50 protein-coding genes, 1 tRNA gene and 2 pseudogenes (2 of these 53 running past the window's edge) are annotated in these 57,144 nt (G+C 74.0%); 22 read left to right on the top strand and 31 right to left on the bottom strand.

The window, feature by feature from the left end; translation table 11 throughout:
- The 4 genes in view from G9H71_RS10515 to G9H71_RS10500 are tightly spaced (each overlapping or abutting the next) and all read left to right on the top strand, a layout consistent with a single transcriptional unit that may run on beyond the window.
- Positions 1–212: the end of an iron-siderophore ABC transporter substrate-binding protein gene (locus G9H71_RS10515; RefSeq protein WP_166281488.1), read on the top strand. It extends 841 nt beyond the left edge of the window; the window shows 212 of its 1,053 coding nt (coding positions 842–1,053); its start codon lies off the left edge, out of view; its stop codon occupies positions 210–212.
- A complete protein-coding gene (locus tag G9H71_RS10510; protein ID WP_166281486.1) occupies positions 209–1,246 on the top strand; it encodes a FecCD family ABC transporter permease in 1,038 nt (345 codons plus the stop codon). Before G9H71_RS10515 ends, G9H71_RS10510 begins: the two co-directional genes overlap by 4 nt.
- Complete coding sequence (locus tag G9H71_RS10505; protein WP_331272893.1) at positions 1,243–2,310, top strand: FecCD family ABC transporter permease; 1,068 nt, start codon at positions 1,243–1,245, stop codon at positions 2,308–2,310. The genes G9H71_RS10510 and G9H71_RS10505 overlap by 4 nt, the downstream gene beginning before the upstream one ends.
- Positions 2,307–3,131, top strand: a complete 825-nt coding sequence (locus G9H71_RS10500; RefSeq protein WP_166281484.1) for an ABC transporter ATP-binding protein — start codon at positions 2,307–2,309, stop codon at positions 3,129–3,131. Before G9H71_RS10505 ends, G9H71_RS10500 begins: the two co-directional genes overlap by 4 nt.
- 35 nt (positions 3,132–3,166) lie before the next feature.
- Here the strand turns inward: G9H71_RS10500 and G9H71_RS10495 are convergent, their stop codons facing one another.
- Both G9H71_RS10495 and G9H71_RS10490 read right to left on the bottom strand, forming a co-directional pair.
- Positions 3,167–4,096: an aldose 1-epimerase family protein gene (locus G9H71_RS10495; RefSeq protein ID WP_166281482.1), complete on the bottom strand. Its 930-nt coding sequence runs from the start codon at positions 4,094–4,096 to the stop codon at positions 3,167–3,169.
- A 202-nt stretch (positions 4,097–4,298) separates the two neighbouring features.
- Entirely contained in the window at positions 4,299–4,991 is a 693-nt protein-coding gene (locus G9H71_RS10490) for an alpha/beta hydrolase (protein WP_166281480.1), read from the bottom strand.
- 75 nt (positions 4,992–5,066) lie between these two features.
- Between G9H71_RS10490 and G9H71_RS10485 the strand changes: the two genes are divergently transcribed.
- On the top strand, positions 5,067–5,657 hold the full coding sequence (locus G9H71_RS10485) for a TetR/AcrR family transcriptional regulator (RefSeq protein WP_166281478.1): 591 nt from the start codon (positions 5,067–5,069) through the stop codon (positions 5,655–5,657).
- 76 nt (positions 5,658–5,733) lie between these two features.
- Here G9H71_RS10485 and G9H71_RS10480 read toward each other — a convergent pair whose 3' ends face one another.
- Positions 5,734–6,375, bottom strand: coding sequence for a dihydrofolate reductase family protein (locus G9H71_RS10480; protein ID WP_166281476.1), 642 nt, complete (start codon positions 6,373–6,375; stop codon positions 5,734–5,736).
- Positions 6,376–6,495: 120 nt separating this feature from the next.
- Between G9H71_RS10480 and G9H71_RS10475 the strand changes: the two genes are divergently transcribed.
- Positions 6,496–8,433, top strand: a complete 1,938-nt coding sequence (locus G9H71_RS10475) for a PD40 domain-containing protein (RefSeq protein ID WP_166281474.1) — start codon at positions 6,496–6,498, stop codon at positions 8,431–8,433.
- Between the two features lie 51 nt (positions 8,434–8,484).
- Positions 8,485–9,798, top strand: coding sequence for an APC family permease (locus tag G9H71_RS10470; RefSeq protein WP_166281472.1), 1,314 nt, complete (start codon positions 8,485–8,487; stop codon positions 9,796–9,798).
- Positions 9,799–9,913: 115 nt separating this feature from the next.
- Here G9H71_RS10470 and mshC read toward each other — a convergent pair whose 3' ends face one another.
- The 5 genes from mshC to G9H71_RS10445 are packed head-to-tail and all read right to left on the bottom strand — an operon-like array spanning position 9,914 to position 14,201.
- Positions 9,914–11,134: a cysteine--1-D-myo-inosityl 2-amino-2-deoxy-alpha-D-glucopyranoside ligase gene (gene mshC / locus G9H71_RS10465; RefSeq protein WP_166281470.1), complete on the bottom strand. Its 1,221-nt coding sequence runs from the start codon at positions 11,132–11,134 to the stop codon at positions 9,914–9,916.
- Between the two features lie 23 nt (positions 11,135–11,157).
- Entirely contained in the window at positions 11,158–11,964 is an 807-nt protein-coding gene (locus tag G9H71_RS10460) for an SCO1664 family protein (protein ID WP_166281468.1), read from the bottom strand.
- Between the two features lie 51 nt (positions 11,965–12,015).
- Positions 12,016–12,576: a DUF3090 family protein gene (locus G9H71_RS10455; RefSeq protein ID WP_166281466.1), complete on the bottom strand. Its 561-nt coding sequence runs from the start codon at positions 12,574–12,576 to the stop codon at positions 12,016–12,018.
- A gap of 11 nt (positions 12,577–12,587) precedes the next feature.
- Positions 12,588–13,346 carry a histidine phosphatase family protein gene (locus G9H71_RS10450; protein WP_166281464.1) on the bottom strand — a complete coding sequence of 253 codons (759 nt, stop codon included), beginning with the start codon at positions 13,344–13,346 and terminating at the stop codon, positions 12,588–12,590.
- Between the two features lie 27 nt (positions 13,347–13,373).
- Complete coding sequence (locus tag G9H71_RS10445; protein WP_166281546.1) at positions 13,374–14,201, bottom strand: undecaprenyl-diphosphate phosphatase; 828 nt, start codon at positions 14,199–14,201, stop codon at positions 13,374–13,376.
- A 167-nt stretch (positions 14,202–14,368) separates the two neighbouring features.
- Between G9H71_RS10445 and G9H71_RS10440 the strand changes: the two genes are divergently transcribed.
- Together G9H71_RS10440 and G9H71_RS10435 are read left to right on the top strand one after the other, a co-directional pair.
- Entirely contained in the window at positions 14,369–15,343 is a 975-nt protein-coding gene (locus tag G9H71_RS10440; protein ID WP_166281462.1) for an aldo/keto reductase, read from the top strand.
- A 147-nt stretch (positions 15,344–15,490) separates the two neighbouring features.
- Positions 15,491–16,489, top strand: a complete 999-nt coding sequence (locus G9H71_RS10435) for a hypothetical protein (protein WP_166281460.1) — start codon at positions 15,491–15,493, stop codon at positions 16,487–16,489.
- 38 nt (positions 16,490–16,527) lie between these two features.
- Here the strand turns inward: G9H71_RS10435 and G9H71_RS10430 are convergent, their stop codons facing one another.
- Positions 16,528–16,881 carry a primosomal protein gene (locus G9H71_RS10430; protein WP_166281458.1) on the bottom strand — a complete coding sequence of 118 codons (354 nt, stop codon included), beginning with the start codon at positions 16,879–16,881 and terminating at the stop codon, positions 16,528–16,530.
- A gap of 38 nt (positions 16,882–16,919) precedes the next feature.
- Between G9H71_RS10430 and G9H71_RS10425 the strand changes: the two genes are divergently transcribed.
- Positions 16,920–17,105, top strand: a complete 186-nt coding sequence (locus G9H71_RS10425) for a DUF5703 family protein (protein ID WP_196791966.1) — start codon at positions 16,920–16,922, stop codon at positions 17,103–17,105.
- 7 nt (positions 17,106–17,112) lie between these two features.
- Here the strand turns inward: G9H71_RS10425 and G9H71_RS10420 are convergent, their stop codons facing one another.
- Entirely contained in the window at positions 17,113–18,501 is a 1,389-nt protein-coding gene (locus G9H71_RS10420; protein WP_166281544.1) for a M20/M25/M40 family metallo-hydrolase, read from the bottom strand.
- A 271-nt stretch (positions 18,502–18,772) separates the two neighbouring features.
- Between G9H71_RS10420 and G9H71_RS10415 the strand changes: the two genes are divergently transcribed.
- Positions 18,773–18,857, top strand: a tRNA-Leu gene (locus tag G9H71_RS10415).
- 87 nt (positions 18,858–18,944) lie between these two features.
- On the opposite strand, the gene G9H71_RS10410 is transcribed toward G9H71_RS10415, so the two are convergent.
- A complete protein-coding gene (locus G9H71_RS10410; RefSeq protein ID WP_166281454.1) occupies positions 18,945–20,027 on the bottom strand; it encodes an SDR family oxidoreductase in 1,083 nt (360 codons plus the stop codon).
- Between the two features lie 438 nt (positions 20,028–20,465).
- On the opposite strand from G9H71_RS10410, the gene G9H71_RS10405 reads away from it, so the two are divergent.
- Positions 20,466–21,290, top strand: a complete 825-nt coding sequence (locus G9H71_RS10405) for a hypothetical protein (RefSeq protein ID WP_166281451.1) — start codon at positions 20,466–20,468, stop codon at positions 21,288–21,290.
- A gap of 100 nt (positions 21,291–21,390) precedes the next feature.
- On the opposite strand, the gene G9H71_RS25045 is transcribed toward G9H71_RS10405, so the two are convergent.
- The gene (locus tag G9H71_RS25045) at positions 21,391–22,131 is read right to left on the bottom strand and encodes a peptidyl-tRNA hydrolase (RefSeq protein ID WP_331272891.1); all 741 of its coding nucleotides are present in this window, start codon (positions 22,129–22,131) and stop codon (positions 21,391–21,393) included.
- Here G9H71_RS25045 and G9H71_RS25510 point away from each other — a divergent pair.
- Positions 22,042–22,371, top strand: a pseudogene (locus tag G9H71_RS25510) (dsRBD fold-containing protein); the annotation flags it as partial. The gene G9H71_RS25045 and the pseudogene G9H71_RS25510 overlap by 90 nt on opposite strands.
- A gap of 82 nt (positions 22,372–22,453) precedes the next feature.
- Here G9H71_RS25510 and G9H71_RS10395 read toward each other — a convergent pair.
- From G9H71_RS10395 to G9H71_RS10385, 3 genes are all read right to left on the bottom strand, one after another.
- Positions 22,454–24,340 (bottom strand): calcium-binding protein, encoded by a 1,887-nt coding sequence (locus G9H71_RS10395; protein ID WP_166281449.1) that lies wholly within the window; start codon positions 24,338–24,340, stop codon positions 22,454–22,456.
- A gap of 120 nt (positions 24,341–24,460) precedes the next feature.
- A complete protein-coding gene (locus G9H71_RS10390) occupies positions 24,461–25,669 on the bottom strand; it encodes a zinc-dependent alcohol dehydrogenase (RefSeq protein ID WP_166281447.1) in 1,209 nt (402 codons plus the stop codon).
- A 466-nt stretch (positions 25,670–26,135) separates the two neighbouring features.
- Entirely contained in the window at positions 26,136–26,522 is a 387-nt protein-coding gene (locus tag G9H71_RS10385) for a four-helix bundle copper-binding protein (RefSeq protein WP_166281540.1), read from the bottom strand.
- A gap of 341 nt (positions 26,523–26,863) precedes the next feature.
- Here G9H71_RS10385 and G9H71_RS10380 point away from each other — a divergent pair.
- The 6 genes and pseudogenes from G9H71_RS10380 (at position 26,864) to G9H71_RS10355 (ending at position 36,138) form a co-directional block, all read left to right on the top strand.
- A pseudogene (locus G9H71_RS10380) lies at positions 26,864–28,423 on the top strand (BCCT family transporter).
- A 116-nt stretch (positions 28,424–28,539) separates the two neighbouring features.
- Positions 28,540–29,823: a PP2C family protein-serine/threonine phosphatase gene (locus tag G9H71_RS10375; RefSeq protein WP_166281445.1), complete on the top strand. Its 1,284-nt coding sequence runs from the start codon at positions 28,540–28,542 to the stop codon at positions 29,821–29,823.
- 82 nt (positions 29,824–29,905) lie between these two features.
- Positions 29,906–30,682, top strand: coding sequence for a hypothetical protein (locus G9H71_RS10370; RefSeq protein ID WP_166281443.1), 777 nt, complete (start codon positions 29,906–29,908; stop codon positions 30,680–30,682).
- A 64-nt stretch (positions 30,683–30,746) separates the two neighbouring features.
- Positions 30,747–31,502: an HAD family hydrolase gene (locus G9H71_RS10365; protein ID WP_196791933.1), complete on the top strand. Its 756-nt coding sequence runs from the start codon at positions 30,747–30,749 to the stop codon at positions 31,500–31,502.
- On the top strand, positions 31,499–33,985 hold the full coding sequence (locus G9H71_RS10360) for a glycoside hydrolase family 65 protein (protein WP_331272890.1): 2,487 nt from the start codon (positions 31,499–31,501) through the stop codon (positions 33,983–33,985). The genes G9H71_RS10365 and G9H71_RS10360 overlap by 4 nt, the downstream gene beginning before the upstream one ends.
- A 125-nt stretch (positions 33,986–34,110) precedes the next feature.
- Positions 34,111–36,138 carry a S8 family serine peptidase gene (locus G9H71_RS10355; RefSeq protein ID WP_166281441.1) on the top strand — a complete coding sequence of 676 codons (2,028 nt, stop codon included), beginning with the start codon at positions 34,111–34,113 and terminating at the stop codon, positions 36,136–36,138.
- 1 nt (position 36,139) lies between these two features.
- On the opposite strand, the gene G9H71_RS10350 is transcribed toward G9H71_RS10355, so the two are convergent.
- The 5 genes from G9H71_RS10350 to G9H71_RS10330 form a co-directional block, all read right to left on the bottom strand.
- Positions 36,140–36,589 carry a hypothetical protein gene (locus G9H71_RS10350; RefSeq protein WP_166281439.1) on the bottom strand — a complete coding sequence of 150 codons (450 nt, stop codon included), beginning with the start codon at positions 36,587–36,589 and terminating at the stop codon, positions 36,140–36,142.
- A 109-nt stretch (positions 36,590–36,698) separates the two neighbouring features.
- The gene (locus G9H71_RS10345) at positions 36,699–38,474 is read right to left on the bottom strand and encodes a metallophosphoesterase (RefSeq protein ID WP_166281437.1); all 1,776 of its coding nucleotides are present in this window, start codon (positions 38,472–38,474) and stop codon (positions 36,699–36,701) included.
- 22 nt (positions 38,475–38,496) lie between these two features.
- Positions 38,497–39,192, bottom strand: a complete 696-nt coding sequence (locus G9H71_RS10340; protein WP_166281435.1) for a hypothetical protein — start codon at positions 39,190–39,192, stop codon at positions 38,497–38,499.
- Between the two features lie 162 nt (positions 39,193–39,354).
- The gene (locus G9H71_RS10335) at positions 39,355–40,974 is read right to left on the bottom strand and encodes a Calx-beta domain-containing protein (protein ID WP_166281433.1); all 1,620 of its coding nucleotides are present in this window, start codon (positions 40,972–40,974) and stop codon (positions 39,355–39,357) included.
- 101 nt (positions 40,975–41,075) lie between these two features.
- Positions 41,076–41,507, bottom strand: a complete 432-nt coding sequence (locus G9H71_RS10330; protein WP_166281431.1) for a hypothetical protein — start codon at positions 41,505–41,507, stop codon at positions 41,076–41,078.
- Positions 41,508–41,684: 177 nt separating this feature from the next.
- Here G9H71_RS10330 and G9H71_RS10325 point away from each other — a divergent pair, with 177 nt between their 5' ends.
- The gene (locus G9H71_RS10325) at positions 41,685–42,488 is read left to right on the top strand and encodes an exodeoxyribonuclease III (RefSeq protein WP_166281534.1); all 804 of its coding nucleotides are present in this window, start codon (positions 41,685–41,687) and stop codon (positions 42,486–42,488) included.
- Positions 42,485–42,793 (top strand): hypothetical protein, encoded by a 309-nt coding sequence (locus tag G9H71_RS10320; RefSeq protein ID WP_166281429.1) that lies wholly within the window; start codon positions 42,485–42,487, stop codon positions 42,791–42,793. Before G9H71_RS10325 ends, G9H71_RS10320 begins: the two co-directional genes overlap by 4 nt.
- 28 nt (positions 42,794–42,821) lie before the next feature.
- Here G9H71_RS10320 and G9H71_RS10315 read toward each other — a convergent pair whose 3' ends face one another.
- The gene (locus G9H71_RS10315; RefSeq protein WP_166281427.1) at positions 42,822–44,165 is read right to left on the bottom strand and encodes an FAD-dependent oxidoreductase; all 1,344 of its coding nucleotides are present in this window, start codon (positions 44,163–44,165) and stop codon (positions 42,822–42,824) included.
- 147 nt (positions 44,166–44,312) lie between these two features.
- On the opposite strand from G9H71_RS10315, the gene G9H71_RS10310 reads away from it, so the two are divergent.
- Positions 44,313–45,632 (top strand): DUF2252 domain-containing protein, encoded by a 1,320-nt coding sequence (locus G9H71_RS10310; protein ID WP_166281532.1) that lies wholly within the window; start codon positions 44,313–44,315, stop codon positions 45,630–45,632.
- Between the two features lie 202 nt (positions 45,633–45,834).
- Here the strand turns inward: G9H71_RS10310 and G9H71_RS10305 are convergent, their stop codons facing one another.
- The 10 genes from G9H71_RS10305 to G9H71_RS10260 all read right to left on the bottom strand — a co-directional run.
- A complete protein-coding gene (locus G9H71_RS10305; RefSeq protein ID WP_166281425.1) occupies positions 45,835–47,400 on the bottom strand; it encodes a choice-of-anchor I family protein in 1,566 nt (521 codons plus the stop codon).
- A 118-nt stretch (positions 47,401–47,518) separates the two neighbouring features.
- Positions 47,519–48,532, bottom strand: coding sequence for a TerC/Alx family metal homeostasis membrane protein (locus tag G9H71_RS10300; protein ID WP_166281423.1), 1,014 nt, complete (start codon positions 48,530–48,532; stop codon positions 47,519–47,521).
- A 102-nt stretch (positions 48,533–48,634) separates the two neighbouring features.
- Positions 48,635–51,319, bottom strand: a complete 2,685-nt coding sequence (locus tag G9H71_RS10295; RefSeq protein WP_166281421.1) for an immunoglobulin-like domain-containing protein — start codon at positions 51,317–51,319, stop codon at positions 48,635–48,637.
- Positions 51,320–51,477: 158 nt separating this feature from the next.
- Complete coding sequence (locus tag G9H71_RS10290) at positions 51,478–51,810, bottom strand: DUF2568 domain-containing protein (protein ID WP_166281419.1); 333 nt, start codon at positions 51,808–51,810, stop codon at positions 51,478–51,480.
- A 124-nt stretch (positions 51,811–51,934) separates the two neighbouring features.
- Positions 51,935–53,422, bottom strand: coding sequence for a Vgb family protein (locus tag G9H71_RS10285; protein WP_456238369.1), 1,488 nt, complete (start codon positions 53,420–53,422; stop codon positions 51,935–51,937).
- 97 nt (positions 53,423–53,519) lie between these two features.
- Positions 53,520–54,398: an NAD(P)H-hydrate dehydratase gene (locus tag G9H71_RS10280; protein ID WP_166281415.1), complete on the bottom strand. Its 879-nt coding sequence runs from the start codon at positions 54,396–54,398 to the stop codon at positions 53,520–53,522.
- Complete coding sequence (locus tag G9H71_RS10275; RefSeq protein ID WP_166281413.1) at positions 54,391–55,128, bottom strand: histidine phosphatase family protein; 738 nt, start codon at positions 55,126–55,128, stop codon at positions 54,391–54,393. The genes G9H71_RS10280 and G9H71_RS10275 overlap by 8 nt, the downstream gene beginning before the upstream one ends.
- 100 nt (positions 55,129–55,228) lie before the next feature.
- Positions 55,229–55,894 (bottom strand): 4'-phosphopantetheinyl transferase family protein, encoded by a 666-nt coding sequence (locus tag G9H71_RS10270; protein ID WP_166281411.1) that lies wholly within the window; start codon positions 55,892–55,894, stop codon positions 55,229–55,231.
- Positions 55,895–55,896: 2 nt separating this feature from the next.
- Positions 55,897–57,006, bottom strand: coding sequence for a sulfite oxidase (locus tag G9H71_RS10265; protein WP_166281409.1), 1,110 nt, complete (start codon positions 57,004–57,006; stop codon positions 55,897–55,899).
- Positions 57,007–57,103: 97 nt separating this feature from the next.
- Positions 57,104–57,144, bottom strand: the 3' portion of a protein-coding gene (locus G9H71_RS10260) for an isoamylase early set domain-containing protein (protein ID WP_166281407.1). Its footprint extends 241 nt past the window's final position; 41 of the gene's 282 nt are visible here — the last part of the coding sequence; its start codon lies beyond the right edge, outside the window; it ends in the stop codon at positions 57,104–57,106.

The raw sequence follows: 57,144 nt of genomic DNA, 5'->3' as shown, positions 1-57,144 counted from the left end.
ACATCATCGTGACCTACGGCGACGAGAAGCTCGTCAAGACGCTGCAGGCCGACCCGCTGCTGTCGAAGATGCCCGCCGTCGCCAACGACGCCATCGTGCTGCTGCCCTCGACGCCGCTCGGCACGGCCGCGAACCCCACGCCGCTCGCCATCTCCTACGTCCTGCAGGACTACGTGAAGATGCTCGCCGAGGCCGCTGACAAGTCGGCGTGACCGCTCTCGCTCCCGCGCCCGCTGCGAGCGCCGCCACCGTGCGGCGCTCGCGGCGGGCGCTGTGGGTGCTCCTCGCCCTCGCCCTGCTCCTCGCCCTCGTAGCCCTGTCGGTCACGGTGGGTGCCCGCGGCGTCTCCTGGTCGGAGATCCTGCACGGGCTGACGGGCGCCGACGAGACGATCGGCGAGGCGGCCGTGGCCAAGCGCATGCCGCGGACCCTGCTCGCCGTGCTCGTCGGCGCGGCCCTCGGGCTCTCGGGCGCGGTCATGCAGGGCGTCACCCGCAACCCGCTGGCCGACCCGGGCATCCTCGGCGTGAGCATGGGCGCCGCGCTCGCCGTCGTCATCGGCATCGCGTGGTTCGGCCTGTCCGTGGCCAGCGACTACGTCTGGGTGGCGATCGTCGGAGCCGGCCTCAGCGCAGTCTTCGTGTACGCCGTCGGCTCGCTGGGGCGCGGCGGCGCGACGCCGCTCAAGCTGGCCCTGGCGGGGACCGCGACGTCGGCCGCCTTCGTGTCGTTCATCACCGCGATCGCCCTGCCCCGCGGGGACATCTCCGCGAACATCCAGTCCTGGCGCGTCGGCGGAGTCGGCGGGGCGTCCTACGACACCATCCGGCTCGTCGTGCCGTTCCTGCTCGTCGGCTTCGCCGTCTGCCTGCTGTCCGCCCGCGGGCTGAACTCGCTCGCCCTCGGCGACGACCTCGCGGCCGGGCTCGGCGAGCGGGTCGCCCTCGCGCGCGGCACCGCGGCGTTCGGCGCGGTCCTGCTCTGCGGCGCGTCGGTCGCGGTCGCCGGCCCGATCTGGTTCGTCGGGCTCGCCGTGCCGCACGTCTGCCGGCTCCTCGTCGGGGTCGACCACCGGTGGGTGCTGCCGTTCTCGACCGTGGTGGGCGCCTGCCTGCTCGCCGCCGCGGACGTCCTCGGGCGCATCGTCGCGCGCCCGGGCGAGCTCGACGTCGGCATCGTCACCGCCTTCGTCGGCGCACCGGTCTTCATCTACATCGTGCGGCGGCAGAAGGTGCGTGCCCTGTGACGGCCCTGCTCTCCCCCGTCTCCTCGCCCGGCACCCGGGTCACGGCAGAGGCCGTCGCGGCCGGGCGTGCACGGCGCGGCCGCCGTCGGCTGGCCGTCATGGCCGCCCTCGCGCTGCTCATCGTGGCGGCGTTCCTCGCCAACGTCATGCTCGGCCGCACCTACTACCCGCTTCCCGACGTCGTCCGCGTGGCGCTCGGGCAGGACGTGCCCGGCGCGTCCTTCGCCGTCGGCCGGCTGCGCCTGCCCCGTGCGGTGCTGGCCGTCCTCGCCGGAGCCTGCTTCGGCTTCGGCGGGGTCACCTTCCAGACCATGCTGCGCAACCCGCTCGCCAGCCCGGACCTCATCGGCATCACGGCCGGTGCGAGCGCCGCCGCCGCGTTCGCCATCGTCACGGTGGGGCTCAGCGGCACGAGCGTCTCGCTCGTGGCCATCGTCGCCAGCCTGGCCGTCGCGCTGCTCATCTACGTGCTGTCGTTCAAGGACGGCGTGCACGGCACCCGCCTGGTCCTCATCGGCATCGGCATCGCCGCGATGTGCGTGAGCATCACCGACTACGTCCTCAGCCGCGCCAGCCAGTGGGACATGCAGGAGACGCTGCGCTGGCTCTCCGGCAGCCTCAACGGCGTGTCGTGGACGGAGGCGCTGCCCACGCTGGGCGCGCTGGTCGTCCTCGCCCCGGTCCTGCTGACGCAGGCGCGCAACCTCAACCTGCTCCAGCTCGGGGACGACGCGGCGTCCGCGCTGGGAGTCAGCGTCGAGCGCACCCGGCTGACCGTGATCCTGGCCGCCGTCGGGCTGATCGCGTTCGCGACCGCAGCCACGGGGCCCATCGCCTTCGTCGCCTTCCTCGCCGGCCCCATCGCCGCGCGGCTCGTCGGCCCCGGAGGCTCGCTGCTGGTCCCGGCCGCGCTCGTCGGGGCGCTGCTGGTGCTCGTCGCGGACTACTTCGGGCAGTACGCCTTCGACACCCGGCTGCCGGTCGGCGTCGTCACCGGGGTGCTCGGCGCGCCGTACCTCGTCTACCTCATCGTCCGCTCCAACCGGGTGGGAGGCTCGCTGTGACCGCAGCGCACACCCTGACGGCCGAGAAGCTGACCCTCGGCTACCGCGACCGCGTCGTCGTCTCCGGGCTCGACCTGGCGGTCCCGCCGGGCAAGGTCACCGCGATCGTCGGCGCCAACGCGTGCGGCAAGACGACGCTGCTGCGCTCGATGTCGCGGCTGCTCGCACCACGCGCCGGCCATGTGCTCCTCGACGGCAAGGAGGTCCACCGCACCCCGGCGAAGGCCCTCGCCCGCACGCTCGGGCTGCTCCCCCAGTCGCCGATCGCGCCCGAGGGCATCGCGGTCTCCGACCTGGTCGGGCGTGGGCGCCACCCGCACCAGGGCGTGCTCACGCGGTGGAGCAAGGAGGACGACGCCGCCGTGGCCGCCGCGCTGGAGGCGACCGACACGGCCGAGCTGGCCGACCGGCCCGTCGACGAGCTGTCCGGCGGCCAACGCCAGCGGGTGTGGATCGCGATGGCCCTCGCTCAGCAGACGGACGTGCTGCTGCTCGACGAGCCCACGACGTTCCTGGACGTCTCGCACCAGGTCGAGGTCCTCGACCTGCTGACCGACCTCAACCGGGCCCGCGGCACCACGGTCGTGATGGTGCTGCACGACCTGAACCTCGCGGCCCGCTACGCCGACCACCTCGTCGCGATGGTGGCCGGCCGGGTGCACGCGGTGGGCACCCCCGAAGAGGTGCTCACCGAGGACACGGTCCGGTCGGTCTTCGGGCTCGACAGCACGGTCATCGCGGACCCGGTCTCCGGCCGGCCGCTCATGATCCCGATCGGTCGCCACCACGTCATGTCCGAGGCAGCGGTCGCCGAGGGCTGACCGACGGCAGGCCTGCCGAGAAGGTGAAGCGGGGTTCAGGAAGGCGTGATCCCCCACGCCCCCTCGAACACCTGCCCCGGCTCCAGCCGGACCACGTCCTCACCGCTCGAGAAGGCGTTGGCCGGCGACGTCATCGGCTCGACGGCGACGCTGCGCCGGCGCCGCTCGGGCGCGACGGTGTCGCCGGTGAACACCTGGGTGTAGCCGAAGCTCTCGTCCTGCCACACCACCACCGCGCCGTGCTCGCCGCGCAACGTGACGGTCGAGCGGCCGTCGGGCGTGCGCCGCAGGTCGGTGTACGCCGTGTCCAGGACGCGGTCCCCGATGGCCGACGGCTTCCGGAAGTCGTAGGGAGTTCCCTCCACCGGAGCCCGGCCGGTGGGCGTCGACGTCGCGTCCACCGGCACCCGCGACGCCGCCGGCACGTGGAGCGTGTCGGCATCGATCGTCGCGCCGGGCGTCGCCATGACGTACGGGTGGGCGCCGTACGCGAACGGGGCGGGCCGGGCGCCGACGTTGCGGGCGCGTACGGTCACGGCCAGCCCTTGTCCGGACAGCTCGTAGCGCAGTGCGAGGTCGAGGGTGAAGGGGTAGCCGGACGACGGGTGCAGCCGCAGCGCCATCGTGACGGCGGCGGCGCTCGGCTCGACGGCACGCCAGTTGTGCCAGCGGGTCAGGCCGTGGCTCGCATTGCCCAGCGCGTGCTCGGTGATGGGCAGCTGCAGGCGCTTGCCCTCCCACGCGTACAGCCCCTGCCGGATCCGGTTCGGCCACGGGATCAGGTGCGACCCGCGCGCCGACGGGGCCATCTCGTCCGCGCCGTAGCCGTCGACGACCTGGCGCCCGCCCACGGAGTACGTCCGCAGCCCGCCACCGACCTCGACGACCGTCGCGACCGCGTCGCCGGAACGGAGCTCGATCTGCCGGCCCGATGCGGGCACCGGGCCGAGTTCGTCTGCTGCCATGGAAGCTCCCGCCGTCGGGCTGTCGCGACCCGGGCTCGGGCGACGTCCAGCGCAGAGGGCTCCTTCCCGCTGGCCGGCGCCGGACGCCGCACCACGCAGCACTCCTGCGGAGGCACCCCGGTGGGCGGCTCGAGCACATCCCCCAGGCGTCGGGCAGGTCGCCGCCGACACGCCCGCCGGCTCGCTCGTCCCGACGCCCGGCTCAGACGCCCAGGACGAGGCCTGCCATGGCCGCCGGCTGCGACAGGAACGGATGGTGCCCGGTGTCCAGCTCGACGACGCTGCCGGCCCGCCGGGCGAACTCGCGCTGCGACGTCGCCGGCGTGCCCCGGTCCTGTGCGCAGACGACGTAGGTCGACTGCACCTGCTGCCACGCGGCGGCGCCGACGGGCTGGCTCGTGACCTGCGCGCTCTGCCGGGCGAGGTGGTGCCGCGACTGCTCCTGGGCCTCGCGGTCGCAGTCGTGGAGGAACGTCTCGATGAGCAGCTCCTGGCGTACGCCGAAGGTGCCGGCGCCGGGGTCGACATCGAGGAACGGCGCGGGGCCGTCCGCGAAGTCGGACAGGCTCTGCCCGGCCTCCGGCAAGTAGCTCGACACCAGCAGCAGGTGGCGAACGGACGCCACGCCCGCGGCCGCCTCCGCGGCGACGATGCCGCCGTAGCTGTGGGCGACCACGACGGCCGGCTCGTCGGCGGCCAGCAGCGCGCGTCGCACCGCCTGCACGTCCTCGCGCAGACCGGGCCCGCCGACGCCGGCCGGCTCGCCCGCCTCTCCGCAGCTGGGCAGGCCCGGCGCCACGCTCGCCACTCCCCGCTCCTGCAGCATCTCGGCGGTGCGGTGCCACCACCACGCGCCGTCCCTGACACACGCCCCGTGCACGAACACGACCCTCATGCCTACCTCCACGCTCGGCTCCTACTGCCGCGATCCACGGTAGACGTAGCCGCCGTTACGCGAAAAGATGAAGCCGTGGGGAGACGACCGCAGCCCGAGATCAGGGACCGGCTGCTGGACGCGTGCACCGACCACGCCCTGGCACACGGCCTGCCGGACCGGCTGGAGCAGCTGTCCACCGCGACCGGCACGTCGGCCCGCATGCTCGTCTACCACTTCGGCACCCGCGACGCGCTGCTGCGCGCGGTCCTGCAACGAGCTCGGCAGCGCCAGCTGGATGCGTTCGGCGACCTCCTGCGTCCGCGGCCCGACGAGGCCTACACCGTCACGCTGCAGCGGGCGTGGGCGTCGTTCACGGGAACGGACGGGCAGCCGTACCTGCGGATGTTCGGCGCGCTGCGCGAGAGCGCGGAGCAGCAGCTGTGGCCGGGCTTCCGCCGCACCGCGACGACGGACTGGCTGGGGCCGCTGGAGGACGGGCTGGGCAGCATCGGCCGTCCTGAGCTCGCGACACTCGTCCTCGCCGTGATCCGTGGCCTCCTGATGGACCTCGACTCCACCGGCGACCGCGCCCGCGCGGACCGCGCCTTCGACATCTTCCTCGGCACCCTGGGGGACCACCAGCACGACAATGTCGACGCAACCTCGGGCCGGCGGGCGGGATAGCGGGGCCCGGGGCCCGGCCGCACGCTTCCCGCATGAGCTGCGCGGGGGGCTGGCGCGCGCACCAACGCGGCAGGCGTCACCTCACGACGCGGTACTTCAGGTGCGTTGCCCCCGGTCCCTGGACGACGCGCAGCTGCTCGAGCCGCAGCCCCGGGCCCACGCCCTCGAAGAGGCGGCAGCCACCGCCGAGGACGACGGGGGCCACGTGCAGCTCCAGCTCGTCGACCAGCCCGGCGGCGAGGTACTGGTTGATGAGGTCGGCGCCGCCGCCGAGGACCACGTCCTTCCCGCCGGCCGCCTGCCGCGCCTGCTCCAGCGCGGCCTCGATGCCCCCGGTGACGAAGGTGAAGGTCGTGTCCGACAGGCGCAACGGCTCGCGCTCGTGATGGGTCAGGACGAACACGGGCTTGTGGAACGGCGGCTCCTCCCCCCACCAGCCCCGCCACGGGTCCTCGCCCCAGGGGCCGCCGCCGGGAGGGCCGAACTTGCCGCGTCCCATGATCTCGGCTCCCACGCCCGCGAGCTCCTCCTCGAGGACCGCAGAGCTCGCGTTGACCGTGCCGCCCTCCATCCCGTGCGGCGCGCGGAACGCGGCGAGCTCGAACGCCCACGCGTGCAGGGCCTCGCCCCCTTCGCCGAGCGGCTCTTCCCGGCTCTGCCGCGGCCCCGCCACGTAGCCGTCGAGCGAGATGCTGATGTGCGCTCGAAGCTTGCTCATGCCGAGGAGGACGGCGAGACCCACCAGAACTCATCGCCCCCTGGTCGTGCTGCGCTCTTGATTCCGGCACCCGGCGCGGCCATGGTCGAGACGTCGGGAAAGGCGCGGAGGGGGTACGCCATGCGGGCACCGCGATCCGTCGCAGCTGTCACTGGGATCGCCGTTGCCGCATTCGGCGCGGTGGTGGGCCAGGGGCAGCAGAGCGCCGCGGCGGCGCCCGCGGACGAGCTGGTCTACGCGACCGACGCCGAGCTTCGGGTCCTCGACCTCGCGACCGGCGTGGACACGGCTCTGACGGCGAACGGGATCGACGTGAGCCACCCTTCGCTGTCGCCGGACCGCACGAAGATCGCCTTCTGCCAGGAGAGCGGCGCGTTCGACTGCAGCATCTACGTCCACGACCGCGTCGCGGGGACCACCCGCGCCCTGCCCGGCGGCGCGGCCGGGGCAGACCAGGAGCTTGAGCCGGAGTGGTCACCGGACGGGGCCCGGCTTCTGACGAGCGAGCCGGTGCGGTTCGCCGAGGGCGCGCGTGCCCTGTACACCCGCCCCGCGACCGGCGGTGTCAGACGGCGGGTCCCGAACAGCATCGGCGCGCTGCAGCCGAGCTGGGCCCCGGGTGGGCGGCACATCGCGTTCACCGAGCTGCGTCCCCGCCCTGACGGCACGGCCCGGCCGGTGATCGGCGTGCTGGCGACGGACGGGTCCGGCCGCGCGTCGCTCGGGCTCGTGGGGCACGACCCCGCATGGTCGCCGGACGGCGCGCGGATCGCGTACGTCGCCGACGTCGCCGCGTCCGACGGGAGCCTCGCCTCGTCCGTCGTCGTCACGGTCAACGCCCGGGGTGGCAGCCGTAGGGTGCTCGAGTCGACGTTCCACGCCGGCGCGCAGATCGGCCGCCCTGCGTGGCGCTCGGACGGCAGAACCCTCTACTACGCGGTGCGTCCCGCCCGTGGGGACGCCTACCTCGAGTCCGCCGACGCCGCCGGGACGACGCGGGCGCGGCTGTCCACGGCAGCGGAGCTGCCTCCGGACGCAACGGCGTACGCCGGCCCGCTGCCGCCGCCCGACCGGGCCGCCCCCTCCCCGCTCGCCCCGACGCTCACGCTCGCGGCGGAGCGCGTCACGGCCACGTGGGCCGGTCCCCGGGAGGCGGACGCCGTCGCCGTGCAGCTCGCCGTCTCCCCCGGCACGACGCCCCCGGCCACGTTCGCGGCCGGCCGGTTCCGCACGACGGTGCTCGGCGCGGCCCGCCGAGCCGTCGTCCCCGGCCTGGCCACGGGGGCGGTGCACTCCTATGCGCTGTGGGTCGTCGACCCCTCGGGCAACAGCTCGCCGGTCACCACGGGCAGGTTCCGGACGACCGCCCCGCCCCGCCTCACGGCCCCCCCGACGTCCGCCCTCGCGAGCACCGCGCTGCCGTTCCCCGTCTCGTGGTCCCCGGTCGGCCCCGGCGCACGCCGGGTCGAGGTGCAGTGGCGCGAGCAGTACGTCACCGGCAACACAGGGAGCACCGGGGCCTGGGCGACGTGGCGGGCCACCGCCGGCGCGGGGCGGGCGGCCTTCGGCGCCGCGGAGCGCCCGACGAGCGTCCGCCAGTCGCGCAACTACCTGCTGCGCGCCGTCGCCCTCGACGAGTTCGGCAACCGCGCCTTCGGGGCGCCGAGCCGGGTCGCCGTCCCACTCGACGACCGCGCTCTCACCCGCTACTCCGGGGGATGGACGCGCACGTCCGCGAGCGGCAGCTGGCTCGGCACGCTGACCACGACGCGATCGGCCGCAGCGGTCACCGTGACGGCCGACGTGAGCTCCTTCCGCGTCGTGGGCGAACGCCACCCGCGCGGCGGGCACACCCGGGTCTACGTCGACGGCGTCCTGCGCGCCACCATCAGCAGCTACGCCCGCACCCGCGCTCCGCGGCAGCTGCTCTGGTCCTCGGGAACCCTGGACCGGCGGACGTCGACGCACACGCTCCGGCTCGTCAACGTCCCCGACCCGCGCAGCGCCCGGGACGCGCTGCACCTGGACGGCATCTCCTGGGTCCCCTGGTTCGTCTGACTCCGCGGCACGCCTCCACGGGCGGGGACCGCCGGCGCTCGCCTCGCCCGCATGCACGACGATCAGTCCGTGCCCGCCCAGCAGTCGCAGCCGAGCCCTGCGCCCGACGGAGTGCTGCGTCGCGAGCTCAACCTCCGCGACGCGGTGCTCGTCGGGCTGGGCGCGATGCTGGGCGCGGGGGTGTTCGCCGCGTTCGCCCCGGCTGCCCGCGCGGCTGGGGCCGGCCTGCTGCTGGCCCTCGCGGCCGCGGCCGTGGTGGCCTACTGCAACGCGACCTCGAGCGCCGCCCTCGCCGCAGCGCACCCGCAGGCCGGCGGCAGCTATCTCTACGGGCGACGCCAGCTCGGGCCGCTGTGGGGGTTCCTCGCCGGGTGGGGCTTCGTCATCGGCAAGACGGCCAGCTGCGCGGCGATGGCCCTGACCGCCGGCGCGTACGCCTGGCCCGACCATCCTCGTCCTGTGGCGGTGGTCGCCGCAGCGGCGCTGACCGCCGTCAACTACCTCGGCGTGACGCGCACCGCCGCGCTGAACCGGCTGCTCGTCGCGGTCACTCTCGCCGTGCTCGGCTTCGTCGTCGTCACGTGCCTGGCCGGCGACCGCGGCGCCGTGTCGAGCCTGACGGACGCGACGAGCCTCGACGCGTACGGCGTGCTCCAGGCGGCCGGGCTGCTGTTCTTCGCCTTCGCCGGGTACGCCCGCCTCGCCACGCTGGGCGAGGAGGTGCGCGACCCCGAGCGGACGATCCCCCGCGCCGTGCCGCTCGCGCTCGGGATCGTCGTCGCGGTCTACGCGCTCGTCGCCGTCGGCCTGCTGCTCGTCCTGTCCCCTGCCGGGCTCGCGGCCTCGACAGCACCCTTGCGCGACGCCGTCGCCGCCACCGGCCACGAGGACTGGGCCGTGCTGGTCCGGGTCGGCGCCGTGACCGCCAGCCTCGGCGTGCTCCTGAGCGCGATGGCCGGCGTCGGGCGCACGACGCTGGCGATGGCCCGGGACCGCGAGCTGCCGGTCGCCCTGGCGGCGGTGCACCCGCGCTTCGGCGTCCCGCACCGTGCGGAGCTCACCCTCGGCGCGGTGGTCGTCGTCATCGTCAGCGTGAGCGACGTCCGCGGCGCCATCGGCTTCTCCAGCCTCGGCGTCCTCGTCTACTACGCCGTGGCCAACGCCAGCGCGTGGACGCTGCGCACCCGCAGCGCGGTCCGCCGCCCGGTTGCCGCCCTCGGTCTCGTCGGATGCGTGGTCCTCGCGGCCGCACTGCCGTTCACAAGCGTCGTTTCGGGAATCGGCGTTCTTGCGTGCGGCCTGCTGCTGCGGGCCGTCGTCCGGGCGCGCCGAGCCGACGCCGGACCGCGCCGCGGCCGCGGATGACCGCTGGCCCGGGCTGAACACCTCGACGAGGAACGCCGTGACGTGCGGTCCCGCGGGACCGGACGGCCGGGCGGCGGCCCGTACGCCCTCTGGCCGAACGCGCCTGTCCGCGGTCCTAGAGCCGGACCCCGAGCAGGGCGTCGACGGTGCGCGCGACGAGGCCCGCGGCGCCCGCGACGTCCCCCTCGCCCCGGTCGGCGGCGGCGGCCCACTCGTCGACCACCCGGAGCGCCGACGGCGCGTCGAGGTCGGCGGCCAGCGCACGGCGTACGCCATCGAGCACCGGCAGCGGGTCCGGTCCCTCGTTGCGGGCCAGCGCGGCGCGCCACGCGTCCAGCCGCGACTGCGCCGCCTCGAGCTCGGCGTCGGTGTACTCCCAGTCGCTGCGGTAGTGGTGGGCGAGCAGCACCAGCCGGACCGCCGCCGGGTCGACGCCGGCGGCGCGCAGCTTCGACACCAGCACGAGGTTGCCGCGCGACTTGGACATCTTCTCGCCCTCGTAGCCCACCATCCCGACGTGGGCGTAGACCTTCGCGAACTGCGAGGCGAGCGCGTGCGCGTGCGAGGCGCTCATCTCGTGGTGCGGAAAGACGAGGTCGCTGCCGCCACCCTGGACGTCGAAACCGCCACCGAGCGCGTCGAGCGCGATCACGGTGCACTCGATGTGCCAGCCGGGCCGGCCGGGGCCGACCGGCGACGTCCACGCGGGCTCGTCCGGGCGCTTCCCGCGCCACAGGAGCGGGTCGACGGCGTTGCGCTTGCCGCTCCGGTCGGGGTCCCCCCCGCGCTCGGCCGACAGCTCGCGCTGCACGTCTGCGGAAAGGCCCGACACCTGCCCGTAGGCCGCGTCGGAGGAGACGTCGAAGTAGACGTCGTCCTCGACGCGGTAGGCCGAGCCCTCGTCGAGCATCCGTCCGACCGCGTCGCCGATCGCCGGGACCGCCTCGGTCACGCCGACGTAGGAGTCCGGGGGGATCACCCCGAGCGCCGCCATGTCCTCGCGGAACAGCGCCGTCTCCCGCTCGGCGAGGTCACGCCAGTCGACCCCGGTCGCGGCGGCCCGCTCGAGCAGCGGGTCGTCGACGTCGGTGACGTTCTGGACGTACGTGGTGCGCAGCCCGGCGTCACGCCAGGCGCGCAGGACGAGGTCGAAGGAGACGTACGTCGCCGCGTGGCCGAGGTGGGTGGCGTCGTAGGGCGTGATGCCGCAGACGTAGATGCGCCCTTCCTCGGGGCCACCGACAGGCTGCAGCGCGCCGGTCGCGGTGTCGTGCAGAAGGAGCTCGGAGCCCGCTCCCGGAAGAGTAGGAACAGAGGGAGCGGGCCAGGCATGCACCCCGGAAGCCTAACGACCGCCGCTCAGAAGGCGGGCCACGGGATCGCCGGCCAGCCCGGCACCGGCAGCGGCATGCGCGCCTCCCGGAGCAGCCGGCGCACGCGCCGCTTGGTCGCCGCCACCTCCGACGGGGTGAGGTGGGCGGCGAGCTGCCCGCCCAGCTCGCCCTCCAGGCCGTCGCGCACGCGGGCGAGCGTCTCGAGGTCCTCCGGGTCGATCCGCCGGCCGGCCCAGCCCCAGAGCACGGTCCGCAGCTTCTCCTCGACGTTGAAGGAGACGCCGTGGTCGACGCCGTGCACGGCGGCGCCCGCCTCCGGCCCACACGGCAGGATGTGCCCGCCCTTGCGGTCGGCGTTGTTGATCACGGCGTCGAAGACGGCCATGCGCCGCAGCCGCGGGTCCGGGGCGTGCGCCAGGACCACCGCTTCGCCGCCCTCGCCCCGCGCGTCGAGCACCGCGTGCCATCCCGGCGGCAGCGCGGGCCGCGCCACGATGTCCACCAGCTCCACGGTGTCGTCGGCGTCGACCCAGAGCTGGACCATGCCGGGGCCGAACGGCCCGTCGCGCAGCACGGTCGGCGGCACCACGTCCCACCCGGCGTACGCCGACACGAGGTACGCCGACACCTCCCGGCCGGCGAGCGTCCCGTCGGGGAAGTCCCAGAGCGGCCGCTCCCCCGCCACGGGCTTGTAGACGCAGGACGCGTCGACCCCGTCGAGGCTGATGCGGGCGTAGAGCGTGGCGTTCGAGGCGTCGACCAGCCGGCCCTCGACCTCGATGCTGCCCGCGCGCAGCAGGTGCAGCGCGTCGGCGACCGCGGACGTCGTCATGCCTCCAGTCTTACCGGCTCGCAGCGGTGGCGCGCGGCAACGAGCTGCTGCTCAGCGTCGGTAGCCGTTGGCGCGCGGGCAGACGTGGCCCTCCGGGTCGAGCGGCAGCCCGCAGAACGGGCACGGCGGACGGCCGGCCGAGACGAGGGCGAGCGCGCGCTTGGCGAAGGCCCGCCCGGCCGCGCCGGACAAGTGCACCCGGAGCAGGTCCGGGCCTTCCTCGTCGTCGTCGTCGACGTCCTCGAGCTCGCTCTCGTCCTCGGCCGCCTCCTGGGCCTCGACGACGAGCTCCTCGGTGTCGGCGTCCCACTTGAGAGCCATCGTGCCGACGCGGAACTCCTCGACGACCGGCAGGTCGAGCGGGGCGTTGTCCTCGAGCTCGGCCGGGGCCACGGCGGGGACGGCGGTCGCGCCGCCGGTGCGGCGTACGACCTCGTCGAGCAGCTCCTCGACCCGCTCGGCGAGCGCAGCGACCTGCTGCTTCTCCAGCGCGACGGTCGTGACCCTGTCGCCCGCGCGCGCCTGCAGGTAGAACGACCGGGAGCCGGGCACGCCGATCGTGCCCGCGACGAAGCGGTCGGGCGGGTCGTAGTCGAAGAGCTGACGTGGCACGGCGGGCAAGCCTATGCGCTCGGCGCCGGGGGCTGGCCGTCCCCGCGATCTTCGGCGGCCTGGGTGGGCGCATCGACGGGCCCGGTCAGCCCGGCGCCCCCACCCACGACGGCGTCGCTGGAGGCCTTGCGCCGCCGCCCGCGCTTCTTCGGCGGAGCGAGCCAGGACAGGTCGCCCCCGGTGTCGTTCATCCGCAGCACGAACGGCCGCTGCTCGGTGTAGCTGACCACCGACACCGAGCACGGGTCCACGACGATCCGCTGGAACGCGTCGAGGTGCATGCCGAGCGCGTCGGCGAGGACCGCCTTGATGACGTCACCGTGGGAGAACGCGGCCCAGACGGCGTCCGGGCCGAGCTGCGCGGACGTGTCGCGGACCGCGTCGACGGCGCGGGCCTGCACGGCGCGCAGCGACTCACCTCCGGGGAAGGTGACGGCGCTCGGGTGGCTCTGCACGACCTTCCAAAGCGGGTCCTTGGCGAGCGTCTTGATCTCCTTGCCCGTCCAGTCGCCGTAGCGGCACTCGCCCAGCCGGTCGTCGACGCGGGGCTCGAGGCCACGCCCCGCGAGCACGGCGGAAGCGGTCTCGAGGCACCGCTGCAGCGGGCTCGTGACCGCCGCGGCCAGCGGCACACCGGCCAGCCGATCGTGCAGCGCCGCCGCCTGGGCCTGCCCCGTGCCGTCCAGGGCGATGCCCTCCGACCAGCCGGCGAGGACGCCGGAGGTGTTGGCCGTCGTGCGGCCGTGGCGTACAAGCAGGACCGTGGTCACGGTCGTCACCCTACGTGCAGGCCGAGGTCAGGGCTTGGCCTCGATGACCCCCGCGGCGAGCAGCGCGAAGACGCCGAGCCCGAGCAGGATCCGGTAGACGACGAACGGGCGGAAGGACCCCTTGGAGATGTAGCGCAGGAACCAGGCGATGACGGCGAAGCCGACGAGCCCGGCGATGACCGTCGCGAGGATGGTCGGCCCCCACTCGACCGGCGCCTCGCCCGAGGCGATGTCCTTGAGCTCGAAGAGCCCGGACGCGAGCACCGCCGGGATGGCCAGCAGGAACGAGAAGCGGGCGGCGGCCTCGCGCTTGTAGCCCAGCAGCAGCGCCGCGCTGATCGTGCCCCCGGACCGCGAGACGCCGGGGACGAGGGCGAGCGCCTGCGCGAACCCGCAGAGGATGCCGTCACGCAGCGTGAGCTTCTCCAACGGCTTGGCGTTGCGGGCGACCTTGTCCGCGTAGCCGAGGACGAGGCCGAAGCCGATCAACGTCGCGCCGATGAGCCAGAGCGAGCGGAACGCCGACTCGATCGGGTGCTGCAGGAGCAGGCCGAGCACGCCGATCGGCAGCGTCCCGACGAGGACGAGCCAGCCGAGGCGGGCGTCGGGGTCGGCGCGCATCTGCTTGTCGCGCAGGGAGCGGAACCAGGCCTTGAGGATCCGGGCGATGTCCTTGGCGAAGTAGACCAGCACCGCGGTCTCGGTCCCGAGCTGCGTCACGGCTGTGAACGCGGCGCCCGGGTCCTCCCAGCCGAACAGCTCCGCCGAGATGCGCAGGTGGGCACTGCTCGAGATCGGGAGGAACTCGGTCAGACCTTGCACGACACCGAGGACTGCCGCCTCGCCCCAGCCGATCAGGCTCAAGCCCGCTCTCCCTCTCTCGCGCCGGCTCCGTCGGCGCGGCTCCCCGACGCCCGGCACGCGCCGGCCGCGCGTCGCCTCCTCGTCGGTCCCAGGGACCCTAACCGCCGAGATCGTGTGCGCGTGCCTCGCCGCGCGGCGGGCGGCTAGGCTCGCCGCCCGTGGAAGAGCGGTACGTCGGGCGGAGCGGGCTGCGGGTGTCGCGGCTCGGCCTCGGGACCATGACCTGGGGCCGGGACACCGACGAGCACGAGGCGTCCGACCAGCTGCGCGCCTTCGTGGACGCGGGCGGCACGCTCGTGGACACCGCCCCGTCCTACGCCGAAGGCGCCGCGGAGCAGATCCTCGGGCAGGTCCTCGAGGGCTTGCTCGGCCAGTCCGGGAACCGCGACCGGCTCGTGCTCGCGACCAAGGGCGGGATCGGGCGCCGGGGCGGCCGGGGCTACGTCGACACGTCGCGCCGCGGCCTGCTCGCCCAGCTGGACACCTCGCTGCAGCGGCTCGGGGTGGGCCACGTCGACCTCTGGCAGGTGCACGTCTGGAGCGACGACGTGCCCATCGAGGAGGTGCTCGGCACGCTCGAGCACGCGGTCTCGACGGGCCGCGCCCGCTACGTCGGGGTCTCGAACTACTCGGGCTGGCAGCTCGCGCGCGCGGTGACCCTGCAGGAGGCCGCCCGCCGCGCGCCGATCGTGTCCAACCAGGTGGAGTACTCCCTGCTCGCCCGTGCCGTCGAGGCCGAGGCCGTGCCGGCGGCGCGCGCCCTCGGCGTCGGGGTCCTGTGCTGGTCCCCCCTCGGCCGCGGCGTGCTCACCGGGAAGTACCGCTCGGGGGTCCCGGGCGACTCGCGCGGGGCGTCTGCGCACTTCGCCCCGTTCGTCGAGGCCTATTTCGGCCGCCGCTCGCGCTCGGTCGTGGATGCCGTGGTCACGGCCGCCGACGGGCTCGGGGTCTCGCCGGTCGAGGTGGCGCTGTCCTGGGCCAGGGACCGCCCCGGCGTGGCGTCAGCGGTCGTCGGGGCGCGTACGGCCGCCCAGCTGCGCGGGTCGCTGTCCGCCGAGGACGTCGTGCTGCCCGACGCCATCCGCGAGGCGCTCGACGACGTGTCCGCCCCCGGCGGCACGGCCGAGGACTGACGAGGCCCCCCGCTGTCGCCCTTCGAGCACGCCTACGCCGTCGACGGGCCGTGGGCCGAAGCCCTGGCCGCGCCCGGCGGCAGCCCGCGCCGGGCGGACGCGGCCGCGGCGGAGTCCGGCGTACGGCCGGACGACCCGCGCCGCGGCGTGGCCCTGGTCGAGTGGCTGCTCGTCCGGGCCGCCCGGGACGGGCACACCTGGTCCCCCGAGCTCGTGCTCAGGTCGGCGCTGGCCGCGCTCGAGGTGCCGGACCCGGCCGCGGCGGTGGCGGCAGCGGCCGACCTCGGCGGCGTGGTCGCACCCGCCGAGGGGGCGCTGGCGCTGACCGGCCTGGCGCTCGTCGAGGAGGAGGCCGCCGAGGAGGTTGAGCGCCTGCTCGTCACCGGCGGGGGTGTGCGCTGCGTGGTCGGCCCGGCCGGGGCGGCGCGTGCCGCCGCAGCCGGTCGGGGAGCCGCAGCGGCCCGCGCCGACGACGCCGAGCGGCTCGACGCGGCCGCCCTGCGCGACCTGGCCGCAGAGGTCGAGGACGGCGAGGAGCTGGTGCTGGCCGGCGACCCCGCGCTGCTGCCCGGCGCCACCGGGCAGGTGCTGCGCGACCTGGTGCGCTCGGGGCTGGTCGAGGTCGAGGAGGTCGAGGCGGGCGCCGACCCCGGCGTACCCGAGCCGCTGGCCCGGCTCCAGGCCGCCGTACGCCGCGGCGAGCTCCCCGCGCCCGCCGAGCTGGCGACCCCGGGCCGGGAGGTCGTCGTCGTGCCGGCCGGCTCAGACGAGCAGGCCGTCGTCCGCGCCGCGCAATTGGTCGGCACGTCCATCCCGCGTGCCTTCGGTCTGCCGGCCGAGCAGGTGGGCGTGCTGACGCCGTCGGCCCGGGGGCCCGCCGGCGCGCGGGCGTTGTCGTCGGCCCTCGGCCGCGAGGCGCTTCCCGTAGCGGAGGCGGCGGGCAAGCGGTGGGGGGCGGTCGTCCTCGTGCTTCCCGGCTCGTCGGCCGGCGCGCTCTCCCGCGAGCTCGTCCTCACCGCCCTGGCGGCCGCCGGGCGCCACGTGTCGATCGTGACCTCGGCCGGTCCGGCCCTTCCGCGCGCCGTCGCCCGGGTGGCGTACCGGCCGCGTCGCTCGCGGCTCGCCGAGCTGCTCGCCGGTCCCTGAGCCCGCGCCGGGCCGCAGTCAGCGGCCCGTCGCGGTGCTCACTTCCGGTCGAGCCGGCCGGGCGAGTCCTCGACCTCGTCGATGTCGACGTAGTCCTCCTCGTCCTCGTCGTCCTCCAGCTCGTCCGCCTCGTCGTCCTCGTCGTCCTCGTCGTCGTCGAGCTCGTCGTCCTCGACGATCTCGAACGGCACGACCTCGTCGTAGACGTCGTAGAGGACGTCCTCGTAGTCGAGGAACGCGTCGCGCAGCTCTCCGAACGCAGCGGAGACGCGCGGGTCCGCCTCGCCGGTCCTCGTCTCGACGGCCTGCAGGTGGCGCTCCAGCGCGACGGTCAGCGCGTGCGCGGCGGAACGGACGTCGGCACCGCTCGGGGCGCTCGTGGGGTCGGACACCATCCGAACGGTACCGGCATCGCCCTATCGTGGGGAGCGTGCGCGAGTGGGAGACACAGGTTCTGTTCATGCCACGGGGGACGACCCGCGGCGACGCGCGCCGTCTGCTCACCGAGCAGGCCGAGTACGGCCACTGGGAGCTCTGGCGGCTGCGGCTCTATGCCGACGGCAGCCGTCGGGCCTGGCTGCGCCGGCGCGTGATCCGGGTGGCGCGCACGGCGTGAGAGCGCGTCAGAGGCTGTCGAAGAAGCGGTCGAGCACCCGGACGCCGAACTGCAGCGCGTCGACGGGGACGCGCTCGTCGATGCCGTGGAACATCCCCGAGAAGTCCAGGCCCGCGGGCAGCCGCAGGGGCGCGAAGCCGTAGCCGGTGATGCCCAGCGGGGTGAAGGACTTGCTGTCGGTGCCGCCGGACAGGGCATAGGGCACGACCCGGGCGCCCGGGTCCTCGGCCAGCAGCGCGGCCTCCATCCGCTCCCAGAGCGGCCCGCCGTGCGGCGTCTCGACCGCGATGTCGTGGGTGATCATCTCTCGGCTGATCTTCGGGCCGAGCAGCTCGTCGACGGTGGCGAAGAACTCGTCCTCGTAGCCCGGCAGGAAGCGGCCGTCCACCTCGGCCGTGGCCTCCTGCGGGACGACGTTGGCCTTGTAGCCCGCGCGCAGCACTGAGGGGTTGGTCGTGTTGCGCAGCGTCGCGCCGACGATCCGGGCGATCGCCCCGAGCTCCTGCAGGAGCGCGGACGGGTCCTGCGGGTCGAGCTCGATCCCCGTCTCCTCGCTGACGGCCTCGAGGAACGTCCGCACCGTGTCGGTCATCCGCACCGGCCACTGGTGCTCGCCCAGCCGGGCCACCGCCGCGCAGAGCTCGGTCACGGCGTTGTCGGGGTGGACCATCGACCCGTGGCCGGCCGTCCCCGTGGCCTTGAGCCGCATCCACGCCAGGCCCTTCTCGGCCGTCTCCAGCAGGTAGAACCGCCGGTCCCGCACGGTGGTCGAGAACCCGCCGACCTCGCTGATCGCCTCGGTGCAGCCCTCGAACAGGTCCCGGTGGTTGTCGGCGAGGAAGTGCGCACCCTTGGCCCCGCCGGCCTCCTCGTCAGCGAGGAACGCAAGGACGAGCGGGCGGGCCGGGCGCCGTCCCTCGCGGAGCCGGGCGCGCACGGTGGCAAGCACCATCGCGTCCATGTCCTTCATGTCGACGGCGCCGCGGCCCCACACGCAGCCGTCGCGGACCTCTCCGGCGAACGGATGGACCGTCCAGTCCTCCGGGCGCGCCGGCACGACGTCGAGGTGGCCGTGGACGAGCAGCGCATCGGTGCGCGAGGGGTCGCTTCCCTCCACGCGGGCGACGACGCTCGCGCGGCCCTTGTCGCTCTCGAAGACCTGCGGCTCGAGCCCGACCTCCGCGAGCAGCTCGGCGACCCGCTCGGCGGCGACGCGCTCCCCCGGGCCCGACCCGTCGCCGTAGTTCGAGGTGTCGATCGAGATGAGCTCGCTGCAGAGGCTCACGACCTCGTCTTCGGCGGAGCTGGCGGCAGGCGTGTCGGTCACGGCGTCATCCTGCCCGCCCGGTGCCCGCTCGAGCGGCCCGACCCGCCCACTGCGCCGCTGACGCGGCATCGGCACCATGACCGAGGGCAGCGTGCGGCTCGCGTCGACGGGCGAGCTGGCGGTCAGGGCCACCAGCCCGACGCACGCCGCCGCCGTGGCGCTGCGCCGCAGGAGCCTGCTGTAGGTCACGGGATCGGTCCTCGTCTCGTACGCCCCCCGGTCCCTCCGAGGGCAGGGCGTACGGCACCAGCCGCCCGTCCTGGTATTGTTCTGGAGTCGCCGCAGGGGGCTCCTGATGCACCGAGTTGCAGTCAGTCGCTTCCGGACGGTGATGACCCAGGTCCGGGTGGCGGAATGGCAGACGCGCTAGCTTGAGGTGCTAGTGCCCTTTATCGGGCGTGGGGGTTCAAGTCCCCCCTCGGACACATCAGACCCTGCATGACTCCGGTCGTGCAGGGTCTTTCTCGTAGGCGAGCGGGCCGCGCCCTGCCTGCAGCTGCCTCCCTCGCCGGCTACCGGAAGGGTGGGACCACCCGGCGCGCCACGAGGTCGTCGAACCGCTCCAGGAACCGGTCCTGGGTGTCGTAGCAATCGGCGAAGCCGGCCTTGCGCACCTTGATCGTCGAGGAGACGTTGTCGAAGCCGGAGGCGAAGAGGAAGTCGCCGAAGGCCCAGCCGACGAGGTGCTCCCACGGCGTGTCGACCAGCCCGTGGCGCTCGGCCATCCGCCGCCACAGCGGCTCCTTGTCGGCCATGTGCTGGACGAGGCTGATGGGCTGCGGCTCGGCGTAGTCCATGCCGAAGTGCCGTGCGAACACGGGGAACAGGTGCCGCCAGCGCAGCTGGTCCCCGTTGGTGACGTTGAAGACGTGCCCCGCGGCTCGCGGCTCCTCCCCCGCCCAGACCGTGGCCCGCGCCAGGAGCTCGGCGTCCGTCACCTGGTACATCGCGTCGTACGCCGCGAAGGTGCCGGGGAACCGCAGCGGCAGGCCCAGCTCGCGGCTGACCGCGGCGTACACCGCGATCACCATGAGCAGGTTCATCGGGTTGCCGACCGCGTAGCCGATGACCGCCTCGGGCCGCAGCATCGTCACCTCGAACCCGCGCTCGGCGGCGACGGCCCGGAGCAGGTCTTCCTGGTCGTAGTAGAAGTTCGGCGGCATCAGCCGGGGGTCGTCCTCGCGGGCCGGCGTCTTCATGTGCCCGAGGTGCGCGCCGTAGGCCTTGCCTCCCTGGTAGAGCGTCACGTGGCGCAGCGGCGCGCCCGCGGCGGCGAGGCCGTCCAGGGTGTTGCGCAGCAGCGCGACGTTCGGCGCCACCTGGGCCGCGAGGTCGGGCTGCTCGGCGTACGCCGCGAAGACCAGGTGGGTGGTGTCCGCGGCGGCGGCGAGGCCGACGCGAGCGGCGTCGGCGTCCGACAGGTCGACGGGCAGGTGCTCGGCGGTGCCGAGGCCGTCGAGGTACGCGGGGCGGCGCCTGCTCACCGCTCGGACCGTCCAGCCCGGGCGGGCGGCGTACGCCTCGACGACGTGGGAGCCGATGACGCCCCCGGCCCCGGTGACGAGGACACTTCCGGTCGGCTGCTCCGATGCCATGGGAACGACTCTGGCACAGCCCTCGACAGTCGCTCGCGCGCACCACCGCCAACTGCAGTCGGGCGCCCCGACGACTGAACGCCGACTCGTGAATCGGCTCTTGTGAAGCGCGGTTGACGTATCACGCGGGCTCTTCCGATCCGTCGGGACAGCAGAGGAATCCGCGCTCGGAACGAGGTGGCCAGGGTGGACCGCAGGCGCACGACCGTCGCCGAGGCACACGTCGCGCCGGGAGGTGGCGACCGGACACGGCGACGGGCCGGCCGAGCAGCGGCTTCTGTGCTCGTCCTCGCCGCTATGGCCCAGGCCGGGTGCTCCGGCGACCGCGGCGCGGCTCGTACGGACCACGCCGTCCGCCCTGGGTCGCAGGCCGCTCCCCCGAGCGCTCCCGTCCCCGCGGCTGCCGACACAACGGTGCCCGCACCGACCCCCACGGGCATGGCACCACGGCAGTTCCAGGCCCTGCTCGACCGGGCCGACCGGGCGCTGGCGCGACGGGTGGAACGGCTCCGCGCCGCGGGGACGCCCGAGGCCGTGACCCGGGCGGTCACGCAATTGCAGTCCGAGCTGGACGAGCAGCACCTCGCGCTGCTGCAGGCCGATGCGCCGGTAGCGGTCGCTCCCGCGGCTCTCCGAGTGGTCGACGCGCTCAGCGCGCTGAGCGCGGCCCTCGAGGACACCGCCGACGCCGCACGGTCGCAGGAGCTCTGCCTGGGCCTGGCCGCACGGGCTCGGATGAGCCGGGACGACACGGTGCTGGAGGCGAGGAGGGCGGTCAGGGCGCTGTCCGAGGCCGACCCCGCCCACGCGTACGAGTTCGGCTCGTTCCTGCCGTCCCCGACGAAGGACAAAGGCCGGCGGCCGGCGAACGGGACCGTGTTCAAGGCCGCTCCCGGCGGGCGGGGCCAGCTGACGATGGACAACGACGGCGCGGACGCGGTGGTCAGCCTGGTGCGCCGCGGGTCGACGTCGAGCGTCGTGCGGTTCTTCGTCCGCGACGGGCGCACGGTCACGGTGCGCGGCATCCCGGACGGCACCTACCAGGTCTTCGGCGCGGTCGGCGCGGACTACGACCCGGCGCGCAAGGCATTCAGCCGCGACTGCGACTTCTGGAAGTTCGACAAGACGATGAAGTTCACGACGACCTACACCTCGACCTCGGTGGTGTCCTCGTCGTGGAAGATCGGCGTGACCACGGCTCTCGCCCCCGGGCAGGGCCTCGACCGGGTGCCGGTCCCGCGCAGCAGGTTCCCCCGCGACTGACCGCCGTCGCCGTCCGGTCGGCGGTCGCGCTGTCCCGCGGCACCTTCCCCCGCTCCCGTGACCGCTGCCCCTGCACCCGCCCCGACCTGAGCCGCGCCGGTCAGCGGGCGGGAACGGCGGCGAGCAGGTCGAGGCGGCCGCCGGGTGGCAGCGCGACGAACGTGCAGGACCCGGCCGGGATCTCGGTGAACCCGGCGTCGCGGACGGCGGGCAGCCGGCGTGGGTGACCGAGCAGCGATTCCCACTGCTCCGCCGCGGCAGGCCGGACCGCCAGCGGGTAGCCCGCCTCGTGCCACGCCTGCTGCGCCTGCGGGGTGAGGCCCCACCAGAGCAGCATCGCGGCGTGCCCGGCCTGGGCCATCGCCTTGCCCGTCGTCATCGGCTGGTCCGCGAGCGTCGTCAGGTGCGGGTTGAGCCAGAGCTGCGCCTGGTGCTCCGCCGGTGGCGGGAGCTCGTCCGCGTCGGGATAGTCGGTCCCGGCGACCTGCAGATCGGCGATCACCTTCGGCAGCAGGCTCTCCGGCTGCCACTGAAAGGGCGGGTACGCCCGCACCGTCGCGGTGCCGCACGTGACGCTCACTCCGGGCACCTGCTCGGCGGCGGTCCACTTCGATGCCTGCGTCGCGCGCCGGGCCACCTTGCGGATCTGCCGGGTCAGCCAGGCGTCGAAGGCCGGCGCCCACTCCTCCTCCGCGCGGGGGTCGTGCCAGACGCGCATGCACGCGGTCGCCGCCGCCTCGAGCGCGTCGGTGTGCAGTGGAGGGTCGCTCTTCAACGCGCGCAGCACGAGGGGCATGGACCAGACCGCCGGTACCGGCGCGGGGTCGAGCTCTGTCGTCACGGCACCAGCAGTACCAGGGCCGCCGTGCCTCCCCTCGACCGGCCGCGGAGGGTCCTCGTCCGTCCTAAACGGCAAGCCCGAACACCGGGAGCGTGGACGCGTACGTGTCCTGCAGGACAGCGTCGCGGCCGCCGTCCGTCGCCCTACGTCGTACGCGAGGTCGCGGTGGCCCGTGCGCTGCGCCGGCTCGCCGACCCGCTCCTCGGCTCTGCGGCCGAGGATCTGGCGTGCGCGCTGGGCCACCCGGTCCACCTCCGCGGGCGACCCTGGCCCGCCGTCGGTCGCGGGATGGGCGGGCGAGCCGACGGCGGGCGTGCGGGGGTCAGGCTGCCTGGACGGACCACTTCCAGGTCACGGTCCCGGAGGCGTCACCCATGGGGTGATAGGTGCGTTCACCCGACAGGGCGGACGGGTCCTTCGGCAGCGCCACCATCCCGGTGCTGGCGGCGTCGGTGTTCAGCGGCCACATGCCGGTCGTGCGCGTCCCGGTCAGCGGGCACGTCTCGGTCACCTCGATCTCGCGGGTCTTCACCGGCCACACCTGCATGGAGTACTGCCCCAGCGGCTCCCACAGCGTGATGCCCGCCTTGCCCGCCAGCGTCGCCGCGCCGTCGTAGCTGCACCCGTCCGGGGTGGTCCCGCTGATCGACCAGGTGATGGTGGCATCCCCGCCGAGGCCTCCCGTCGCGCTTGCGCCCTCGCGGACCGTGAACGACGCGGACCAGGACTCGGTCACGCCGTTGGACGTGAGCGTCCCGGACGCGCTGCCGTTGAGCGCGCCAGCGGTACCGCCCCGGCAGCTCTTCGTCGTCTCCGCGGTGCAGCGGTCCGGGTCGCGCGGGGTGTTCTTGCGCGGGTCGCCCGGCGAGCCGCCGTCGCAGACGTCCCTGCCCGGGCCGCCGTCGCAGGTGTCGGTGTCGGCGCTGCCGCGCAGGTGGTCGTCGCCGGCACCGCCGCGGACCGTGTCGTCACCCAGGCCGGCGTCTACGGACACGTCGTCACCGCCGCCGGCGTCGATGCGGTCGTTGCCGGTCCCGCCCTTGATGTAGTCGGGGTGTTTGCCGCCGACGATGACGTCGTCACCGGCCTGGCCGTCGAGCAGCACTCCCTGGGCGCTCGAGCGCAGCGTGTCGCCGTCGGGGCCACCGAAGACGTCCGTGCCGAGCCCGGTCGCCGTGAGCGTGTCGCGTCCCGCGTCGCCGTGGAGGGCGCCGAGCTTGCCCGGGCCGGTCGTGATGACGTCGTCGCCCGCGCCGCCGTGCAGCACGTCCGCACCCGGCCCGCCGTAGATCCGGTCCGCGCCGTCGCCACCGGACACGTGCACGTCCTCCCCGGCTCCCGGCCGGATCACGTCGTCGCCGTTGCCGCCGTCGATGTCGTCGACCCCCGCGCCGCCGTGGATGGTGTCGTTGCCGGCGTCGCCCTGGGCCAGGCCTCCTGCCCGGCCCGCCGTCAGGACGTCGTCGCCGACTCCTCCGTAGAGGCCAGCGCGCTGGTCGCCGGCGACGAGCCGGTCGTTGCCGGCGTCGCCCAGGAGGAAGCCCTGCCCCGGCCCGAGGCGGAGGACGTCGTTCCCGTCACCGCCGCGCAGCGTGTCCCGTCCCGCTCCGCCCTCGATCCGGTCGTCGCCCGGGCCGCCGTGCACGTCCTTGTCGTCGCCCCCCGCGGCGTCGATCCTGTCCGCGCCCTCGCCGCCGTCGATGGTGTCCGTGTACGGGCCGCCGACGATGCGGTCGTCGCCGGCCTCGCCGTGCATCGTGGCCGCCTCGGCGTAGGTGCGCAGGACGTCGTTGCCGGGCCCGCCGGCCAGCGACACGGCGGCCGCCTGCGCCAGCAGCGTGTCGCGCCCGTCCTCGCCGTGAAGGGCACCGCCGCGGCCACCGGCGCCCGAGCTGAGCGTGTCGTTCCCGGCGCCGCCCCAGAGCGTGTCCTGGCCGGGGCCGCCGTCGACGGTGTCGTTCCCCGCCCCGGCGCACACCAGGTCGACCCCGTCGCCGGCGAGCACGACGTCGTCGCCGCCGCCGGCGACGATGACGTCCCGTCCGGTTGTTCCCCGCAGCCGGTCGGCACGGTCGCTACCGACGATCGTCGCGGGCTGGCCGTAGCAGGTGGGCGCGGGCTCCGCCGCCGCGTACGACGGCAGCGCCGCGAGCGCGAACGCAGGCAGGAGGGCGGCCACCAGGGCGGCCGGTCGGGTGGTGCGGGACATGCGGGCTCCTCGATCCCGGCCGGCGCGTGCCGCCGGCCGGGACCCACCGTGTCCGGAGTCCCCTGTCGCTCGCCTGTGCCCGGCTTGTCGTGCGCTTGCGCAAGCGGCCGGCAAGGGCCGTCAGGTGCTCAGGACGGTCTTGACCCAGCCCTCGTCCCGGCGGTCGAACGCCTCGAACGCCTGCAGGGAGGACGTCAGCGGCTCCTGCTGTGTGATGACGCGCGCGGGGTCGACGACCCCGCTGGCCACGAGCCGGAGCAGGTCCGGGATGTAGCGGCGGTGGGGGCAGTTGCCGGTGCGGATGGTGAGGTTCTTCATGAACGCGGGGCCGAACGGGTAGCTGGTGACGGTCTCCGGATAGACGCCGACCACCCCGATCGTGCCGGCCTTCGCGATCCCCGCGACGGCCCACTGGGCGGCCTGCGAGGGCGCGTCGCCCGGCTTCCACTGCTCCCCCTGCTGCCCCGACTCGGGCGCAACCTGGGAGACCTCCTGCCGGAACTGGTCCGCCGACTCCTGGGCCTGCTGTGCGGCCGGCCCGGACTTCGCGCTCTCGGAGTCGACGCCCACGGCGTCGATCACGCGGTCCGGCCCCGCCCCGCCGGTGAGCTCCTGGAGCACGGCCACCGGGTCCTCGGCGTTGAAGTCGATGGCCTCCGCGCCGAGCCGGCGTGCCGCCTCGAGCCGGCTGGCGTGGCCGTCGACGACGAAGACCCGGCCCGCACCCTGCAGGTAGGCCGAGAGGACGGAGAACTGGCCGACCGGGCCGGCACCGAACACCGCGACGGTGTCGCCCTGGCCGATCTCGGCGAGCCGGCCGCCGAACCAGGCGGTCGGGAAGATGTCGGAGACCATGATCGCCTGGTCGTCGGTCACGTTCTCCGGCACGGGCACGGCCCCGACGTTCGCGAACGGCACGCGGACGTACTCCGCCTGCATGCCGTCGAACGGCCCGGTCGGCTCCGGGCCGCCGAAGAACGCGGTGCCCGCGTTCCGCCCGTTCGGGTTCGCGTTGTCGCACTGGGAGTACGTGCCGGAGCGGCAGTAGGAGCAGTAGCCGCACGCGATGGTCGAGCCGATCACGACGCGGGTGCCCGTGGGGAGGTTGCGGACACCGGGGCCGGTCTCCTCCACGACCCCGACCGCTTCGTGCCCGAGGACCGTCCCGGGCTTCATGCCGCTCATCGTCCCGCGGACCATGTGCAGGTCGGTCCCGCAGATGGCGGACGTCGTGATGCGGACGATGGCGTCGTTCGACTCCTGGATCGTCGGGTCCGGGACCTCGTCCAGCCTGATGTCGCCGAGCCCGTGCCACACGACTGCCTTCATGTCTTCTCCTCGCTCGATGGTCGGACTGCGCAGGGCTACCCAGAACGAGCGGCCCGAGTCGGGATCCGGGCGTGACGAGGCCGAGCAGGCCCGCAGGGTTGGCCCGACACCGCCCGGGCAGGCCAGGGCCACCGTGCGATCGGAGAGGTGTCCATGACGACCGATGACGACCGAGCACCTGCGGGCGGGCCCGGCGAGCAGCACGCCGGAGCGGACGAGCGCCCGCGGGCGCATCGCCACCACATCTCCGGCCCCCGTCCGGACGGCGCCCCACCCCAGGAGCGGGACGCCGAGGGACAGCCGGGGATCGAGCGCGGGACGCCCACCGCGAAGAGCGCGGCGCGCGCCGCCGACCCATCGACCCGGAAGCGTTGAGGCGGCCCCGCCGAGGTGCTCCTGGCCGGCACTGGGATCAGCGTCCTGAGCAGTCTCCCGTCGGGGCTCGCGCGACTCCCGTGCCTGGCTCTCAGCTGATGGTCGCCAGCAGGCCCCGGCACGCCTGCTCGCAGTTGCGGCACGCCTCTGCGCAGATCCGGCAGTGGTCGTGCATGGTGGCGTGGCGCTCGCACTCGTCACCGCAGCTCTTGCAGGCGGTCGCGCAGGCCTCGAGGACGCTACGGGTGATGTTGGCGTCGTACGCAGTGTGCCGCGACAGCACTCGCGCGGTCGTCGCGCAGATGTCCGCGCAGTCGAGGTCCGAGCGGATGCACTTCGTGAGCTCGGCCACCGAGCTCTCGCTGAGGCAGGCGTCGGCGCACGCCGTGCACGCCTCGCTGCAGGCGATCAGTGCCTCGATGGCGGCGGCGAGCTTCCCCCTGTCCAGGTTGATGTCGGCAGGGTAGGCATCCATCATCGACTGGGTCGTGGAAGTCACGGCTCTCCTCGTGCGCAGGTGGGTGGCAGGACCGACGGACAGCGGTCGCGGCGGTGCCGCCGCAGCGTCGCTGCCGTCGACAGCGGCGTACCCCGAGGCACAGCGGAGAATCGAAGGAGGCCCGGCGTTCTTGACCGGGCGAGGGGTGCCGGCTTCGGTTCGCGGCGCCGCACGTGGATCGGCAGGGGCCTCACCGAGGGCGCGGCCGCTTCGTGTGAAGTGTCACAGCCGGAAGCTGCGACCCGGCTTTGCTCGTTGAACTCGCGGTTGCTACAAGCAACGGTGTCTAGCACCTGCCGACGACGCGAGGAAACCTGCCCGTGCGGAAAGTGACCCCTGCCTTCTGGGCCTCCTTGGCCATCGTCCTGCCGTTCGTCGCCTGGGGAGCCGTTTCCCCGGGCTTCCTGGTCGAGGCCGCGGAGGCGGCGCGCAGCTTCCTCGTCGATCGTTTCGGTTGGTTCTACCTGCTGACGGCGACGACACTGCTCGTCTGCGTCGTCGGCCTTGCCGCGTCCCGTTTCGGAAGAGTCCGGCTCGGCGGCGAGCACGAGCGTCCGGAGTACTCCACGCGCGCGTGGTTCGCGATGCTCTTCAGCGCGGGGATGGGCATCGGGCTGGTCTTCTGGGGGGTGGCCGAGCCCGTCGCCCACTTCACCGCACCACCGGCGGCCGACCCGCGCTCGACCGAGGCGGCACGAGAGGCGCTGCGCTACTCGTTCTTCCACTGGGGCCTGCACCCCTGGGCCATCTACGCCGTGCTCGCGCTCGCGCTCGCCTACGCCCGCTACCGCACCGGCGCCCCGGCCACGGTCAGTGCCGCACTGCGGCCCGTGCTCGGCCGTCGTGCCGAGGGAGCGCTCGGCCGGGCCGTCGACGTGGCGGCGGTGGTCGCCACCGTGTTCGGGGTGGCCACCTCGCTCGGGCTCGGCGCCGCGCAGGTCAATGGAGGGCTGGCCGCCCTCCGCGGCGACATCCCGGTCACGAGCGGCGTCCAGCTCGGGGTGATCGCCGTCGTCACCGTGCTCTTCCTGCTGTCAGCGCTGTCCGGCCTGGACCGTGGCATCAAGTAGCTCTCCACCGCGAACGTCGTCCTCGCGCTCGGCCTGCTCTGCTTCGTGCTGTTCGCCAGCGGGACGACCAACGCACTCATCGGCGTGTTCACCACGACGCTCGGCGGCTACCTCACCGACCTGCCCACCATGAGCCTGCAGGCCGGCCCGTTCGACGCGGACCGCAGCACGTGGATCAACGGGTGGACGATCTTCTACTGGGCGTGGTGGATCTCCTGGTCGCCGTTCGTCGCGAGCTTCATCGCCCGTGTCTCCCGGGGGCGGACCATCCGCGAGTTCGTGGTCGGCGTGCTCGCCGTCCCGACCCTGGTCAGCGGCCTCTGGTTCGCGGTGTTCGGCGGCGCCGGTGTGCTCGCCGAGCGGGACTCGGGCGGGAGCCTCAGCGGGCTCGGCACCGAGTCCCAGCTCTTCGCGCTGCTCGCGGGCCTGCCGGGCGGCGCCGTCGCGGCGGTCGGAGCAGTCATCCTGATCGTGACCTTCTTCATCACCAGTGCCGACTCGGCCACCTTCGTGCTGGGCGCTTTCACGACCGAGGGCGGGCGCGACCCGCACCGCAGCGTCACGATCGCCTGGGGCCTCGTGATCTCCGCGAGCGCCGCTGTCCTGCTCGTCGGGGGCGGGCTCGAGGGGCTGCAGACGGCATCGATCGTGGCGGCGTTCCCGTTCGCGTTCGTGCTGCTCGCCGCGTTGGCGTCCCTCGTCAAGGCCTTGCGCCGCGAGCCGGCCGTTGCGCCCCCCGCTTCCGGGGACTCCGCGGCCGACCGTGCCGGCGAGTCGGACAGGCGGGAGGGCGTGCTTCCGGGCCGCTGAGCCGTCCGTCCCGGGAGCCGACCGGACGGCTCTGGCGACGCCGGGAGCAACACCCCGTGACCTTCTGACCACAGCCGGGCGTGGTCGTTGCTGGGACGTGTCATGCTTACCCGCTGATGACGAGCACGCACGATGTCGACATCTCGGCCCTTCTCACCGCAGCGGAGGACGCGTCGCCGTCGGCTGCTGTCGCCGCGGCCGCGGAGGAGCTGGCCCGTGCCCTGGGCACCGGGCACGTGTCGTTCCTGATCGCCGACGCGGCCGGCAACGCGCTGCTCGACCACGTGGACGACGCCCAACGCTTCGACCTCAACCGCACGGTGCCGGGCCGGGCCTGGCGCGAGCAGGAGCTCCTGGTCGACCCCCGCGAGGAGCGCGCGTACGTGCCGGTGACCGTGCGGGGTGACGCGCTGGGGGTCCTGGCCGTCGACCTGCCGGAGGACGACGGGAGGGACCGACCGCTGCCACCGGACGGGGCCGAGGAGGCGTCGGAATCGGCGCAGCGGCTGGACAAGTCGCTCGCCGAGCAGCTGCGCGCCGTCGCACACGCCTTGGGCTACGTCCTGGTCGCCAATCAGCGGCACACGGACGCGTACGAGACGGCGATGCGCTCCTCGGACTTCACGCTGGCGATGGAGATCCAGCGACGGCTGCTGCCGGGCGCGTTCGTCTGCGAGGGCGGCGCCTTCAGCCTCGCCGGCTGGCTGGAGCCCTCGGCCAGCGCCGGAGGCGACACGTTCGACTACATCGCCTCGGCCGACCGGCTGACCGTCTCCATCACCGACGCCGTCGGCCACGACATGAACGCCGCACTGCTCGCCACGCTCACGGTCGGCGCGTTGCGCAACGCGCGGCGTGCCGGGGCGAGCCTGGGCGAGCAGGCCGCCACAGCACACCGTGTGCTCGCCGAGCACGCCAGCGAGGAGCAGTTCGTCAGCGGCATCCTGCTGGAGGTGGACCTGACCACAGCGGCGGGATCGGAAGGGCAGGCCGACGACGGTGGCAAGGAGGCCGCCCGGGCGACCGTCGTCAACGCGGGCCACCCGCCCGCGCTCCTGCTCCGCGAGGGAGAGGTCACCAGCGTCGCGCAGGCCGCGGACCCTCCCTTCGGCCTCGGCTCCGGCAGCTTCACCATCCAGGAGCTCGAGCTGCGGCCGGGCGACCGCCTGCTCCTCATCACGGACGGGATGTGCGAGCGCAGCGCGAGCGCCTTCGACCTGCCCGCCTTCCTCCGCGACAGCGCCGACCGCCATCCGCGCAACGTCGCGCAGGACCTGTCGAAAGCCTTCCTCGAGGTCGTCGGAGACGACATCGAGGACGACGCGACGCTCCTCCTGCTCGAGTGGCACGGCGGCACGACGGCCCGCAGTACGAGCAGCGGCGCGGACACCAGCGGCTGACCCGGGGAGGGGAGCGCAGGCAGCCGGTCGCGCGCCCGGCTCTGTCACCGGTGGCCCGTACGGTCGCCATGGAGGTGACGGGGTGGACAGACTCTGGCTGCTCGTGCTGAAGGTGTCGGTCGCGGTGGTGGCCGCGGTCGTCGTCGCCGCGCTGGCGTTGCGCACGGTCGGGGCCTGGGCCCCGCCCCGGCCGCTGCTGGTCGTCCTGGTCGTGGCCTCGGCGCTGCTGAGCGCCGGGTCGACGAGCGCCGCAGCCGTGCAGGAGTGGCGTACGCGCCGGCTCGGCGCCCGGCGGGAGCGGGCCGAGCAGCTGCTCACCGCTGCCGCCTGGGCGGTGGCCGACGCCACCGGGCTCGACTACCGCGACCTCGGAGCGGCGGCCTACCGGCTGGAACGGCCCGGCCTCCTCCGGCTCGTCGGAGCGGGGCGGCGCGAACGCCTCCGGCGGGTCCACCGGCTGCGCCCCCGCCACCGCCTCGGCGCGTCGGGCATCGACTGGCGGCCCGGGGTCGGGGTCGTCGGGTCGTGCGTCGCGATGCGGCAGGTCGTGGCCCAGGACCTGGACGCGGTCTACCGCGCGCTGCTCCCGTGCACGCGGGAGGAGTGGGAGACGCTCGTCCCGGAGGCCGTCCGCCAGGGGCTGACCTACGACGAGTTCGTGGACGTCCGCGACAAGTACGCCGTGGTGGTCGCGACGCCGGTGGTCGACGACTCCTCCCCCGTCCCGCGTGTGGTCGGGTGCCTCTCGCTCGACGGGCCGGCCGGCTCGTTCGAGTCGCTCACCAGCCCCGAGGTGCTCGCCGTTCTCGACTCCGCGGCCCAGGCGCTGCTGGGCCACGCAGCCCGGGTGCCGGGATGAGCCGCGCCGTCGATCGGGGCACACGGACGGGTAGCCGTTCCGGAGCCTGGGTACGCGTGTCCCGATGAGAAACGGACGGCCGACCCTCCCCCCTGCCATCCGAGCCTGCCTCTTCGACCTCGACGGCGTGCTCACCCAGACCGCGAAGGTCCACGCCGCGGCGTGGAAGGAGACGTTCGACGCCTACCTGCGCGACCGGGCCGAGCGCACCGGCGAGGCGTTCGTGCCGTTCGACGCGGCCGACGACTACGACGAGTACGTCGACGGCAAGCCGCGGGCCGACGGGACCGCCTCGTTCCTGGCCTCTCGCGGGATCGAGCTGCCGGCGGGCAGCCCGGGCGACCCGCCGGACGCCGAAACGGTGAACGGGCTGAGCAACCGCAAGAACGAGGTCGTGCAGCGGCGCATCCGCGAGGACGGGGTCGAGGTCTACTCCAGCAGCATCGCCTTCGTCGAGGCGGCGCGTGCCGCGGGGCTGCGCACGGCCGTAGTCTCCTCGAGCGCCAACACGGCTGAGGTGCTCCGGGTGACCGGCATCGAGAACCTCTTCGAGGCGCGGATCGACGGGGTCGTAGCGCGGGAGCGGCACCTGCCCGGCAAGCCCGCGCCCGACACCTTCCTGGCCGGGGCCGCCGCGCTCGACGTCGCGCCCGAGCACGCCGCGGTCTTCGAGGACGCGCTCGCCGGCGTCGCGGCCGGGCACGCCGGCCGGTTCGGGCACGTCGTCGGGGTCGACCGGGTGGGACAGGCCGACGCGCTCAAGGAGCACGGCGCCGACGTCGTCGTGCAGGACCTGTCCGAGCTGCTGGAGGAGGCGTGATCCGCCGGCACCTGCCCGAGCAGGACGACGTCTTCCCGGTCGAGCCCTGGTGCCTGCGCGAGACGGCGCTGCACGAGCCGCTGCTGTCGCGCTCGGAGTCGTTGCTGGCGCTGTCCAACGGCCACATCGGGGTGCGCGCGAACCTCGACGAGGGCGAGCCGCACGGGCTGCCCGGGACCTACCTCAACTCCGTCTACGAGCTGCGCCCGCTGCCCTATGCAGAAGCCGGATACGGGTATCCCGAGTCGGGGCAGAGCCTCATCGACGTCACCAACGGCAAGATCATGCGCCTCCTGGTCGACGACGAGCCGTTCGACGTCCGCTACGGCGACCTCATCTTCCACGAGCGCGTCCTGGACTTCCGGGCCGGGACCCTGACCCGACGCGCGGAGTGGCGCTCGCCCGCCGACCGGACCGTGCGGGTGACGACCACGCGTCTCGTGTCGTTCACCCACCGCTCCATCGTCGCGATCGAGTACGTCGTGGAGCCGGTGGACGCGGCAGCCCGCGTGGTGGTCCAGTCCGAGCTCGTCGCGAACGAGGTGCTGCCCGGGCCGGTGCACGACGACCCGCGGGTCTCGTCGGCGCTGGAGAACCCGCTGCGCAGCGTCGAGCACTCTGCTGCGGGGACCTCGGGCGCGCTGCTGCACGAGACGAAGCAGAGCGGGCTGCGCGTGGCGACCGCCATGTCCCACCTGCTCGACGCACCCGACGGCGTCGACGTGGACGTACGCGGCGAGTCCTTCCCGGACCTGTCGAGAGTGACGTTCACCGCTGCCCTCGAGCCCGGTCAGCGGCTCCGGGTGGTCAAGCTCGTGAGCTACGGGTGGTCGGCCGAGCGGTCGGTGCCCGCGCTGCGTGACCAGGTCGCGGCGGCGCTGACGGGCGCGGAGCAGACCGGCTGGGAGTGCCTGCTCAGCGACCAGCGGGCCTACCTCGACGACTACTGGGACGGCGCGGAGATCGAGCTCGACGGCGACCCCGCCCTGCAGCAGGCCGTCCGGTTCGCGCTCTTCCACGTCCTGCAGTCCGGCGCCCGCGCCGAGCGGCGGCCCATCCCGGCCAAGGGCCTGACCGGGCCGGGCTACGACGGCCACTGCTTCTGGGACACCGAGGCGTTCGTGCTGCCGCCGCTGACCCGCACGGCCCCCGGCGCAGCGTCGGACTTCCTGCGCTGGCGCTACGACACGCTCCCCGAGGCCCGCGACCGCGCCCGCCAGCTGGGGCTGGCGGGCGCAGCCTTCCCGTGGCGCACGATCGACGGCGCCGAGTGCTCGGCCTACTGGCCCGCCGGCACCGCTGCCTTCCACGTCAACGCCGACATCGCCGACGCCGTCGTGCGCTACTGCGACGCCACGGCGGACGAGCAGTTCGCGGAGGACATCGGCGTGGAGCTGCTCGTCGAGACGGCCCGGCTCTGGCGGTCGCTCGGCCACTACGACGAGGCGGTCGACGAGTTCCGCATCGACGGGGTGACCGGCCCCGACGAATACAGCGCCGTCGCGGACAACAACGTCTACACCAATCTCATGGCCCAGCGGAACCTCGAGGCGGCTGCCGACGCCGTGGCCCGCTACCCGGGCGCTGCCCGCCGGCTGCTGGTCGATGACGAGGAGGCCGAGGCCTGGCAGCGGTGTGCGCGGGCGGTCGTCGTCCCGTACGACGAGAAGCTGGGTGTGCACCCGCAGGCCGACGGGTTCACGCGGCTCGCGGTGTGGGACTTCGAGAGCACCGAGCCCGAGCACTACCCCCTCATGCTGCATTACCCCTACTTCGACATCTACCGCAAGCAGGTCGTCAAGCAGGCCGACCTGGTGATGGCGCTGCACCGCCGCGGTGACGCGTTCACAGCCGAGCAGAAGGCGCGCAACTTCGCCTACTACGAGGGCCTGACCGTCCGTGACTCCTCGTTGTCGGCCTGCACGCAGGCGGTCGTCGCGGCCGAGGTCGGCCATCTCGACCTCGCCTACGCCTACACCGCCGAAGCTGCCTTCACCGATCTGCACGACCTGAAGTCGAATACGGGAGACGGCCTGCACATGGCGTCACTCGCCGGCGTGTGGGTGGCCCTCGTCGACGGCTTCGGGGGGCTGCGCGACGAGGGGGCGACGCTTCGCTTCTCCCCCCGGCTGCCGAACGGGCTGCGCCGGCTCGCGTTCACCGTCCGCCACCACGGGTGCCGCGTCCGCGTGGAGACCGACGGGCGACAGGCGACGTACTCCATGGCGCCGGCCGAGGGGCACGACGAGGAGAAGCTCGAGATCTTCCACCACGGGGAGCCTGTGACCCTGGCGCCGGGCTCCTCGGTCACCCGGCCCGTCCCGGCGCTCCAGCCCCCGCCGCGGCCTCGCCAGCCGCCGGGGCGCGAGCCGTTGCCGCGCCAGGTCCACGACGAGCCACCGCCGCGGCGGCCGCACAGGGCGGACCGCGGAGGCCGGTCGTGGGCGGCACGGCACCCGGAGAGCGCGCCGCACTCCGACTGAGGCGAGGTTTTCACCCGTTCGGCGGCGCGCCTTTCGTCCCGGGCCGGCCGATCCCTCCGGACGTGGCAGCTCCATTTCGAACCTCCCTCGTCCCCGGCGCGACCGGCGGCAGCCGACGTACGCGCGTGCTGGCCACTCTGGTCCCCGCGGCCCTCGTCCTCGGCGTGCCGGCCGCCCCGGCGCTGGCCGACACCTCCGCCGACGGCCGCGCCCGGGTCGCGGCCGCCGCCGTCCTGCCCGACGATGTCGTCGCCGGGCTGACCCCCGTGGCCACCGAGGCCATTGCGGACGCGCTCCCGAGCGCCGGCGAGCCCGAGACGCGGCTGGCCGTGTCCGCCGTGACCGACGACGGGCTGCAGGTCGCGACGCTGGACGTCGCCGCCGCGGACGCGGCGGTCGCGCAGCAGGTGCTCGCGGCCCAGCCGGCCGTCATCGCCACCACGGTCGACCGCCGCGACGTCACCCTCGCGGCCTTCAAGCAGGACAGCTACCGCTGGCGCCAGTGGGGGCTCGACCGGCTGCAGGCCGAGGCCGTGCGGGACCTGCCGCACGGCACTCCCCCGGTCGTCGCCGTGCTCGACACCGGCGTCGACGCCGGCCACCCCGACCTCGACGGCGTGCTCGTCCCGGGCACGGACGTGGTCTACGGCGGGGACGGGCGTACCGACTCCAATGGCCACGGCACCCACGTCGCGGGCATCCTCGCGGCCGAGGTCGGCAACGGCACGGGCGTCGCAGGGCTGCTGCCGGACGCGCAGCTCATGCCGGTGCGCGTCTTCGGCTACGACGGCGTCGCCTGGGGCTCGGACGTGGCGAAGGGCATCGTCTGGGCGGTCGACCACGGCGCCCGGGTGCTCAACCTCTCGCTCGGCTCCACCACGTCGGACCCCGTGCTGGAGAGCGCGGTCCGCTACGCCGAGGACCAGGGCGCGGTCGTCGTCGCCGCCATGGGCAACGACGGCGCCACCACCAGCGCGGTGTCCTACCCGGCGGCCTATCCCACGGTCCTCGCCGTCGGGTCGACCGACTCCTCCGACGCGCGCACCTCGTCCTCCTCGACCGGCGCGCACATCGACCTCGCCGCGCCCGGGTCGTCGATCTACTCGACCTACCCCCGCAAGCGCTACACCTCGCTCAGCGGCACGTCCATGGCCACGCCGTACGCTGCGGCGACCGCCGCCCTCGTCCTCGGCGCCTGGCCCGAGCTGACACCGGCCCAGCTCCGCCGCCACCTGGAGGCCACCGCCGACGACCTGTCCATCCCGGGGTTCGACAACGCGACGGGCTACGGGCTCGTCGACCCCTCAGCGGCGCTGACCACGCAGCCGGCGGACGTGACGGATCCTCCTGCGAGCACGCTCGCCGCCGTGCGGGCGCCGGTCCCGGCCGCCCTGCCGGTCCCCGTCGCGGCACCGGTCGTGCCGCTGCCGGTGCCCGCGTTCGTGCCGGCTCCCGCTCCCGTCGCTGCGCCGGCGCCGGCGCCCGCCCCGGCGCCCGCCCCGGCGCCGGCCGCGCCGGCGCCCGCTCCGGCCCCGGTCATCGAGGCCCCGGTGCCGGTCCCGGCGGCGCTGCCCGCCCCGGTCGCTCCGGTCGTGCCGCGCGGCATCGTCGTGACGGCTGAGCTCGGGACGGGCGACAGGCCGCTGCCGTTCGGCGCGTGGGTCTCGGTCCGCGGCACGGCGACCCTGATGCTCCGCTCGGTGCAGGGCACCGTGCGGCTGCTGACGGGCGGCCGGGTCATCGCGACGGGGACGCTGCACGAGGGCCGCTTCGAGCTACGCGCGCCGCTGCGCGTCAGCGCCGCCCTGACCGTCGAGGTGACCTCGACGACCGGCGCGACCGCCACGGCGGAGGTCGGCAACTGCACGGTCGTGCCCGTCGCCGAGTGGACCGCCCGCAGCACCGGCAAGGCGAGGACACGGACCCGGTTCCCCGCCCTCGTGACCGGGGCCGCCCGTGGCACCCGCGTCCGGCTCGAGCAGCTCCTCGGGACCACGTGGGTGGAGCGCGCGGCGGCCCGGCTCGGCGCGAACGGCCGGGCGACGCTCGTGTGGGCCCCGCCGAAGGGCGTGTCGGTGCTCCGGGTCCGGGTGCCCAGCGTCGGTGGGCTCGGCGGGACGGTCACGGCGAGCCGGCGGCACACCGCGCGCTGACTCAGCTCGGGAAGCGCAGGGTGAACCACGCGACGCGCCGACGCCACAGGTAGGCCGCGCCGAGGTAGAGGCCCGGCGCGACGAGGCGCAGCTCGTCGCGCACCGGCCGGGCGACGAGCGACGTCCTCGAGTAGTCGAGGACGACGCTCGTCCTGCCGTCGGCGCGGCTCGGCCCGCTGTCCAGCGCGGCGCGGACCGCGAGCAGCCCCATCGGCGTCACGCGGTTCACGACGCGGCATCGCGCGTTGTCGACGACCTTCCCGCGCCACGCGAGGGACACCAGCCGCGCGACCGGACGGGCGGCACGGGTGCCGGCAGCCCAGAGGAAGATGCCGTCCGCGCGGCCGTCCGGCAGCGGCCGGTGCTCCGCGGCTGTGTAGATCTGCGCCAGCTGCCGGGCCGGCGTCGCGAGCAGGGCCGACTCGTCGAGGCCGGTGCTGCCGGTGGCCATGGCGCTCCCTCCGCGTCGTGCCCATTGTGCGCGCAGATGAGACAGCGGACGAGCCGCAGCCCCCGAGGGCTCTCCCGGGGGCTGCGGCTCGTGCCGGCTTGCGGGCCCGTCAAATAGCTGAGGCTGTGCTCGCCGCCGTGGCCTCGGCCGCGTCCACGGCGGCGAGCAGGCTGCTCAGCCGGGAGACGGCCGCGTCCAGCTCGGCTCGCACGGCCAGGTCGTCCGCGTCACCGCGGACCTGGTTGCGCACTCGCGCCGCGAACTGCTCCACCGCCGCGATCGCCCGCTGCTCGCTCCCGTCGGCGAGGACGCGCGTCGCGCGGTCCAGCCGCTCGAGCAGCGAGGCGGCGACGTGCGGGGCGAGGCGGCCGCCGTCGCGCAGCCCGACGACCCGCGCGGTGAGGCGCTCGACACGCTCCTCGGCCGGGACGACGAGGTCGAGCCGGTCCAGGTCGAGCGCAGCGGTCGTCAGGTAGGTCTGGGACCACGGCCGGTAGACGTAGCTCGCCATCGAGTCCGAGGCGGTGTCGAACTGCACGATGCGGGTCGGGTTCTGCGTCGTGTCGTGCAGGGTCGTGTTGATCGCGGCCACCCGGTTGCCGTGGTCCCCCGTCATCGCCCGGTAGGCCCACTGCCCTGTGTGGCCCGACAGGATGAAGCGCACGTTCGCATGCTTCTTGAGCGCCTGGTCCCAGAGGAACTGCGGGCTGTTCGCCCCGTAGCCGCCGTTGGTCTGGTAGACGCTGCCGTCGCCGGTGAGGAAGGAGTGCGTGTTGACGATGACGTTGTGCTCGGGGTGAGCGGCGATCACCGCGTCCGCCCAGCGGACCGTCTCCGTACGCGGCCACAGCTCCAGGTGCAGCACGAGCCAGTCGACGCCGCCGGCCGCGAAGGTGGTGTAGATGTTGTCGACCTTGCCCGGCTGATAGGCGCCGCGCAGGTTCTCGACGTGGTCGACCCCGAAGTAGGCGTTGAACGTGTCGGTGATGCGCTGGTTGGCGCGGGTGTCCTGGCCCGGGCGGGCGCTGCCCCCGACGTCGGTGGCCATCGTGTCGTGGTTGCCGATGGCGAAGGAGTACGGGATGCCCGTGCGGTCGAGGATGTCGACGCCGGGCTTGGCCTTCTCGTACTGCTCATGGTTCGGCGTGTCCCAGTCGACGACGTCGCCGGTGTGCGTGATGTAGCGCAGGTCGAGCGCGTCCTCGTTGTCCGACAGCCACTGGGCCCGGTGGGTGAAGACGTTGTTGGCCTTGGTGACGTGGACCTCGTGCTGCGTGTCCGGGATGACGGCGATGGAGAACTGCCGGTCGGTGCCGGAGTGGAACGCGACGCCGACGTAGCGGAACCCGTCGGCCTCGAGCTCCTTGCGCTGGCCCTTCGTCACCGCGAGGCGCTGCTGCCCGTCGCCGGGGCGCACCAGCTCGTAGACCGGGTCCAGGCACGGCTCGGCGTCGGCCACTGCGTGGAAGGCGGGGGTGGCCTGCAGGACGTAGCCCGCCGCCTGGAGCGCCGCGATCCGCGCCGGGTGCAGGGCGTACGCGGTGCGGCCGCTGCCGGGGTGCTGCAGCCGGTGCACGGGCTCGCTGCCGGGTCCGGCCGCGGCTGCGGCGAGGAAGGCTACGCCGTCGTCGTCGGTGTAGCCCCGCCCGGAGGCGGCAGCATCGGCCTCCTCACGGGAGGTGGTCAGCAGGCTGTCGCCCCGGCCGTCCATGCGCAGGTGGACGCCGTCGTCCATCGCGGCGCAGACGGCGGCCGGGTCGTCGGCGGCGGCGGCGGCCGCAGGAGCCGGAAGCCCGGTGACCGCGGCGACGGAGCTCGCTAGGGCGAGCGGGATCAGGGCGGCGCGGCGTGCCCGCAGCGCGGGGCTGCCGTGTCGAGTGGTCATGCACCCGGAGGCTTCCGACGTGTCATGAACAGCGGGTGTCGTCGGCCGGTCGGTGCTGGGAACCGTCGGCGTCCGGTGCCGGCAGACTGCTGACCACGGCCCCACGCGAGCGCGAGTCGTAGTAGCGGAACAGGTAGTTGACGTTCGGCCCGCCGGTCGTGCCGCCGCGCAGCTCGACGTCGACCTCGAGCCATCCGGCACGCAGGCCCTCGATGACGCCGACCCCGCTGCCGCCGCCCTCCGGGCCAGGGCCGGCGAGCGTGGCCAGGTCCTGCTCGTCGAGCCCCAGGACGTCGCGGGAGGCGTACAGCTGCTCCGCGGCCGCCTGCAAGGACGGGTAGTTGGTGTTGACGACGCTGCTGCTCGGCGGGGCCGTGAACGAGTCCACGACGGGCTCCTGCGGGTGGCCCAGTGACTCCGAGCCGAAGCCGAACGCGCGCAGGCGGACGCTGCCGGTCGGCAGCAGGACGGTGACCTCGATGCCGTCGGAGCCGGTGGCCCGGTCCTCGAAATGGCCGTTGTCCCCGGTCACCAGGCCGAGCGCTTCGCGCGTCGGCCGGGCCCGCAGGTCCAGGGTGACCTTGCCGTCCTCGACGAGCTCGGGCTCGGGCACCTCGTCGGGGTCGCCGACGCTGACGCTGCACGCGCTCAGCAGCAGCAGGAGGGACAGCGCAACGACGGCTGCGGCGCGGGACCGACGGCGGCGAGGAGCACTCACGCGGGGGGCCATACCCATGGCACGCCTTCCCGCGCCCCGGAAGGGGTGGCGTCACCCGACGGCGTGCCCGAGGGGCACGGTCGGCGTGCGGGAGGACTGGACGCGCGGTGCCGCAGGTCGTCGCGCAGCCGCTGGCCCGGCTCTCGGTCGTCGTCCCGGCTCTCAGTCGTCGTCGCGGACCGTCAGTGTCCCCGCGCCGTCCCAGTCCGCCCCGCCCTGGTCGGCGGTCAAGGTCAGGTGCACCGTCTCGTCGCCCTCGTGCCGGTCGTCGGGGTCGACCTCGATCTGCACCGCTGCGATCGTCTGGCCGGGCACGAAGGTCACGAACCCTGCGTGCGGCTCGGCGTCCGCGTACGCCTGGTCGACCCCCGTGTGGCGCAGCCGAGCGGTGCCGCCGGTGACCCAGTAGGCGTAGGAGACCGGGACCGAGGCCGGGCGTGACAGCCGGACCGGCAGCGTCGCCACGGTGCGGCCGTTGTCCCCCTCGAGCACCGTCGCGTCCCCCACCGTGGCGACCGGCCGCCCCTGGTAGTGCTGAGGGTTGCTGTCGGTGATGGTGACCGGCGCGGACGCGTCGTCGAGTGCTGCGAGGTAGGGCTGCGACAGCTCGACCGTGAAGGACTCGAGAGGCTCGGTGGTCGTGTCTCCCAGCACCTGCACCGGGACCACGGTCTCCTGCTCCCAGGGTGCGAGCACCGCCGTCCCGCCGGCGGCGACGTAGTCCTTGCCGGCCTTCGCGGTGCCGTCCTTCGTCGCCCAGTGGACCGTCACCGGCTGCCCGCTCGCGAGGCTCGCGCGCACGGGCACGAGGACCGTCTTGGTGCCGCTGGACTCCTCGTAGGCATACCTGTCCGCAACCGACAGGGCGGCCTGCTGCGGGATCCGGTAGTGCCAGGCGAGCCGGTACTGGCCTTCGGCGACGGCCCCGCTCGCGTACCGGTGCCCGTCCAGCCGGACGCGGTAGACCGTGCCTGCCGTCGCCTCGAACTCCAGGTCCGCGTGGTCGCAGCACTCGTCGTCGACAGCGACGACACGCTCCTGGTCGCCGGCGCCGCCGGGGCGGGCACGCGACACCTCGAGCATCGTGTCGAAGGCCGCGCCCGAGCCCGACGTGTCGAAGGCAACCCGGCCCGTCACCGGGGCCTGCCACTGGAACCAGACCGACCTGCCGCCCGGGTTGCCGTCAACGGGCAGCTCTCCCTGGTCGGGGGAGGAACCGTAGGTGGTGCCGAAGACGGCACCACTCGGGCCGGCGATCTGGTCCGGGAAGGAGAAGTCGTCGTTGCTGTCCCAGCTCAGGACGACCTCGCCCGCGTCGCTGCCCGGGTCGGGTGCCCCGTCGACGGCGATCCAGAAGTCGCGATGCGCCGTGAGGTCCACCGACACCTGGCTCTGGTAGCCGAAGACCCCGCCGAACTCCGCGTCGTCGTCGGAGTCGAGCTGCTGCAGCCGGCCATCGGCGTTGCGGGAGTAGACCGCGAGGACCGTGTCGAACGAGCTGCCCTTGGTCCGGAACGTCACGTGCCCCCAATCTCGCTTGTGCCACCGGAACCACACGGAGTGCCGGGGCGCCGCGCCCGGCAGGTGCTGCGGCTCCTTTGGCTCCACCGTCGCTCCGACCGTGGTGGCGGTGACCGAGCCGGAGCGGCCGTAGATGTCGATGGCCGCGGAGGAGTCGTCGCCGGGCGGAGATGCCGACGCCGTGGGCGCGGCAGCGATCGCACCAGCGAGCGACGCGGTGACGATGGAAAGGACAGGAAGGACAACGAGGCGAGTACGCATGGGCCCACTGTGGTCCCGCCGCCGGCACCGCGCCTGAGCACCGACTGCTCAGATCGTCCCTCGCCGGCAGCACGCCCCGGACCCCCGTGCCTCACGTGGTCCTAGTCCACCAGCCAGGTGCCGGTGGCGGCCGCGTACGGGGTGAGCACGATCATGGCGAGGACAGCCACGGCGAGCAGCGCCGCACCGGACACCGCCAGCGCGCGCACCCGCTGTCTTCGCCAGGTAGCTCGCACGGCGCCGTCGCCACGCACGGCCCAGGCGGCAGCGCCGAGGGCGAGAAGCGCGGCGCAGGGCGCGGTCAGGAAGGCCAGCCCCGTCAGTGCCGCCCAGGCGCCCGTGATCTGCGTGCTCGGCCTGGTGAGGATCTCGACGTGCGTGAGCCCAGCCAGGCCCAGGTGCACATAGGGCCACACCATTCCCGCGCCGAAGCATCCGGCGGACAGCACCGCCAGCGCCATCGGAACGATCGCCCCGCGCCGACGGACAGGCACACCTTCGTCCGACGAGGAGATCTGCACCGCCGAGGCCATGCCGGCACTGTAGGCCTGGGGGGCGCCGACGGGCTCCCTTGTCCGTCCCGTCCGCCGCAGCGCTCGGCCGCGGCCCGATGCCGGCCCAGCCCGCCGCACCTCGACCAGCGCAGCGGAGGCTGGTCCGCCGGCTCCTCGTAGGGTGCGCGCATGGCTGAGACGCGGGACGACGGCGTGGTGCGCGTGGCGACGTGGAACGTCAACTCGGTGACGGCGCGGGTGCCGCGGCTCCTTGACTGGCTCGCCACGACCGGGCCCGACGTGGTCTGCCTGCAGGAGACCAAGTGCACCGACGACGCCTTCCCCACCGCCCAGGTGGCCGAGCTCGGCTACGAGGCCGCCTCGCACGGCGACGGGCGCTGGAACGGCGTGGCCGTGCTCTCGCGCATCGGGCTCGACGACGTCGTGCGCGGCCTGCCCGGCGGGCCGGGCTATCCCGGGCCCGACGACCTCGAGACGCGCGCGGTCGCAGCGACCTGCGGGCCGGTCCGGGTGTGGTCGGTGTACGTGCCGAACGGCCGCGAGCCCGGCCACGAGCACTACGCGTACAAGCTGCGCTGGCTCGACGCGCTGCGGGACGCAGTGGCCGGCGATGCTCGGGCCGAACGGCCGTTCGCGGTGCTGGGCGACTACAACGTCGCACCCACGGACGCCGACGTCTGGGACCCGGCGGCCTTCGCCACGGCCACTCACGTGACGCCGCCCGAGCGGGAGGCCCTCGCGCGGCTGCGCGCGGCGGGGCTGTCCGACGTCGTCCCGCGGGCGCTGAAGTACGACGTGCCCTTCACCTATTGGGACTATCGGGCCGGGATGTTCCACAAGAACCTCGGCATGCGCATCGACCTGGTCTACGCGAACGCCGCTTTCGCGGGCGCGGTGTCGGACGCGTACGTCGACCGCGAGGCGCGCAAGGGCAAGGGCGCCTCGGACCACGCCCCGATCGTGGTGGACCTGCGGCTGCCTCCTACGGTGGCCCCATGAGCGCGATCCCGACGTCCGTCATCTCCGCCGGCTCGCTGCTGGGCGGCTACCTCACCGGCCGGGCCACGGGCGTCCGGCCCGCCGGGGGCGTCGTCCTGCTCGCCGGGGCCGTGACGGCCGGCCGGCGCTGGCAGCGGACCGTCGGACCGGCCCGGACGGCGGCGCTGCTCGCGACGTACGTCGGTGCCTTCGGCGCGTCGCACCCGCTGGCCAGGCGGATCGGCGCGTGGCCGAGCGTGGCCGTGGCGACGGCGGCCGTCGGTGTCGCGTCGCACCTGCTCGGGGACCGTCCCGCCCGGCGCTAGGCCGGCGTACTGATCCGCCCGCCCGGCGCTAGCGTGACGCGCTGTCCGCGGCGGCCGCACGGAGCAACGCCTCGCGCTCGCTGATCTTCACCCGGCGCCGGCCGGAGGCCACGCCGAGCGCCAACTCCGCACCGTCGATCGCGCACCACCCGGCCCAGCCGACCACCTGGACGCCACGGCCGGCGAGCAGCCGGTCGACGTCCTCGGGCTCCCGGTACGCCGCCCGCGGCAGGTGCGGCAGGTCCTCCAGCAGGGCCGCGACCGTCTCGTGCGCGTCGTGCTTGTTGGTGCCGATCACGCCGGTCGGCCCGCGCTTGATCCAGCCGGCGACGTACTCGCCGGGCACCGGGACGCCGTCGCGCAGCACGCGTCCGCCGGCGTTCGGGATGACCCCGTCCCGCTCGTCGAAGGGCAGGCCGGGGATGGCGAGGCCGCGGTAGCCGACGGAGCAGAGCACCAGCTGGGCGTCGACGACGGACAGCTGCCCCGTGCCGCGCACCCCGCCGCTGCCGTCGAGGACGTTGCGCTCGAGCTGCACGCCGCTCACCTGGCCCTCACCGAGCACGGCGTCCGGCCGCTGGAAGAACCGGAGGTGCACTCGCCGCGGGCGCCCGGCCGGCGGGCGCTCGGCCCACCCCCGCAGCACGTCGAGGTTGCGCCGGAGCGTGGGGTCGGCGCCGACCGCCGCGGCGCTGCCCTCGTCCAGCTCGAGGTCGGCCGGGTCGACGATCACGTCCGCGCCCGCGATGTCCCCGAGCTCGCGCAGCTCCTTGGTGCTGAAGCGCGCCTGTGCCGGCCCGCGCCGGCCGACGATCGACACCTCCTCGACCTTGCTGTCGGCGAGCACCCGCAGCACGTGGTCGGGCATGTCCGTCTGCCGGAGGGCGTCGATGTCCTTCGCGAGCAGCCGAGCGACATCGAGGGCGACGTTGCCGAGCCCGACGACGACGACGCTGCGCGCCTCGAGCGTGAAGCGGTCGACCATCGCGTCGGGGTGCCCGCAATACCACGCGACGAAGTCGGTGGCCGAGAAGCTGCCGGGCAGGTCCTCCCCCGGCACTCCCAGCCGCCGACCCAGCGCGGACCCACAGGCGACGAGCACCGCGTCGTAGTGCGCGTGCAGCTCCTCGACGGTCACGTCGCGGCCGACCTCGACGTTGCCGAGGAAGCGGACGTTGGGCTGCTCGAACACGCGATGCAGCGTCGAGGTGATCGAGCGGATCTTCTCGTGGTCGGGCGCGACGCCGTAGCGGACCAGCCCGAAGGGACAGGGCAGCCGGTCGAAGACGTCCACGGCCTCGTGGTGCTCGGCCAGCGCGCCCGCGGCGTAGACCCCCGCAGGCCCGGAGCCGACCACGGCTACGCGCAGCATCGGGCCACTCTGTCATCCCCCGCGCCCGAACGCTACGTTCGGCGCGGGCGCGGCGTGCACGGTGCAGCCGCGGCGCAGGAGGGGGCGGACGTGGGCGAGAGTGCGGGCAGGGACGCGGGCCGTGGCGAGGGCGCGGTAGCCGAGCAGTTGCGGGCCGGGCACCCCGAGACGGGAGCGCGCCAGGGCTTCCTGGTCGACGTCCTGCACGACGCCCTGGGCGGGCTCGTCGCCGCGGACCCGGCGGCGCTCCGCAAGAAGTTCCGCAAGATGGCGGCCGAGCCCTTCGCGTTCTACCGCGGCAGCGCGTGGCTGTTCTACGCCGACGTCGCCGCTCTCGAGGACCCGTTCTCGAACGAGCAGACCAGCCGGGTCTGGATCCAGGGCGACCTGCACGCGCAGAACTACGGCACCTACATGAACGACCGCGGGCGCCTGGTGTTCGACGTCAACGACTTCGACGAGTCCTACGTCGGCGCCTTCACGTGGGACACCTCGCGCATGGCGGCCTCGCTCTACCTGCTCGGGGTGCAGAAGGCCCTGGCCGACGACGACATCGACGAGATGGTCACGACGTACGCGCGGTCGTACGCCGAGCAGGTCTGCCGGTTCGTCAACGACGAGAACGACAAGGACTTCGCCCTCCGCCTCGACACCACGAGCGGCGCCCTCCACGCCGTGCTGCAGGCGGGGCGGCAGGGCAGCCGGACCGCGCTGCTCGAGGCGAACACCGTCATCGACGGCTACGAGCGCGTCTTCCGCGACGGGTCAGGCGTGCGGCGGCTCGACGCCGGCGAGCGGTCGGCGATCGAGGCGGCGTTCCGCTCCTACCTGCAGACGATCCCGGAGGAGAAGCGCCGCCCGGTCGACAGCTACCGGGTCAAGGACGTCGTCGGGCGCTCCGGCTTCGGCATCGGCTCGGCCGGCCTCCCGGCGTACAACATCCTGCTCGAGGGCGCGACCGAGGCGCTGGAGAACGACGTCATCCTGTCGATGAAGCAGGCCAACGTCGCCGCGCCGAGCCGGGTGGTGACCGACCCGGAGATCGCCGGCTACTTTGCCCACCACGGCCACCGGACCGTGCTCTCGCAGCGCGCGCTGCAGGCGCACGCCGACCCGTGGCTCGGCCACACCGAGGTCGGCGGGGTCGGGTACGTCGTGGCCGAGCTCTCGCCCTACGAGGCCGACCTCGACTGGGACGAGCTGTCCGACGACGACCTGCTCCCCGTCCTCACCTCACTGGGGCAGGCGACGGCGAAGGCGCACTGCGTCGCGGACGACACCGCGGACACGACGCTCGTCCCGTTCTGCACCGAGGAGGCCATCGCCGCCGCGATCGACGCCGCCGGTGGCGTGGACGAGTTCGCGGGCCAGATGCGCGACGTGGGCCGCGCGTACGGCGAGATCGCCCGGGCCGACTATCCGCTCTTCGTCGACGCCTTCCGCAACGGGGCGATCCCGGGGCTGTAGGCGGCCCGGGGTGATCCCGGGCGGCACGAGGCGGCCTTCCCTCGTTCCCTCCAGCTCCTGATCGCTCCCGGTCGGTGCCTCACGCCAGCCGTCACACCCAGGGGTGCGGCACCCGCGGGCGTGATCAGCCGGTAGCGCCTCCGAGGCACGACAAGGCCCGAGGGCGATCCCCGCGGGCCTGTCGCATCCTGCGCTGCGGGGGCTATCCGCGCGTCACGTCGACGGCGTAGAGCGTCGTCGTGCCGCTGACCTCGTTGGTGACGACGAGCATCGGCTCCCCCGTCGGGCTGTCCTTGCGGTCGATGGCGACGAGCCCCTCGGGCGCGACGTCGCCCGGGGTGCGGACGAGCTGCTGCAGCACGGGGGCGGTCGGCGTGGTCACGTCGTAGACAGCGACGCCCGACGCGCGCTCGAGGCCGACGAACGCGTACTGCCGGCCGCGGTTGGCGAGCACCGCGACGCCCTCGGGCTCCGGGCCCTTGTTGTCGCTGCGGGTATCGAAGGTGCGCGGGTCGAGCTCCTCGGAGTTGAACAGGGCCGGGTCGGCCGCAGCGGTCAGCCGCTCGAGAGCGTCCCGGCTGTCCCACACGAGCGTGCCGTCGGCCTTCCGGATCGACACGCTGCGCGAGCCGTACGCGTAGAGCCCGGTGCGCCGAGTGCTGCCCGCCACCGTGGCCGGGGCGGCGCTCGTGACCGTCAGCCGGCCGAGCTGCGCGTCCTGCCGGACGTCCGCGGACAGCCCCGCCGGCAGGTTCGCCACGGAGATGTCCTTGACCCGCTGGCCGTCGCCGTAGCAGTCGTAGTCGCGCTCGTCGCCCTCGTTGGCCATCACGAGATAGGTGTCCTTGCCCTGCACGGTCCAGGACGCGACGCCGTCCGGCATGTACATACCCTTGACCGGCACCTGCCGGAGCGAGATGCCGCCGTCGCGGTCGCTCGGGTCGATCCCGTTGCCCGCCGTGGAGTGGTCGGCGTAGCCCAGGGCGACGATGCTCGTCACCTTCGCCTGAGCGATGTCGACCGTGGCGACCGCGTTGTTCTCCTGCAGCGTCACGAAGGCCTGCTGGCCGTTCGGGGCGATGGAGACGTACTCGGGCTCGAGGTCCTGGGCGACCGTCGCCCCTGGGCCGGAGATGCGTACGGCGGGGTCGAGGCCCCCGCGTGCGAACGCGCCGAAGCCCGCGGTCCGCACGACCGCTCGGGCCGGGCCGTTCTTCAGGTCGATCACGCTGATCGACCCCTCGGGGTCGACCCCTCCGGCGCAGTAACCGTCCGGCTCGCCCTCGTTGGCGACGACCAGGCGCTTGCCGTTCTTGGTGAACGCGAGGCTGTCGGGGCCGGCGCCGACCCGCACGTCGCCGAGCCGGCGGCCGTCCGGAGTGAAGAAGACGACCGACCCGGGCAGCTGCTGCGAGTCGCTCTTGACCGCCGCGGCCACCACGCCGCCGGCGACGGCGACGCTGGTCACGTCGCCGCCGAACTCCGACAGGTCCACGCTGCGGACCAGCTCCGGCGAGGCCGGGTCGGAGATGTCGAGGATGTCGACCTCCTGGTCCGCGAGGTCGGTCACGAACAGGCGCCGGGTGGTTGGGTCGTAGGCGCCGATCTCGGCACCGCTGCCGGTGAACGTGCCGAGCGCGCGCAGCGTCGCCGCAGGTGCGGAGGCCGCGGTCGCGGCGTGGGTCGGGAAGGCGGCGAGGCAGGCCGCGCCGAGCGCGAGCACGGTCAGCGGCAGGGAGAGCGTCGTGGCCCGACGCGGGAAAGTCATGCGCGGATTCGTAGCGCAGCGATGGCGGCGCGAGGTGCACGCCGGATGAACGCAGTGCGAGGCGCGGGTGAAGCGCGGGTGGCGGCACCCGAGGTGCCCCGGTTCGCCTCGCTCGGCGTCAGGGCCTGCCGGCGCCGGCCTCGTCCGCCGGCCGCTCCGAGTGCCCCCGCACGGACCCGGCGTGCGCTCGCGCCGTCGGGTCGCGGCGTACCTTCAGCAGGCTCGCGACCGTCGTCACCGCCAGGATCACCGCGATGATCCCGAGGGACGTCACGGTGGGGATCTCGGGTACGTCGTCGTTCACCGTGTGGCCCCAGTGCAGGATGAGCTTCACGCCGATCAGGGCGAGCACGAGCGCCAGCCCCGTCGACAGGTAGACCAGCCGGTCGAGCAGCCCCTGCACGAGGAAGAAGAGGGCGCGCAGCCCGAGGAGGGCGAACGCGTTCGCCGCGAAGACGATGAACGTCTCCTGCGTGACGCCGAACACCGCGGGGATCGAGTCGAGGGCGAACAGCAGGTCGGTGCTGCCGATCGCGACGAGGACGACGAACAGCGGCGTGACCGCGCGCTTGCCGTCGATCCGGGTGACCAGGCGGCCCTCGTCGTACTCCGTGGTCGTGGGCAGCACGCGTTTGACGCCGCGCACGAGGGCGTTCTCCTCGATCTCCGGGTCCTCGTCGCGGTGCCGGTAGAGCTGCACGGCGGTCCACACGAGCAGCAGGCCGAAGAGCAGGAACATGAACGAGAACAGCTCGAGCAGAGCCGCTCCCGCCAGGATGAAGATGACGCGCATGACGAGCGCCAGCACGATGCCGAACGTCAGCACCTTCTGCTGGTGCCGGTCGGGCACCGCGAACGTCGTCATGATGATGACGAAGACGAACAGGTTGTCGACCGACAGGCTCTTCTCGACCAGGTAGCCGGCGAAGTACTCGGTGCCGTAGTCCCAGCCGGCCACCGCGCCGAGCACCACGCCGAAGGCGACGGCGACGCCGATGTAGAACACCGACCAGGCGGTCGCCTCGGCGAAGCCCACGTGGTGCGGGCGGAGCGCGCCCACCGCGAGGTCCAGCGCGAGCAGCGCGAGGACGAGACCGACTGTGGCAGCCCACGCCGCCGTGGTGACCTCCATGACGGGACGCTACCGCGTTGACCACTGCGCGTGCAGGGCTCGCGCCCGCGACGCGCGGGCCCGCGGCCAGACGGCCAACGGGCCCGCGAACTGCTCCGCCGGTCAGACCGCGGCGCACTGCCCGTAGCCGTGGCCCGTGGCCGAGGTGCCGGCCAGCGTCGGCGCGGCCGCGTTGCCGGTGCAGTAGAGCTTCCCCTTCACGGCCGTACCGGAGAGGTCGGCCGGCACGGCGCTGGTCGTCCCGTCGACCCGCACCTGCCCGGAGACCTCGGCGTCGACGATGCGAAGCAGCCTCGTCGTGCCGGTCGTGGTCACGGTGCCGTTCACGGCCGTGTCGGTGAGCGCGACCGACTTCGCACCGGACGTCGTGAGCGACCCGCGGATGCTGCTCCCGTTGGCGACCAACGACGCGCCCGCGCCGACCGTGACGGCGCCGCGGATGTCGGCGCCGCTCAGGCAGGTCACACCGGACGTGAGCTGCAGCGGGCCGTTCACCCGTCCGGAGAACGACGCGGTGCAGGCCTGCGGGGCCATGGCCGAGAGCCGGTCGTACTCCGCCTGCGTGACGGGCAGCACCGTCCCGTGCCGCGGCCGGGCCGGCAGCTGGTAGTTCGTCGAGAGCGTCCAGTTGCCGGACTCGAGGTCAGTGGTCTCGAACGGCACGTAGCCGCGACCACCGTTCTCGTCGATGAAGAGGTACCACTTGTCCTCGGTGTTCGACTTGAAGACCGTCGGACCCTCGGCCTGGCTGACCTGGCCCTGGCCGATGCACGTCTTGATCATCGTCCAGCTCGTCGAGAGCACGGAGCCGGCCTTCTGCTGGAACGGGAACTTGCCGCAGGGCGCCGATGCGGAGCGGCCGCGCTCGTCCTTCGTGAAGCGGTAGTACGTGTCGCCGTTCTTGATGACGGTCGAGTCGATGACGGCGTAGCCCGGGTCGTACCAGACCTTCGGCTCGGTGAAGGTGTGGAAGTCGCGCGTCGTCGCGTACATCATCTTCTGGTACTGGCTGCCGGTGTGGTTCGGGTCGTTGGCGGCGTAGACCTTCGACGCCCAGAAGACGACGTACGCGCCGAGGGCGTCGTCGTAGTACGCCTCGGGAGCCCACGTGTTGCCGGCCTCCTTCGGCGACACGAGGACGTGCCGCTGCTTGGACCAGTTCACCAGGTCGGTCGACTCCCAGACCTCGATGTAGCGGCTGCCCTGCGCCTGCGCGCGCGTCCAGTCGCCGTTGCCGTAGATCTTGAGGTCGGTGGCGATCATGTAGAACTTGTCGCCCTCGGGCGAGCGGATGATGAACGGGTCGCGCAGTCCCTTCTCGCCCTGGTCCGACGTGATCACCGGCTGGCCGCCGTTGAGCTCGCGCCAGTGCAGCGGGTCGTTGCCCTGGCTCACCGCGAAGTAGATCTGCTCACCATTGGCGGTGCCCTCGCCGGTGAAGTAGGGGAAGGCGTAGCCCTTGAGCGGCGCGGCTGCGGGGCGCTTGCGCACGAGCGCGGGAACCCGCTTCGCCACCGTCGCCGCGCCGTTCGTGATGGTCGCGGTGAGCGTCACCTCCTCGTCCCTCGCGGCGGGGCGGTTCACGACGCCGGAGGTGCTGACGACGCCCGGGGACTCGGAGGACCACGAGATCGTGGAACCGTACTTCCCCGAAGTGGGCAACGTCAGGTTGCCGCGGACGTCGTCCGCGTTGTTGACGAACAGGGCCTCGGCGTCACGCTTGGCCTTCTCCGCATCGCTGAACTCCGCGAGCACGCGGACCTCGAACTCCTTGGTGTCCGAGACGCCGCCGCTCGTGATCGTCGCGGTCAGGACCGCACGGACGCTGCCCGCCCCGACCGCGGGCCGGGTCACGCGGCCCTCGCTGGTGATGACGCCGGCGTTGCTCGTCGACCAGGAGATCGTCGAGCCGTTGGCCCCGCTCGTCGGCAGTGTCAGGTCGCCCTCCAGGTCCCACACCGGGCCGAGGTCGAGCGACGCCTTGTCGAGCACGACGGCCTGCGAGGTCACGGTGCTGGCGAGCTGCGCCACCTCGGAGGAGGCCAGCGCGCGGCTGTAGACGCGGAAGTCGCGGACGCGGCCGTTGAAGTAGCGGTCCCCGGAGTAGAGCGAGCGGCCGATGTAGTTGGCGGTCGTGACGCCGTTGCCGATCTGCCCCGGGGTGATGGTGACCGCGCTGTTGCGGCCGACCTCCACGCCGTTCTCGTAGACCACGCCCACGCCGCCTGCCAGGGTGTACGCAACGTGCTTCCACACCCCGCGGGTCAGGTTGCGGCTCGGGGAAGGACGGGTGTTCTGCTCGGTCGTCCAGTTGCCGGTCGCGATCGTCGTGCGGTAGTCGTTGCCCGTCGTGAACAGGTAGCCGTTGCCGTTGGACCCGCTGGAGTTGCCCAAGCCCCAGATGAAGTACGGCGTGGCCTGCCCGGTGTTGATGAAGACGTCGGCCGCGACCGAGATCGACGAGAGCCCCGCCATGACGTTGTTCGGCAGCCGGACGTACGTGTTGGAGCCGTTGAACGCGAGCCCCTGCCCCGGCGTCTCGACCGCAGTGCCGTTGAGCGTCCCGTTGCGCCCGTTGCCCGACACGTCGAGCGCGACCCCGCCCGTGTCGCCCTCCAGCTCGTAGTGCAGCAGGAGCCCCTCGGTCACGTCGGCGGCCTGCGCGGCGGTCGGCCCGGTCGCCACGGTTCCCGCGAGCAGGGACAGCGAGACCGCGGACACCAGGGCGCCGAGCCGCGCGCCCGCGCGGCCGCGTCCCGGGAAGGGTGTTCTCGAGCGACGTTGCATCGACTCTCCTCCGGACCTTGTGTGAGCGCTAACAGGCGACGGCCGCCAGTTTCTGCGCGGGCCAGCGGGCGGTCAACGCGGGGCAGGTCACGATCCGGGCACGATCGCCTGCCTGCGCGAGGACCGGCGGAAGCGCGCGGAAGTCGCGCGCTCGCCGGTCACAGCGCAGCGTCGACGGCGACCGTCGCCACCCAGCCGAGGACGAGTGCCACGGCGAGCATCTCCCAGCCCGCGACCGCGCCGCCGACCGCCGCGAGGGCCACCATGGCGGCGCGGGCGAAGACCGTGCCGCCCGGCGGCAACGGCACCCGCGCGCGCGGGGACAGGAACGCGCCCCAGACCACCGCCCAGGCCACGACGGATACGGCGGCAACCGCAGACCCGGCGAGCCCGCCCTTCCCCACCCACCAGCCCCACCGCGCGACGCAAGCGAGCGCGACGAGCTCGAGCAGGAAGACGATTGCCAGCACTGCCGGACGTAGTGCGTCCACGTGCACCCCCTCACGTCGGGGCGAGCACCCCACCGGTGGGCGGGCGGGGCGGGAACGAGCGCCGGACGAGCCGGCTGGCCGGCCGCAGATCGCTGCTTCGCTGATCTGTGCTGCGCCGTTTCACTCAGAGGGTGACGAGCATCGTCCTGGTCACGGACCTCCCGCCCGCCGACGCGGTGACGGAGACCCGGTAGCGGCCCTTCACCGCCTTGCCGGCGATCCGCTTGTTCCACGTCAGTGCGCGCTCCCCCTTCGCGAGGGTGCGAGCCGAGATCTTCTTGTACGCCCCGGTCTTCGCGCCGCGCACCGGCGCGGCGCGCAGCGTGACGGTCGCCCGCCGGTCCAGCGTGAGCTCGACCCGGACCGCGCTCCTGGTCACCGTCGTCCGGCAGCTGCCCCGTGCCTTCAGCCCGCACAGGGCAAGCTTCGGCGCCTTCGTCGGAGCCGGGGTGACGATTGGCGGCGCGGGAGGCGTCGGCGGGGCCGGGGGCTGCGGTGTCGTCGGCGGGGCGGCAGCCTGCTGCGGCGTGCCGGCGTACGCCAGCTGTGCCGTGGCGACGCGGCCGACGGTGTTGGCCCCCCTGTCGAGGAACCACAGTGCGCCGTCGGGCGCGAACGTGAAGTCCTCGATCTTGTAGCTGCCGAACGAGGCGTAGGCGAGCGACCCGTCGGCGTTCGCGCGGACGAGCATCCCGGTCTTCGAGTCGTTGATCTCGACCTCGACCGCGAAGTAGACGAGCCCGTCGGGGCCGCGCTCCATCGCGTGCGGGAGGTAGTCGCCGTCGAAGCTGATGCTGCGGGGGGTCGTGCCATCGAGGTAGCCGACCGTCCCGCCGCGCGCGGGATAGGTCATGCCGCCCTGGGCGTACTGCGCCCACCACACCCGGCCCTTGCCGTCGATGGCCAGCGAGTTCATCCGCTCGGCACCCCGCTCGGGGACAGGGATGTTGACCTGCTGCCCGCCGGGCGTCAGGTGCTTGAGATAGCGCCAGCTGTCGCCGTACCAGACCGACCCGTCCCCGACGGCGACGAGCGGGCCGTCGTCGTAGTCCGCGGGATAGCGCTGCAGTTGCGTGGCGGCGCCGTTGATCCTGCGGACCTCTTCCCCGATCGAGTCGGTCTGCCACACTCCCCCGTCGGCGGCAGCGGCGAGGTCCTCCGTGACGCCGTCGTTGTCGCGTCCGGAGTCGACCAGCGCGATCTGCCCGCCGGGGGCGATGCGCGAGATGGCGCGGCCGACGTCATGGCTGAACCACAGGTAGCCGCCGGAGCTGACGATGTCGTCGGGGCCGTAGTCCTCGTCCAGGTCGTCGGGCTCGTACGCGTACGGGATCTCGCTGATCTGCCCGGTCCCCGGGTTCACCACGCCGAGCCGGTGGCCCTGCCGCTCGGTGAACCACAGGTTCCCGTCCGGTCCGACCACGATCTCCTGGGGGTTGCTGTCGGCCGTGGGGATCGGGAAGAGGTCGACGGTCGCGGCCATCGCGGCGCGGGTGAGGGCCCCCGCATCGCGCGTGCCAGCTCCCGCCGGCGCGGCCGCGGCTGGCGAGGCGGCCAGAGCGACGGCGGCGACGGCGACGGGCAGGGCACGGAGATCGATTCCGAAGCGCACCCGACGTAGTGAATCAGGGCGCTGCGGGCATGGGAAGCCCTGTTCGCCCGGATACGTGACCTCCCCTCGGCGGCGGGTGAACAGCAAGCGCCTGGGCTCAGACCTCGATCTCGGCGAGCACCCGCGGGATCTCCGCCGGGAGCTCGCGGGCGAGGAAGCCGAGCTTCCCGATCGACGCGGCGAGCCGGTCCCCCGCGCGCTTGTGCAGGTGCGCGCCCCAGACCGCCGCCTGGGCGGGGCCCGCCCCGCGGGCGGCCAGCCCGACGACGACGCCGGCGTGCACGTCACCGGAGCCGGAGACCCCGAGGCCGCTGCCGCCGCTCTCGTCGCGCCACGTGCGCCCGTCCGGATGGGCGGTCCAGGACTCCGACCCACCACTGGTCACGACGGCCGAGGTCCTGCGGGCGGCCTCGAGCGCGGCCCCGCGTACGTCGCGGTCGACCCGCTCACGGTCCGCCCCCAGCATGAGGGCGAGCTCGGTGTTGTTGGGCGTGAGCACGGCCCGCTCCGCCGTGTCCTGCAGCCCGGGCCGGCCCTCCTCGACCACCGCGACCGCGAGCGCGTCCAGCACGACGCTGCACGGGGCCTGCGCGAGCACCCGGCCGACGAGGTCCACAGTGTCGTCCTCGCCGACCATGCCGGGGCCGAGCAGGACCGCTGCGGCGTCCGCGGCCAGCTCGAGGACCGCGTCGGCCGCGTGCGGAGCGATCCCGCCGCCGGCGGTCTCGGGCAGCGGCAGGACGAGCGCCTCCGGCAGCGCCACCGCGAGGTGCGGGGCCAGCGAGGCGACGGTCGCCACCTGGAGCTTGCCGGCACCGCAGCGCAGCGCGGCCTCGGCGGCCAGCAGCACGGCCCCCGGCGTCCGGGTGCTGCCGCCGACGATGAGCGTCCGCCCGCGCGACTCCTTGTCCTCCCCCGGCGCCGGCAGCGGCCACTCGCGCAGCACCCCGGAGGTGACGACGACGGCGTCAGACATCGCGGGCCGGAACGTCGGGCTCGTCGGTCACGGGCGCGCCCTGCGCCTCCAAGTGCGTGGTCTCGTTGTAGGTCCGCAGCGCGAGCGCGCCGTCCTTGAGCTCGTAGGTCGTCACCGCGGCGTTGGCCAGGGTGTCGTTCTTCTGGATCGCCAGGACCTCCTGCTCGCCGAGGCCCTCGATCACGAAGCGGAAAACCATCACGACGGCCTCGTGGGCGACGACGAGGACGTCCTGCCCGGCCGAGTCGGAGCGCAGATCAGCGAGCAGGCTGCGCACGCGCAGCGCCACATCGCACCAGGACTCCCCGCCCGCCGGCCGGTAGTAGAACTTGCCGAGGTGGTCCCGGCGCGCGGCCTCCTCCGGCAGCGCCTCCCGGATGCCCGTGCCGGTGAGCCCGTCGAGGACGCCGAGGTCGCGCTCGCGCAGCCGCTCGTCGTGCACGAGCGGCAGCTCCAGGCCGGCCGCGCGCAGCGCGATCTCCGCGGTCGAGCTCGCCCGCGCGTACGGGGAGCAGAGCACGACGGTCGGCGGCTCCGCCTGCCGCGAGAGCCATTCCCCGAGCCCCTGCGCCTGCGCCCGGCCGGTGTCGGTGAGCGGCACGTCGGGGTCCCGGGTGGAGAGGTCGAGGCGAGGTGCCCCGGCCGCGCGCGCGGCGCGGTCCGCGACGTTGCCGATGCTCTCGCCGTGCCGCGCCAGCCACAGGCGCCGCGGCCATCCCGAATCGATCACGCCGCTGGCGTACCCACCTCCACCGCGCCCGACGCCCTCGCCGGATGAGGACGGCGACGCCCGGCCGCGCCAGAAGCGGGCTGCGTGGCACGGAGGACGGCTAGGCCGGCAGCACGACGGCGGTGCGCACGAGGCCGCCGACCGCTCCCCACCTGCCGGCGAGCGTGCGCGGCGCGCCGGGCACCGGCGTACGCGGAAGCGGGGCCACGGCGAACGTGCCGTCGTCGCAGCTCAGCACGACGTCGCCCTCGTCGAACTCGAGCGGGGCTCCGGTCAGCGGGTACCACGCCTTGAACACCGACTCCTTGGCACTGAAGAGAACCCGGTCCCAGTTGCCGTCAGGACGTCCGCGGGCGAGCTCTTCGAGCCGGTCGCGCTCGGCCGGCCGCGCGACCACGTCGAGCACCCCGGCGGGCAGCGGCTCGTCGGGCTCGGCGTCGATCCCCAGCGCGGCGACGTCGCGGGCCAGGGCCACCACCGCCGCGCGGTAGCCGGCGCAGTGGGTGATGCTGCCGACCACCCCCTCGGGCCACACCGGCTCGCGCCGCGGCCCGGACAGGATCGGCGCCGCCGGGAGGCCGAGACGCCGCAGCGCGTCGCGGGCGCAGCGCCGGCCGGTCGCGAACTCGGCGCGGCGCCCGGCCACGGCGCGGGCGACGAGGGCCTCCTCGGCGGGGAACAGCGGCGCCGGCTCGCTGTCGTCGTACGCCTCGACAACGACCACACCGGGCGGCAGGAGCGCCGCGAGGCCGTGCCCGACGGCCAAGGTCAGGTCTGGGGAGCGCGCACCACGACCGGCACCCGCTGGACGAGGTTGCTCGCCATGCCCTGCCGGTTCCACGGCTGCTCCACCGGCTGGACGTTGCCGGCCTCGTCCGTCGCGCGGCAGCAGAGCACGGCCGCCCCCGGCTCGGCCGCCTCCCACTCGTAGGACCACGAGCGCCAGGCCCATCGACCGGCGGAGGGCCCGAGCGAGGCAGCGGCCCAGGTGGCGCCGCCGTCCGTGCTGACCTCGACGCCCGACACCGGGGCCATCCCCGACCAGGCCCGCCCGGTGAGGACGTGGCGGCCGGTGTCCACCAGGCGGGTCCGCGTCATGAAGTCGGGAAAGCCGGGCGGCTGCAGCAGGGCGCGCGGCCGGATCCGGGTCACCGGCTCGCCCGGCTCGTCCGCGGACTGCTTGAGCCGGTAGGCCACGGTGTTCTGGAACCCGTCGAACGGCTCCTCCAGCACGGTGATCTCGCGCAGCCACTTGACCGAGGCCATGCCGTACCACCCCGGAGCCACGAGCCGGACCGGCGCCCCGTGCTGCGGCGGCAGCGGGACGCCGTTCATCTCGTACGCGAGCAGCAGCTCGGGCGCGGTGGCGTCGGCCACCGACAGGCCCCGCGCGTAGTCCTGCTCGACGCCGCGCTCCATGCCGTGGTCATGCCCGGTGAACGCGACGTCCACGGCGGACGGCAGCAGCCCCGCCTCGGCCAGCAGCGGCGCGAGGGGCGTACCCGTCCACTCCGCGGTGCCGACGGCCTCCTCGAGCCACGGCTGGCTGACCGGCCGGGGCAGCAGCCGGGCGCGCCCGTTGCCCGCGCACTCCAGCGTCACCCGTGTCGTGACGCGCTCACGGCTGCGCAGCTCCTCTAGGGAGATGGCGAGCTCGCGCTCCACGGCTCCCGACACCCGCAGCGTCCAGGCTCCTGCGTCGACGTGCGGGATGTCGTAGTGCACGAGCAGGTAGTGCATGCCGAGGGGCGTCACGTCGTAGCGCAGCGCCTCCAGCGGGAGCCCGGAGTTGCGCGCCGCGAGGCGCAGCTCGTCGATGGAGACGGCCTCGTCGGGCTCGGCCACCCGGGCCACGGTCTCCAGCAGCTGCTCGGTCATCGTGCCTCCGCGTCGAGGGCGCTGGACTCCAGGGCCAGGAAGCCGCCCCGTAGGAATTGGCTGCCGAGCCTAGTCGGGTCCTGCCGCGGCGCGCGGGTCAGAGCGTGATCAGCCCGCCGTGCCCGTCGAGGTGGTCCA

It is taken from the genome of Motilibacter deserti, from assembly GCF_011250635.1.
In the GTDB taxonomy this organism is placed as follows: domain Bacteria; phylum Actinomycetota; class Actinomycetes; order Motilibacterales; family Motilibacteraceae; genus Motilibacter_A; species Motilibacter_A deserti.
The sequence above is the reverse complement of the archived record's forward strand: the minus strand, read 5'-3'. Positions and strand labels throughout refer to the sequence as shown.

What these genes read in the sequence shown, in the direction of transcription:
- G9H71_RS10385 (WP_166281540.1), bottom strand. Translation starts at nt 26,522, where the DNA reads ATGATGGATGCCTACCCTGCCGACATCAACCTGGACAGGGGGAAGCTC.
- G9H71_RS10320 (WP_166281429.1), top strand. Translation starts at nt 42,485, where the DNA reads ATGAGCGCGATCCCGACGTCCGTCATCTCCGCCGGCTCGCTGCTGGGC.
- G9H71_RS10390 (WP_166281447.1), bottom strand. Translation starts at nt 25,669, where the DNA reads ATGAAGGCAGTCGTGTGGCACGGGCTCGGCGACATCAGGCTGGACGAG.
- G9H71_RS10405 (WP_166281451.1), top strand. Translation starts at nt 20,466, where the DNA reads ATGGCACCACGGCAGTTCCAGGCCCTGCTCGACCGGGCCGACCGGGCG.
- G9H71_RS10330 (WP_166281431.1), bottom strand. Translation starts at nt 41,507, where the DNA reads ATGGCCTCGGCGGTGCAGATCTCCTCGTCGGACGAAGGTGTGCCTGTC.
- G9H71_RS10395 (WP_166281449.1), bottom strand. Translation starts at nt 24,340, where the DNA reads ATGTCCCGCACCACCCGACCGGCCGCCCTGGTGGCCGCCCTCCTGCCT.
- G9H71_RS10280 (WP_166281415.1), bottom strand. Translation starts at nt 54,398, where the DNA reads ATGTCTGACGCCGTCGTCGTCACCTCCGGGGTGCTGCGCGAGTGGCCG.
- G9H71_RS10295 (WP_166281421.1), bottom strand. Translation starts at nt 51,319, where the DNA reads ATGCAACGTCGCTCGAGAACACCCTTCCCGGGACGCGGCCGCGCGGGC.
- G9H71_RS10335 (WP_166281433.1), bottom strand. Translation starts at nt 40,974, where the DNA reads ATGCGTACTCGCCTCGTTGTCCTTCCTGTCCTTTCCATCGTCACCGCG.
- G9H71_RS10265 (WP_166281409.1), bottom strand. Translation starts at nt 57,006, where the DNA reads ATGACCGAGCAGCTGCTGGAGACCGTGGCCCGGGTGGCCGAGCCCGAC.
- G9H71_RS10365 (WP_196791933.1), top strand. Translation starts at nt 30,747, where the DNA reads ATGAGAAACGGACGGCCGACCCTCCCCCCTGCCATCCGAGCCTGCCTC.
- G9H71_RS10410 (WP_166281454.1), bottom strand. Translation starts at nt 20,027, where the DNA reads ATGGCATCGGAGCAGCCGACCGGAAGTGTCCTCGTCACCGGGGCCGGG.
- G9H71_RS10300 (WP_166281423.1), bottom strand. Translation starts at nt 48,532, where the DNA reads ATGGAGGTCACCACGGCGGCGTGGGCTGCCACAGTCGGTCTCGTCCTC.
- G9H71_RS10495 (WP_166281482.1), bottom strand. Translation starts at nt 4,096, where the DNA reads ATGGCAGCAGACGAACTCGGCCCGGTGCCCGCATCGGGCCGGCAGATC.
- G9H71_RS10460 (WP_166281468.1), bottom strand. Translation starts at nt 11,964, where the DNA reads ATGACGACGTCCGCGGTCGCCGACGCGCTGCACCTGCTGCGCGCGGGC.
- G9H71_RS10375 (WP_166281445.1), top strand. Translation starts at nt 28,540, where the DNA reads ATGACGAGCACGCACGATGTCGACATCTCGGCCCTTCTCACCGCAGCG.
- G9H71_RS10470 (WP_166281472.1), top strand. Translation starts at nt 8,485, where the DNA reads ATGCACGACGATCAGTCCGTGCCCGCCCAGCAGTCGCAGCCGAGCCCT.
- G9H71_RS10315 (WP_166281427.1), bottom strand. Translation starts at nt 44,165, where the DNA reads ATGCTGCGCGTAGCCGTGGTCGGCTCCGGGCCTGCGGGGGTCTACGCC.
- G9H71_RS10350 (WP_166281439.1), bottom strand. Translation starts at nt 36,589, where the DNA reads ATGGCCACCGGCAGCACCGGCCTCGACGAGTCGGCCCTGCTCGCGACG.
- G9H71_RS10345 (WP_166281437.1), bottom strand. Translation starts at nt 38,474, where the DNA reads ATGACCACTCGACACGGCAGCCCCGCGCTGCGGGCACGCCGCGCCGCC.
- G9H71_RS10475 (WP_166281474.1), top strand. Translation starts at nt 6,496, where the DNA reads ATGCGGGCACCGCGATCCGTCGCAGCTGTCACTGGGATCGCCGTTGCC.
- G9H71_RS10490 (WP_166281480.1), bottom strand. Translation starts at nt 4,991, where the DNA reads ATGAGGGTCGTGTTCGTGCACGGGGCGTGTGTCAGGGACGGCGCGTGG.
- G9H71_RS10420 (WP_166281544.1), bottom strand. Translation starts at nt 18,501, where the DNA reads ATGCCGCGTCAGCGGCGCAGTGGGCGGGTCGGGCCGCTCGAGCGGGCA.
- G9H71_RS10305 (WP_166281425.1), bottom strand. Translation starts at nt 47,400, where the DNA reads ATGACTTTCCCGCGTCGGGCCACGACGCTCTCCCTGCCGCTGACCGTG.
- G9H71_RS10480 (WP_166281476.1), bottom strand. Translation starts at nt 6,375, where the DNA reads ATGAGCAAGCTTCGAGCGCACATCAGCATCTCGCTCGACGGCTACGTG.